Source organism: Variovorax sp. LjRoot290 (assembly GCF_964253985.1).
In the GTDB taxonomy this organism is placed as follows: Bacteria; Pseudomonadota; Gammaproteobacteria; order Burkholderiales; family Burkholderiaceae_C; genus Variovorax.
In genome coordinates this window covers 3,791,557-3,845,035 of sequence record NZ_CAXURW020000001.1, presented here as the reverse complement: position 1 = coordinate 3,845,035, position 53,479 = coordinate 3,791,557, and the positions used below count along the sequence as shown (strand labels likewise).

59 protein-coding genes (1 of these 59 cut by a window edge) are annotated in these 53,479 nt (G+C 66.5%); 25 read left to right on the top strand and 34 right to left on the bottom strand.

Annotated features, from left to right (window positions below):
* The 8 genes from ACSQ9A_RS19105 to ntrC all read left to right on the top strand — a co-directional run.
* Positions 1 to 367, top strand: partial view of a polysaccharide deacetylase family protein gene (locus ACSQ9A_RS19105; RefSeq protein WP_436304755.1) — the 3' portion only. Its footprint begins 431 nt before the window's first position; the window shows 367 of its 798 coding nt (coding positions 432–798); the start codon falls outside the window, past its left edge; the stop codon is at positions 365 to 367.
* A 16-nt stretch (positions 368 to 383) separates the two neighbouring features.
* Entirely contained in the window at positions 384 to 1,355 is a 972-nt protein-coding gene (locus tag ACSQ9A_RS19100; protein ID WP_436304754.1) for a sterol desaturase family protein, read from the top strand.
* A gap of 36 nt (positions 1,356 to 1,391) precedes the next feature.
* Positions 1,392 to 2,264, top strand: a complete 873-nt coding sequence (locus tag ACSQ9A_RS19095) for an EI24 domain-containing protein (protein ID WP_093103121.1) — start codon at positions 1,392 to 1,394, stop codon at positions 2,262 to 2,264.
* Entirely contained in the window at positions 2,249 to 3,064 is an 816-nt protein-coding gene (locus ACSQ9A_RS19090) for a competence/damage-inducible protein A (protein WP_436304753.1), read from the top strand. The genes ACSQ9A_RS19095 and ACSQ9A_RS19090 overlap by 16 nt, the downstream gene beginning before the upstream one ends.
* Positions 3,065 to 3,211: 147 nt before the next feature.
* Positions 3,212 to 4,627, top strand: coding sequence for a type I glutamate--ammonia ligase (gene glnA / locus ACSQ9A_RS19085; RefSeq protein WP_093103124.1), 1,416 nt, complete (start codon positions 3,212 to 3,214; stop codon positions 4,625 to 4,627).
* Positions 4,628 to 4,758: 131 nt separating this feature from the next.
* Entirely contained in the window at positions 4,759 to 5,262 is a 504-nt protein-coding gene (locus ACSQ9A_RS19080; protein WP_093103126.1) for a hypothetical protein, read from the top strand.
* The gene (glnL, locus tag ACSQ9A_RS19075) at positions 5,262 to 6,338 is read left to right on the top strand and encodes a nitrogen regulation protein NR(II) (protein WP_093103127.1); all 1,077 of its coding nucleotides are present in this window, start codon (positions 5,262 to 5,264) and stop codon (positions 6,336 to 6,338) included. Before ACSQ9A_RS19080 ends, glnL begins: the two co-directional genes overlap by 1 nt.
* A 22-nt stretch (positions 6,339 to 6,360) precedes the next feature.
* Positions 6,361 to 7,905 carry a nitrogen regulation protein NR(I) gene (gene ntrC, locus ACSQ9A_RS19070; RefSeq protein ID WP_436304751.1) on the top strand — a complete coding sequence of 515 codons (1,545 nt, stop codon included), beginning with the start codon at positions 6,361 to 6,363 and terminating at the stop codon, positions 7,903 to 7,905.
* A gap of 16 nt (positions 7,906 to 7,921) precedes the next feature.
* Here ntrC and ACSQ9A_RS19065 read toward each other — a convergent pair whose 3' ends face one another.
* The 5 genes from ACSQ9A_RS19065 to ACSQ9A_RS19045 all read right to left on the bottom strand — a co-directional run bounded on the left by ACSQ9A_RS19065 (position 7,922) and on the right by ACSQ9A_RS19045 (position 11,222).
* Complete coding sequence (locus ACSQ9A_RS19065) at positions 7,922 to 8,434, bottom strand: hypothetical protein (RefSeq protein ID WP_093103131.1); 513 nt, start codon at positions 8,432 to 8,434, stop codon at positions 7,922 to 7,924.
* Positions 8,431 to 9,210, bottom strand: a complete 780-nt coding sequence (gene xth, locus ACSQ9A_RS19060) for an exodeoxyribonuclease III (protein ID WP_436304750.1) — start codon at positions 9,208 to 9,210, stop codon at positions 8,431 to 8,433. Before xth ends, ACSQ9A_RS19065 begins: the two co-directional genes overlap by 4 nt.
* Before the next feature lie 130 nt (positions 9,211 to 9,340).
* Positions 9,341 to 9,775, bottom strand: coding sequence for a hypothetical protein (locus ACSQ9A_RS19055; protein WP_436291017.1), 435 nt, complete (start codon positions 9,773 to 9,775; stop codon positions 9,341 to 9,343).
* A 240-nt stretch (positions 9,776 to 10,015) separates the two neighbouring features.
* Entirely contained in the window at positions 10,016 to 10,177 is a 162-nt protein-coding gene (locus ACSQ9A_RS19050) for a hypothetical protein (RefSeq protein ID WP_436304748.1), read from the bottom strand.
* Positions 10,178 to 10,313: 136 nt separating this feature from the next.
* Positions 10,314 to 11,222 (bottom strand): LysR family transcriptional regulator, encoded by a 909-nt coding sequence (locus tag ACSQ9A_RS19045; RefSeq protein ID WP_436291019.1) that lies wholly within the window; start codon positions 11,220 to 11,222, stop codon positions 10,314 to 10,316.
* Positions 11,223 to 11,306: 84 nt separating this feature from the next.
* Between ACSQ9A_RS19045 and ACSQ9A_RS19040 the strand changes: the two genes are divergently transcribed.
* Genes ACSQ9A_RS19040 through ACSQ9A_RS19025 form a run of 4 tightly spaced genes read left to right on the top strand, consistent with a single transcriptional unit; the run spans position 11,307 to position 14,428 of the window.
* Entirely contained in the window at positions 11,307 to 12,302 is a 996-nt protein-coding gene (locus tag ACSQ9A_RS19040; RefSeq protein ID WP_093103280.1) for a 2Fe-2S iron-sulfur cluster-binding protein, read from the top strand.
* 29 nt (positions 12,303 to 12,331) lie between these two features.
* Positions 12,332 to 13,594 carry an aromatic ring-hydroxylating dioxygenase subunit alpha gene (locus ACSQ9A_RS19035; protein ID WP_093103137.1) on the top strand — a complete coding sequence of 421 codons (1,263 nt, stop codon included), beginning with the start codon at positions 12,332 to 12,334 and terminating at the stop codon, positions 13,592 to 13,594.
* A gap of 2 nt (positions 13,595 to 13,596) precedes the next feature.
* Positions 13,597 to 14,070, top strand: a complete 474-nt coding sequence (locus ACSQ9A_RS19030; RefSeq protein WP_093103138.1) for an aromatic-ring-hydroxylating dioxygenase subunit beta — start codon at positions 13,597 to 13,599, stop codon at positions 14,068 to 14,070.
* Between the two features lie 22 nt (positions 14,071 to 14,092).
* Entirely contained in the window at positions 14,093 to 14,428 is a 336-nt protein-coding gene (locus ACSQ9A_RS19025; RefSeq protein ID WP_436304746.1) for a non-heme iron oxygenase ferredoxin subunit, read from the top strand.
* Between the two features lie 24 nt (positions 14,429 to 14,452).
* Here the strand turns inward: ACSQ9A_RS19025 and ACSQ9A_RS19020 are convergent, their stop codons facing one another.
* The 6 genes from ACSQ9A_RS19020 to ACSQ9A_RS18995 are packed head-to-tail and all read right to left on the bottom strand — an operon-like array spanning position 14,453 to position 18,240.
* A complete protein-coding gene (locus ACSQ9A_RS19020; protein WP_093103141.1) occupies positions 14,453 to 14,947 on the bottom strand; it encodes a dihydrofolate reductase in 495 nt (164 codons plus the stop codon).
* Between the two features lie 3 nt (positions 14,948 to 14,950).
* Positions 14,951 to 15,781 (bottom strand): thymidylate synthase, encoded by an 831-nt coding sequence (locus ACSQ9A_RS19015; protein ID WP_093103143.1) that lies wholly within the window; start codon positions 15,779 to 15,781, stop codon positions 14,951 to 14,953.
* A gap of 1 nt (position 15,782) precedes the next feature.
* Positions 15,783 to 16,097: a CcdB family protein gene (locus ACSQ9A_RS19010; RefSeq protein ID WP_436304745.1), complete on the bottom strand. Its 315-nt coding sequence runs from the start codon at positions 16,095 to 16,097 to the stop codon at positions 15,783 to 15,785.
* A gap of 1 nt (position 16,098) precedes the next feature.
* Positions 16,099 to 16,386 carry a type II toxin-antitoxin system CcdA family antitoxin gene (locus ACSQ9A_RS19005; protein ID WP_436304744.1) on the bottom strand — a complete coding sequence of 96 codons (288 nt, stop codon included), beginning with the start codon at positions 16,384 to 16,386 and terminating at the stop codon, positions 16,099 to 16,101.
* Between the two features lie 28 nt (positions 16,387 to 16,414).
* The gene (locus ACSQ9A_RS19000; protein WP_436304743.1) at positions 16,415 to 17,839 is read right to left on the bottom strand and encodes an FAD-binding oxidoreductase; all 1,425 of its coding nucleotides are present in this window, start codon (positions 17,837 to 17,839) and stop codon (positions 16,415 to 16,417) included.
* The gene (locus ACSQ9A_RS18995) at positions 17,836 to 18,240 is read right to left on the bottom strand and encodes a DUF2069 domain-containing protein (protein ID WP_436304742.1); all 405 of its coding nucleotides are present in this window, start codon (positions 18,238 to 18,240) and stop codon (positions 17,836 to 17,838) included. The genes ACSQ9A_RS19000 and ACSQ9A_RS18995 overlap by 4 nt, the downstream gene beginning before the upstream one ends.
* Positions 18,241 to 18,291: 51 nt before the next feature.
* Between ACSQ9A_RS18995 and ACSQ9A_RS18990 the strand changes: the two genes are divergently transcribed.
* The 3 genes from ACSQ9A_RS18990 to ACSQ9A_RS18980 are packed head-to-tail and all read left to right on the top strand — an operon-like array spanning position 18,292 to position 20,597.
* Positions 18,292 to 19,509: a YihY family inner membrane protein gene (locus tag ACSQ9A_RS18990; protein WP_093103151.1), complete on the top strand. Its 1,218-nt coding sequence runs from the start codon at positions 18,292 to 18,294 to the stop codon at positions 19,507 to 19,509.
* Positions 19,510 to 19,546: 37 nt separating this feature from the next.
* The gene (locus tag ACSQ9A_RS18985; RefSeq protein ID WP_436304741.1) at positions 19,547 to 19,930 is read left to right on the top strand and encodes a thioredoxin family protein; all 384 of its coding nucleotides are present in this window, start codon (positions 19,547 to 19,549) and stop codon (positions 19,928 to 19,930) included.
* Positions 19,931 to 19,934: 4 nt separating this feature from the next.
* Positions 19,935 to 20,597, top strand: coding sequence for an NAD-dependent epimerase/dehydratase family protein (locus tag ACSQ9A_RS18980; protein ID WP_436304740.1), 663 nt, complete (start codon positions 19,935 to 19,937; stop codon positions 20,595 to 20,597).
* On the opposite strand, the gene ACSQ9A_RS18975 is transcribed toward ACSQ9A_RS18980, so the two are convergent.
* Positions 20,581 to 21,393 carry an alpha/beta fold hydrolase gene (locus tag ACSQ9A_RS18975; protein WP_436304739.1) on the bottom strand — a complete coding sequence of 271 codons (813 nt, stop codon included), beginning with the start codon at positions 21,391 to 21,393 and terminating at the stop codon, positions 20,581 to 20,583. The genes ACSQ9A_RS18980 and ACSQ9A_RS18975 overlap by 17 nt on opposite strands.
* On the bottom strand, positions 21,393 to 22,703 hold the full coding sequence (locus tag ACSQ9A_RS18970; protein WP_093103158.1) for an O-acetylhomoserine aminocarboxypropyltransferase: 1,311 nt from the start codon (positions 22,701 to 22,703) through the stop codon (positions 21,393 to 21,395). The genes ACSQ9A_RS18975 and ACSQ9A_RS18970 overlap by 1 nt, the downstream gene beginning before the upstream one ends.
* Before the next feature lie 138 nt (positions 22,704 to 22,841).
* On the opposite strand from ACSQ9A_RS18970, the gene ACSQ9A_RS18965 reads away from it, so the two are divergent.
* Positions 22,842 to 23,291, top strand: a complete 450-nt coding sequence (locus ACSQ9A_RS18965; protein ID WP_093103159.1) for a CBS domain-containing protein — start codon at positions 22,842 to 22,844, stop codon at positions 23,289 to 23,291.
* A 4-nt stretch (positions 23,292 to 23,295) separates the two neighbouring features.
* Here ACSQ9A_RS18965 and ACSQ9A_RS18960 read toward each other — a convergent pair whose 3' ends face one another.
* Genes ACSQ9A_RS18960 through ACSQ9A_RS18950 form a run of 3 tightly spaced genes read right to left on the bottom strand, consistent with a single transcriptional unit; the run spans position 23,296 to position 26,616 of the window.
* A complete protein-coding gene (locus ACSQ9A_RS18960) occupies positions 23,296 to 24,279 on the bottom strand; it encodes a Bug family tripartite tricarboxylate transporter substrate binding protein (protein ID WP_436304738.1) in 984 nt (327 codons plus the stop codon).
* A 2-nt stretch (positions 24,280 to 24,281) separates the two neighbouring features.
* On the bottom strand, positions 24,282 to 25,364 hold the full coding sequence (locus ACSQ9A_RS18955; RefSeq protein WP_436304737.1) for an adenosine deaminase family protein: 1,083 nt from the start codon (positions 25,362 to 25,364) through the stop codon (positions 24,282 to 24,284).
* Between the two features lie 34 nt (positions 25,365 to 25,398).
* Positions 25,399 to 26,616 (bottom strand): polyhydroxyalkanoate depolymerase, encoded by a 1,218-nt coding sequence (locus ACSQ9A_RS18950; RefSeq protein ID WP_436304736.1) that lies wholly within the window; start codon positions 26,614 to 26,616, stop codon positions 25,399 to 25,401.
* Between the two features lie 122 nt (positions 26,617 to 26,738).
* Here ACSQ9A_RS18950 and ACSQ9A_RS18945 point away from each other — a divergent pair, with 122 nt between their 5' ends.
* On the top strand, positions 26,739 to 27,401 hold the full coding sequence (locus tag ACSQ9A_RS18945) for a glutathione S-transferase (protein ID WP_436304735.1): 663 nt from the start codon (positions 26,739 to 26,741) through the stop codon (positions 27,399 to 27,401).
* Positions 27,402 to 27,407: 6 nt separating this feature from the next.
* On the opposite strand, the gene ACSQ9A_RS18940 is transcribed toward ACSQ9A_RS18945, so the two are convergent.
* The 4 genes from ACSQ9A_RS18940 to ACSQ9A_RS18925 all read right to left on the bottom strand — a co-directional run bounded on the left by ACSQ9A_RS18940 (position 27,408) and on the right by ACSQ9A_RS18925 (position 30,943).
* Positions 27,408 to 28,427: an SRPBCC domain-containing protein gene (locus tag ACSQ9A_RS18940; protein ID WP_436291027.1), complete on the bottom strand. Its 1,020-nt coding sequence runs from the start codon at positions 28,425 to 28,427 to the stop codon at positions 27,408 to 27,410.
* Positions 28,424 to 29,362 carry an SAM-dependent methyltransferase gene (locus ACSQ9A_RS18935; protein ID WP_436304734.1) on the bottom strand — a complete coding sequence of 313 codons (939 nt, stop codon included), beginning with the start codon at positions 29,360 to 29,362 and terminating at the stop codon, positions 28,424 to 28,426. The genes ACSQ9A_RS18940 and ACSQ9A_RS18935 overlap by 4 nt, the downstream gene beginning before the upstream one ends.
* Before the next feature lie 22 nt (positions 29,363 to 29,384).
* Positions 29,385 to 30,296, bottom strand: coding sequence for an NAD-dependent epimerase/dehydratase family protein (locus ACSQ9A_RS18930; RefSeq protein WP_436304733.1), 912 nt, complete (start codon positions 30,294 to 30,296; stop codon positions 29,385 to 29,387).
* A 68-nt stretch (positions 30,297 to 30,364) separates the two neighbouring features.
* On the bottom strand, positions 30,365 to 30,943 hold the full coding sequence (locus ACSQ9A_RS18925) for a GbsR/MarR family transcriptional regulator (RefSeq protein ID WP_436291030.1): 579 nt from the start codon (positions 30,941 to 30,943) through the stop codon (positions 30,365 to 30,367).
* Between the two features lie 144 nt (positions 30,944 to 31,087).
* On the opposite strand from ACSQ9A_RS18925, the gene ACSQ9A_RS18920 reads away from it, so the two are divergent.
* From ACSQ9A_RS18920 to ACSQ9A_RS18910, 3 genes are all read left to right on the top strand, one after another.
* A complete protein-coding gene (locus tag ACSQ9A_RS18920; protein WP_436304732.1) occupies positions 31,088 to 32,086 on the top strand; it encodes an IS1595 family transposase in 999 nt (332 codons plus the stop codon).
* Positions 32,087 to 32,174: 88 nt separating this feature from the next.
* Positions 32,175 to 33,263 carry a PA0069 family radical SAM protein gene (locus ACSQ9A_RS18915; protein WP_093103171.1) on the top strand — a complete coding sequence of 363 codons (1,089 nt, stop codon included), beginning with the start codon at positions 32,175 to 32,177 and terminating at the stop codon, positions 33,261 to 33,263.
* A 9-nt stretch (positions 33,264 to 33,272) separates the two neighbouring features.
* Positions 33,273 to 33,806, top strand: a complete 534-nt coding sequence (locus tag ACSQ9A_RS18910; RefSeq protein WP_436304731.1) for a gluconokinase — start codon at positions 33,273 to 33,275, stop codon at positions 33,804 to 33,806.
* On the opposite strand, the gene ACSQ9A_RS18905 is transcribed toward ACSQ9A_RS18910, so the two are convergent.
* The 7 genes from ACSQ9A_RS18905 to ACSQ9A_RS18875 are packed head-to-tail and all read right to left on the bottom strand — an operon-like array spanning position 33,770 to position 39,476.
* Complete coding sequence (locus ACSQ9A_RS18905) at positions 33,770 to 34,381, bottom strand: 3'-5' exonuclease (RefSeq protein ID WP_436291032.1); 612 nt, start codon at positions 34,379 to 34,381, stop codon at positions 33,770 to 33,772. The two genes, ACSQ9A_RS18910 and ACSQ9A_RS18905, sit on opposite strands and share 37 nt — an antisense overlap.
* Positions 34,378 to 34,728, bottom strand: a complete 351-nt coding sequence (locus tag ACSQ9A_RS18900) for a TfoX/Sxy family protein (RefSeq protein WP_093103176.1) — start codon at positions 34,726 to 34,728, stop codon at positions 34,378 to 34,380. The genes ACSQ9A_RS18905 and ACSQ9A_RS18900 overlap by 4 nt, the downstream gene beginning before the upstream one ends.
* Positions 34,725 to 35,588, bottom strand: a complete 864-nt coding sequence (fghA, locus tag ACSQ9A_RS18895; RefSeq protein WP_436304730.1) for an S-formylglutathione hydrolase — start codon at positions 35,586 to 35,588, stop codon at positions 34,725 to 34,727. The genes ACSQ9A_RS18900 and fghA overlap by 4 nt, the downstream gene beginning before the upstream one ends.
* Positions 35,585 to 36,505, bottom strand: coding sequence for an alpha/beta fold hydrolase (locus ACSQ9A_RS18890; RefSeq protein WP_436291035.1), 921 nt, complete (start codon positions 36,503 to 36,505; stop codon positions 35,585 to 35,587). Before ACSQ9A_RS18890 ends, fghA begins: the two co-directional genes overlap by 4 nt.
* Complete coding sequence (locus ACSQ9A_RS18885; protein ID WP_093103180.1) at positions 36,498 to 37,607, bottom strand: S-(hydroxymethyl)glutathione dehydrogenase/class III alcohol dehydrogenase; 1,110 nt, start codon at positions 37,605 to 37,607, stop codon at positions 36,498 to 36,500. Before ACSQ9A_RS18885 ends, ACSQ9A_RS18890 begins: the two co-directional genes overlap by 8 nt.
* 45 nt (positions 37,608 to 37,652) lie before the next feature.
* Positions 37,653 to 38,489, bottom strand: coding sequence for an amidohydrolase family protein (locus ACSQ9A_RS18880; RefSeq protein WP_436306325.1), 837 nt, complete (start codon positions 38,487 to 38,489; stop codon positions 37,653 to 37,655).
* 12 nt (positions 38,490 to 38,501) lie between these two features.
* Complete coding sequence (locus ACSQ9A_RS18875; protein WP_436304729.1) at positions 38,502 to 39,476, bottom strand: aldo/keto reductase; 975 nt, start codon at positions 39,474 to 39,476, stop codon at positions 38,502 to 38,504.
* A gap of 52 nt (positions 39,477 to 39,528) precedes the next feature.
* On the opposite strand from ACSQ9A_RS18875, the gene aroQ reads away from it, so the two are divergent.
* Both aroQ and ACSQ9A_RS18865 read left to right on the top strand, forming a co-directional pair.
* Positions 39,529 to 39,984 carry a type II 3-dehydroquinate dehydratase gene (gene aroQ / locus ACSQ9A_RS18870; protein ID WP_436291038.1) on the top strand — a complete coding sequence of 152 codons (456 nt, stop codon included), beginning with the start codon at positions 39,529 to 39,531 and terminating at the stop codon, positions 39,982 to 39,984.
* A gap of 6 nt (positions 39,985 to 39,990) precedes the next feature.
* The gene (locus ACSQ9A_RS18865) at positions 39,991 to 40,632 is read left to right on the top strand and encodes a DNA-3-methyladenine glycosylase I (protein WP_436304728.1); all 642 of its coding nucleotides are present in this window, start codon (positions 39,991 to 39,993) and stop codon (positions 40,630 to 40,632) included.
* Here ACSQ9A_RS18865 and ACSQ9A_RS18860 read toward each other — a convergent pair.
* From ACSQ9A_RS18860 to ACSQ9A_RS18840, 5 genes are all read right to left on the bottom strand, one after another.
* Positions 40,625 to 42,253 (bottom strand): SpoVR family protein, encoded by a 1,629-nt coding sequence (locus ACSQ9A_RS18860; protein ID WP_436306324.1) that lies wholly within the window; start codon positions 42,251 to 42,253, stop codon positions 40,625 to 40,627. The genes ACSQ9A_RS18865 and ACSQ9A_RS18860 overlap by 8 nt on opposite strands.
* Positions 42,139 to 43,431 carry a YeaH/YhbH family protein gene (locus ACSQ9A_RS18855; RefSeq protein ID WP_093103188.1) on the bottom strand — a complete coding sequence of 431 codons (1,293 nt, stop codon included), beginning with the start codon at positions 43,429 to 43,431 and terminating at the stop codon, positions 42,139 to 42,141. The genes ACSQ9A_RS18860 and ACSQ9A_RS18855 overlap by 115 nt, the downstream gene beginning before the upstream one ends.
* Positions 43,432 to 43,453: 22 nt before the next feature.
* Positions 43,454 to 45,376, bottom strand: a complete 1,923-nt coding sequence (locus ACSQ9A_RS18850) for a PrkA family serine protein kinase (RefSeq protein WP_093103189.1) — start codon at positions 45,374 to 45,376, stop codon at positions 43,454 to 43,456.
* A gap of 422 nt (positions 45,377 to 45,798) precedes the next feature.
* A complete protein-coding gene (locus ACSQ9A_RS18845) occupies positions 45,799 to 46,785 on the bottom strand; it encodes a tripartite tricarboxylate transporter substrate binding protein (RefSeq protein WP_436296347.1) in 987 nt (328 codons plus the stop codon).
* A 38-nt stretch (positions 46,786 to 46,823) separates the two neighbouring features.
* Positions 46,824 to 47,693, bottom strand: coding sequence for a fumarylacetoacetate hydrolase family protein (locus ACSQ9A_RS18840; protein ID WP_093103192.1), 870 nt, complete (start codon positions 47,691 to 47,693; stop codon positions 46,824 to 46,826).
* A gap of 121 nt (positions 47,694 to 47,814) precedes the next feature.
* On the opposite strand from ACSQ9A_RS18840, the gene ACSQ9A_RS18835 reads away from it, so the two are divergent.
* The 3 genes from ACSQ9A_RS18835 (at position 47,815) to ACSQ9A_RS18825 (ending at position 50,279) form a co-directional block, all read left to right on the top strand.
* A complete protein-coding gene (locus ACSQ9A_RS18835) occupies positions 47,815 to 48,486 on the top strand; it encodes a FadR/GntR family transcriptional regulator (protein ID WP_436291042.1) in 672 nt (223 codons plus the stop codon).
* A 108-nt stretch (positions 48,487 to 48,594) separates the two neighbouring features.
* Entirely contained in the window at positions 48,595 to 49,593 is a 999-nt protein-coding gene (locus ACSQ9A_RS18830; protein WP_436304727.1) for a tripartite tricarboxylate transporter substrate binding protein, read from the top strand.
* Complete coding sequence (locus ACSQ9A_RS18825; RefSeq protein WP_436304726.1) at positions 49,590 to 50,279, top strand: molybdate ABC transporter substrate-binding protein; 690 nt, start codon at positions 49,590 to 49,592, stop codon at positions 50,277 to 50,279. The genes ACSQ9A_RS18830 and ACSQ9A_RS18825 overlap by 4 nt, the downstream gene beginning before the upstream one ends.
* A gap of 10 nt (positions 50,280 to 50,289) precedes the next feature.
* On the opposite strand, the gene dnaJ is transcribed toward ACSQ9A_RS18825, so the two are convergent.
* Positions 50,290 to 51,423, bottom strand: coding sequence for a molecular chaperone DnaJ (dnaJ, locus tag ACSQ9A_RS18820; RefSeq protein WP_093103197.1), 1,134 nt, complete (start codon positions 51,421 to 51,423; stop codon positions 50,290 to 50,292).
* Positions 51,424 to 51,504: 81 nt separating this feature from the next.
* On the bottom strand, positions 51,505 to 53,439 hold the full coding sequence (dnaK, locus tag ACSQ9A_RS18815; RefSeq protein ID WP_093103199.1) for a molecular chaperone DnaK: 1,935 nt from the start codon (positions 53,437 to 53,439) through the stop codon (positions 51,505 to 51,507).
* Positions 53,440 to 53,479: the final 40 nt, after the last annotated feature.

Sequence of the window (53,479 nt, the reverse complement as noted above, 5' to 3'; positions counted from 1 at the left end):
CCTGCAGTACGTCACGGGCAAGAAGCCGCTGCCGCTGTTTCGCGCGCCGGGGGGCAAGACTTCGCCCAGGCTGCTGGCGGCCGCCAAGGCCTGCGGCTATGCGCACGTGGGCTGGGCGCCGGCCGGCTTGCTGGGCGACGAGCTGCCGAGCGAGAAGTTCAGCAACGAGAAGCTGCTGCAACAGGCCCTCGATCACATCCAGCCCGGCGACATCCTGATTGCGCACCTGGGCATCTGGTCGCGCAAGGACCCGTGGGCGCCGGCCGTGCTGGAGCCCTTGATCGTCGGCCTCAAGGCCAAGGGCTTCTGCTTCGAGACGCTGCGCCAGCATCCCGCGTATCGTGAATGGATCGCGTCTCATCCCTGAATCGCGCGGTGTTCCGATGGACTGGCTGACCGACCCCTTCTCCAACCTGCAGCAATGGCTTTTCGAGGCGGCCGTGCAGCCGCTGGTCTACGCCATCGGCCTCGGCGGCTGGGTCGAGGACGCCTTCGACGCCACCGGATGGCTGCTGGTCGGCCTGATCCAGATAGGGGTGCTGGTGGCCGTGTTCGGTCCGCTGCAGCGCTGGCGGCCGGCGGAGCCGGTGCTCGATCGGCCCGCCATCCGCACCGACATCCTCTACACGCTGATCCACCGGCTGGGGCTGTTCCGGCTGGCCATGTTTTTCGCGCTGGACCCGCTGTTCGACGAGATCCTCGGCACCGTGCGCGCGGCCGGCTGGGGCTCCTTCCACCTCGACCAGCTCTGGCCCGGCGTGACCGACATTCCCTGGGTCGCGTTTGCGATCTACCTGGTGGTGCTCGACCTGGTCGAGTACTTCATCCATCGCGGCCAGCACGGCTTCCAGTGGTGGTGGGCGCTGCATTCGCTGCACCATTCGCAGCGCCAGATGACGATGTGGAGCGACAACCGCAACCACCTGCTCGACGACGTGATCCACGACACGATCATCGTCGTCGTCGCCCAGCTGATCGGCGTGGCGCCGGGGCAGTTCATCGCGATCGTGGCCTTCACCCAGCTCAGCGAGAGCCTGCAGCATGCCAATCTGCGGCTCGGCTTCGGCGCGATCGGCGAACGGCTCTGGATCAGCCCGCGCTTCCACCGCGTGCACCACAGCATCGGGATCGGGCACGAGTCGCAGGGGCCTCGTACGCTCGGCGGCCACAACTTCGGCGTGCTGCTGCCGTGGTGGGACATGCTGTTTCGCACCGTCAATTTCGAGGAGCGCTACGACCCGACCGGCATCCGCGACCAGGTCGAGCCCGACGCCGGGGGCCGCGTACGCGACTACGGGCGCGGTTTCTGGGCGCAGCAGTGGCTGGGGCTCAGGCGTCTTGTCGACCGCGGCTGATCTCGATTCCACGCGACAGGGTTATCCTCGGCGCCGATGCGTCTTCTTCTCGACTCCTTCTGGCGTTCCGTGGCCTATTGCATGCACCCGCGGGTGATCGTGCTCTCGCTGCTGCCGCTCGGACTCATGGTGCTGCTGGCGGCGCTGTTCGGCTATTTCTACTGGGACGCGACCGTGGCATGGACGCGCGAGGCGCTCGACGCCTGGCCGCTTCTGTCCAGCTTCTGGGGCTGGATCGGACGCCTGTTCTCCGGTGACGTCACGGCCGTGCTGGCGCCGATGGTGGTGGTGATCGCGGCCACGCCGCTGATCGTTGTGGTGTCGCTCCTGATCGTGGCCGGGTTCATGGCGCCGCCACTCACGCGGCTGGTGGCCGACCGCCGTTTCCCGTCGCTGGAGCAGAAGAGGGGCGCCTCCTTCTTCGGCAGCGTCGTCCGCTCGCTGGGCCTCACCGTGCTGGCGCTGCTCGCGCTCGTCGTCTCGATGCCGCTATGGCTCATTCCGCCGCTGGTGCTGATCCTGCCGCCGCTGATCTGGGGCTGGCTGACCTACCGCGTGATGAGCTTCGACGCCCTGGCCGAGCATGCGAGCCCGGAGGAGCGCGAGGCCTTGCTGCGCGCCCATCGGCTGCCGCTGCTCGGCGTCGGCGTGCTGTGCGGCTACCTGGGCGCCGCCCCGAGCATCGTCTGGGCGTCGGGGCTGCTGTTCGCTGCGGCTTTCTTCGTGCTGGTGCCGCTCGCGATCTGGATCTACACGCTGGTGTTCGCCTTCTCCGCGCTCTGGTTCGCGCACTACTGCCTGGATGCCCTGGCCCAGCTGCGGGCGCAGCGCGCGGCGGCGGCCGTTTCACCTTCCGCGGCCGAGATGGCAGATGTCCATGCGGCCGCCACCCAATGGGGCGCACCATGAGCACACGTTCGTTCGGCCTTCTCGTCGTCGGCGACGAAATCCTGTCGGGCAAGCGTGTCGACAAGCACATGCCCAAGGTCATCGAGCTGCTCGCCGCGCGCGGCCTGCAGCTGGCCTGGGCCGAGTACGTCGGCGACGTGCCGGTGCGCATCACGGAAGCGCTCGCGCGCGCCTTCGCCTCGGGCGACGTCGTGTTCTCCACCGGCGGCATCGGCGCTACGCCCGACGATCACACACGCCAGTGCGCGGCCGCGGCGCTGGGCGTGCCGCTGGGGCTGCATCCGGAAGCCGAGGTGCTGATCCGCGAACGCATGCAGGACACCGCGCGCGAGCAGGGCACGGTCTACGAGCCCGACCGTCCGGACAACGTGCACCGGCTCAACATGGGCGTGTTCCCGCTCGGCGCCAACATCATCCGCAACCCCTACAACAAGATTCCGGGCTTCAGCGTCGGCGACGTGCACTTCGTGCCGGGCTTCCCGGTCATGGCCTGGCCGATGATCGAATCGGTGCTCGACGAGCGCTATGCGCACCTGTTCGCGCACGGTCGGGCGATGGAGAAATCGGTCATCGTCTACGGCGCCATGGAGGCCGCGCTCACGCCGCTGATGGAAGCCGTCGAACTCGCGCATCCCGGCATCAAGGTCTTCAGCCTGCCGAGCGTGGACCATGCCGAGCACGGCCGCCACATCGAGCTCGGCGTCAAGGGGGATGCCGAGCGCATCGATGCCGCCTACGCACAGCTGCTCGAGGGCCTGCACGCCTTTGGCGCGCGTCTTGGACCCGAATTGGTGCGTTAATCTTGATTGCACCAGTTTGGTTACAACTTGCCTGCTTTTGGGGTTTCGGCGCAGTGCCGGGTACCCCTCTTCGGCAGTGACAATGGGCACAAAAACTGCATTCCCAGTCCCGCAATTCCAACCAACCATCCAAACCAGGAGAACCTGATGGCAAAGACCGTCGCCGATGTACTCAAACTCGTCAAGGAAAACGAGGTCAAGTTCGTCGACTTCCGCTTCACCGATACCCGCGGCAAAGAGCAGCACGTGACCGTGCCCGTGTCCGCATTCGACGAGGGCAAATTCACCGACGGCCATGCCTTCGACGGCTCGTCGATTGCCGGGTGGAAGGGCATCGAGGCTTCGGACATGCTGCTCATGCCCGACCCGAACACGGCCAATATCGATCCCTTCTTCGAAGAAACGACGCTGCTTTTGACCTGCGACGTGGTCGACCCGACCGACGGCAAGCCCTACGAGCGCGATCCGCGTTCGCTCGCCAAGCGTGCCGAGGCCTACATGAAGGCCTCGGGCCTGGGCGACACGGCGTACTTCGGACCGGAGCCGGAATTCTTCGTGTTCGACGGCGTGCGCTGGCAGAACGACATGTCGGGTTGCTTCGTCAAGATCGAATCCGAAGAGGCTTCCTGGAACAGCGCCAAGGAATTCGAGCACGGCAACACCGGCCACCGTCCGGCGGTCAAGGGCGGCTACTTCCCGGTTCCCCCGGTCGACAGCTTCCAGGACATGCGCTCCGAGATGTGCCTGGTGCTCGAGTCGCTGGGCATCCCGGTCGAAGTGCATCACCATGAAGTGGCGAACGCCGGCCAGATGGAACTCGGCACCAAGTTCAGCACGCTGATCCAGCGCGCCGACTGGGTCCAGCTGCAGAAGTACGTGATCCACAACGTGGCCCACGCCTACGGCAAGACCGCGACCTTCATGCCCAAGCCGATCGTCGGCGACAACGGCTCGGGCATGCACGTCCACCAGTCGGTCTGGAAGGACGGCAAGAACCTGTTTGCCGGCGACGGCTACGCCGGCCTGAGCGACTTCGCGCTGCACTACATCGGCGGCATCATCAAGCACGCCCGTGCGTTGAACGCCATCACCAACCCGGGCACCAACAGCTACAAGCGCCTGGTCCCCGGATTCGAAGCGCCGGTGAAGCTGGCCTACTCGGCCAAGAACCGCTCGGCCTCGATCCGCATCCCCTTCGTGGCCAACCCGAAGGGCCGCCGCGTCGAAGCGCGCTTCCCCGATCCGATGATGAACCCGTACCTCGGTTTCGCCGCGATGCTGATGGCCGGCCTGGACGGCGTGGAGAACAAGATCCATCCGGGCGAAGCCGCCAGCAAGGACCTCTACCACCTGCCGCCGGAAGAAGACGCGCTGATCCCGACCGTGTGCCACAGCCTCGACCAGGCGCTCGACTACCTCGACAAGGACCGTGCCTTCCTGACCAAGGGCGGCGTGTTCACCGATGCCTACATCGACGCCTACATCGACCTCAAGATGCAGGAAGTCACGCGTTTCCGCATGGCGACGCACCCTGTCGAATTCGACATGTACTACTCCCTGTAAGCCAGCTTTTCGGCTTTGGCGTTAAAAAGGGACGGCCTTGGGCCGTCCCTTTTCCTTTTGGGGCAAGCTTGCGCGGCCGAACTCCCGAATTGCAGGAAAATGCCGGTTTGCTGCGCACTACATTCACGACCATGAAGACTTCTTCCGTTTTCCTCCTGGCCGCCTTGGCGGCGGCCGGCGTGCACCTCCAGGCCCAGGCCCAGCAGGAGCGCGTCTGGCGCTGCGGCAACGAATACACCAACAACGCGACCCTCGCCCAGCAGCGCGGCTGCAAGGTGATGGAGGGCGGCAACGTCACCGTGGTCCAGGGCACCCGCCCGATCGCGGCGGCTGCGGCAGGCAGCACCGCCGCGCGTGCGCCGGCCGGCAGCCCGCGCGTCGACGGCGCCGACCAGCGCGCACGCGACGGCGAAGCCCGCTCGGTGCTCGAGTCCGAGCTCAAGAAAGCCGAAGAGCGCCAGGCCCAACTGCTCAAGGACTACAACAACGGCGAACCCGAGAAGCAGGGCAGCGAAGCGCGCAACTATCAGAAGTACCTCGACCGCGTGGCCGAGATGAAGGCCGAGATCGCGCGCAACGAAAGCGACATCGCGGGCATCCGCCGCGAAATCGGCCGCCTGCCGGCCAATCGTTGATGGCCTTTGGCAAATCCGCCGCTGCCGCCAAGCGTTTTCAGGCCTTCGACCTTCTTTCCACGCTGATCGCGGTGGTGCGCACCGACGGCGCGGTGCTGTTCGCCAATGCCGGCCTCGAAGACGCGCTGGGCACCTCGCGCCGCACGCTCGAAGGCTCGCAGTTCGGCGCCTGCTTCCATGAGCCGCAGGTGCTGCGCACGGCGATCGACGGCGCGCGCAGCAACGACTTCGCCACGCTGCGCTACGAGGCCTTCCTGCGCCGCGTCAACCACGAGCTGATGCCGGTGCAGGTCACGCTCGCGCAGGGCGACCGCGCGGGCGAACTGATCATCGAAATGTCGCCGCTCGAGCAGCAGGTCCGGCAAGACCGCGAAGAGCGGCTGCTCGACCAGGCGCAGGCCAACAAGGAGCTGATCCGCAATCTCGCGCACGAGATCAAGAACCCGCTGGGCGGCATTCGCGGCGCGGCGCAGCTGCTGCAGATGGAAGTCGAGTCGCGCGACCTCATCGAATACACCCAGGTCATCATCCACGAGGCCGACCGCCTGCAGACGCTGGTCGATCGCCTGCTCGCGCCGCACCGCCGCCCGCACGTGGTGGGCGACGTCAACATCCACGAGGTCTGCGAACGCGTGCGCTCGGTGATCCTTGCGGAGTTCCCGCGCGACCTGCACATCGAGCGCGACTTCGACGTCTCGATTCCCGAGTTTCGCGGCGATCGCGAGCAGCTCATCCAGGCCACGCTCAACATCGTCCACAACGCGGCGCAGGCATTGGCCGAGCGGCGTGCAGCCGGCGACGCGTGCATCACCTTCAAGACCCGCATTGCACGTCAGGTGATATTCAACAAGCAGTGGTATCGACTGGCACTGGAATTGCATGTCATCGACAATGGACCGGGTGTGCCGGACGCGATCAAGGACCGCATCTTCTACCCGCTGGTGTCGGGCAGGGAAGGCGGAACAGGCCTTGGATTGACGCTGGCACAAACTTTCGTGCAACAGCACCACGGCGTGATCGAGTGCGACAGTGTCCCGGGCCGGACCGATTTCAAGATATTGATACCGCTGCCTTAGCTAACAGGGAACAAGGAACTGCATGAAGCCGATTTGGATAGTGGATGACGACCAATCGATCCGCTTCGTGCTGGAAAAGGCGCTGTTGCGCGAAGACCTGCCGACCCGCAGCTTCACCAATACGCGCGAGGTGCTGGCCGCGCTCGAAGCCGCGGCCGACGACGAGATGCAGGGCCCGCAGGTCCTGGTGAGCGACATCCGCATGCCGGGCGGCTCCGGCCTCGACCTGCTCGACAAGATCAAGGCCAAGCATCCCGGCCTGCCGGTCATCATCATGACCGCCTTCTCCGACCTCGACAGCGCCGTCTCGGCCTTCCAGGGCGGCGCCTTCGAATACCTGCCGAAGCCCTTCGACCTGCCGCGCGCGGTGGAACTGATCCGCCGCGCGGTCGACGAAAGCCAGCGCGAGGAAGTGTCCGAGGAACGGATGGCCGCTGCGCCCGAGATGCTGGGCCAGGCGCCGGCGATGCAGGACGTGTTCCGCGCGATCGGGCGCCTGTCGCAAAGCAACGTGACGGTGCTGATCACCGGCGAATCCGGTTCCGGCAAGGAGCTGGTGGCGCGCGCGCTGCACAAGCATTCGCCGCGCGCCAGCGGCCCCTTCGTGGCGATCAACACCGCCGCCATTCCGAAAGACCTCCTCGAAAGCGAGCTCTTCGGCCACGAGCGCGGCGCCTTCACCGGTGCGCAGACCATGCGCCGCGGACGCTTCGAACAGGCCGAAGGCGGCACCCTGTTCCTCGACGAGATCGGCGACATGCCCTTCGACCTGCAGACGCGCCTTCTGCGCGTGCTGAGCGACGGCCATTTCTACCGCGTCGGCGGCCACAACTCGGTCAAGGCCAACGTGCGCGTGATCGCGGCCACCCACCAGGACCTGGAACAGCGCGTCAAGATCGGCGGCTTTCGCGAAGACCTGTTCCACCGACTCAACGTCATCCGGCTGCGGCTGCCGGCCCTGCGCGAGCGCGGCGAAGACATCCCCGCGCTCACGCGGCACTTCCTGCAGCAGAGCGCCAAGCAGCTCGGCGTCGAGCCCAAGCGCATCTCCGATGCGGCGCTCGCGCAGCTCGCGACCTTCTCTTTTCCCGGCAACGTGCGGCAGCTGGAGAACATTTGCCACTGGCTGACGGTGATGGCGCCGGCACAGCTGATCGAAGCCAAGGACCTGCCGCCCGAGGTGATGGCCGGTGCTGCTGCTGCCGTTGCAGCGCCCGGTGCCTCCGCCGCTGCCGCTGCCGCCACAGCTGAACGCGAACCCGTTGCGGCGCCTTCCACGTCTGCTGCCGCGGTCTTGGCCTCGGCTTCCCCGACGCCATCCGCGCCCGCTGCCGGCGCTGCGCCGGTCGGTTCGGGCTCGTGGGAGGCCGGGCTCGAACAGGAGGCCCAGAGCCTGCTGGCGGCCGGGCGCAACGACGTCTGGGACGTGCTGTCGCGCCGTTTCGAGTCGCGCCTGATCCTCACGGCGCTGGCCAACACGCGCGGCCGCCGCATCGAGGCCGCGCAGAAGCTCGGCATCGGCCGCAACACGATCACGCGCAAGATCCAGGAGCTCGGCCTGGAATAGCGAGTGGCGCCGGCGCTCAGCGGCTGCGCTGCCCGAGGGTCAGCGTATCGAGCTGGAACTGGCCGCTCCTGTCCCAGAGCCAGGTGTCGACGTAGGTGTGCGCACCCAGCTTGCCTGGGGCCGGCAGGGGCGAGGCCTCGCGGATCAGCTCTGCGATCTTTCCGCTCACCTCCGGCGCATGGCTCGGGGTGCGGCTGAAGTGCACGCCCGTGACGCGCCCGCTGCTGTCGACTTCGGTTTCGGTCACCACCACCGCATACACCAGCGGCGGAATCTTCCCCTTGTAGATGCGCTGGGGGTACTTGTTGTAGATGTGCCGGGCGCCGATCTTGCGGTAGGCGCGCACGGCCGGCGTCTGCACGGTGATGAGCCGCGCGGTCGGCACCTTTTCCGATGGCTGCGAGGGTTGTTCCGCGGGGGCTTTGGCGCCGGGGGAGGGCACTTCGTCGGTGGCGCTCGGCTTCAGCGCCGAGCAGGCGGAAAGGCCGAGCACGGCCGCGAGCAGGGCGAGGTGGAGGATCCGTTTCATGCGTTGAGCTCCAGGGTTACAGGTGCGTGGTCGCTGGGCTTGTCCCACTTGCGCGGCACGCGGTCGATCGTGCAGCCCTTTGCATGCGGCACCAGCGGCTCGCTCACCAGGATGTGATCGATGCGCAGCCCCCGGTTTTTCTGGTAGCCCAGCATGCGGTAGTCCCACCACGAGTAGCTCTTCTCGGGCTGCTCGAAGAGGCGGAAGCTGTCGGCGAGGCCGAGCCCCAGCAGAGCCTTGAAATGGTCGCGCTCCTCGGTCGTGTGATGAATGGTCTCGGCCAGCCCGACGGGGTCGAAGCTGTCGCGGTCCTCCGGCGCGATGTTGAAGTCGCCGAGCAGCACCAGCCTCGGATGCGCCGCGAGCTCCTCGCGCAGCCACTCGCGCATGGCGCGCAGCCAGCTCATCTTGTAGGCGAACTTCTCGGTGCCCGGCGCCTGGCCGTTGACGAAGTAGCCGTTGACGACGCGCAGCTCGCCGGCCGGCGTGTCGATGGTGGCACTGATCACGCGCGAATGATCGTCGGCAAAGCCACCGATGTTCTTCGCGATATCGCGCACCGGAGCGAGGCTCAGGATCGCGACGCCGTTGTAGGTTTTCTGGCCGAACACCGCCGCGTGATAGCCGGCCGACTGCAGCACTTCGAGCGGGAACTTGTCGTCGCTCATCTTCAGTTCCTGCAGGCACAGCACGTCGACCGGGTTGGCGATCAGCCAGTCGAGCACGTGCTGCAGGCGAGCTGTGAGGGAATTGACGTTCCAGGTGGCAATTTTCATAAATTGCGCAAGGGTACCTGAGTTAGGGATCGCCCATGCCCGCGACAGCGCTGGTACGCGCTTCTAGTTCGTTGGACTTGTCAAAGATCGCATCTGCGCCGACCGCCAATCAGACCAAGGTGCCTGCCGCTCATTTCTTCATGGCCTTGATGTCGGCCTTGCCCTTCGCCTGTTCCGACTGGGCCTGCTTCACGCACGCAGTCTTGGCATCGCCCTTCTGGTCATCGCATTTCTCCTTGGCGACGCTGTAGGTGGCCTCCACCTTGGCCTCGGCCACCTTGCGCGCATTGCCGTCGCTGGGCTTGCGCTGCTGGTCGAACTCGGCCTTGGCGACCTTTTCCTTGCCCTTGGCTTCCGCGATGCAGACGTCCTTGGCGTTGTCCTTCATGGCGTCGCACAGCGCCTTGGCAGCCTTGTAGTCGGCTGCGATCTTGTCGCGGGCGGCCTTGTATTCGGCGTCGACCGGATCGATCTTCCCCGGTGGCGAGGGAGTCAGCTGTGCGCTGGCCTGGACGGCAAACAGGCACAACGATGCAATGGTGAACATCGACAGAAGCTTTTTCATGGTGTCTCCTCGTCGCTATCCAGACAGGGTGCAGAGGGCTGATGCTGCGGCGTGCCTGCATGAGGTCCGGCGTCAACAGCAATGTAGAAATCGACGGGTCCCGCAAAGGTAGGACGCTCCGTGGAGCGATCGTAGGTACATGCCGACGCGAGACTTGTCTTCATCGACCTTGACGACGTTGCTCGATTCGGTGCTCAGGCCATTTCCGGTGTCTCGGGGACTTGCTCATGTCGTACTTTCCTAGAGCGGACGGTTGAGATGGCTGAGGAACCAATCGCGCGCCAGCGCGGAAACAGCGCCGAGCGCGTCGGGCTCTTCGAACAGGTGGGTCGCGCCTGGCACGATCGCAAGCCGCTTCTGGCTGTGCAGCAACGCGAGCGCTTGCCGATTCAAATCGATCACCGCCCCGTCGTTGCCGCCGACGATCAGCCACGCGACTCGGCGTTGCGAACGGGCTGGGTCCCGATCGGAACTTCATCCGGCCGCCGGGGTTTGTGTCACCGCGCCGTGTGGCGTGAAGTTTCGGCTTCGTGCAGGATCAGGTGTCGGCAAAGCGGTCGAATAACACACCCCGCAGCCACTGGTTGCCCGGATCGCGGTGGAAGCGCGCATGCCAGAACGCGTTGATCGCGATCTGCGGCAGCGCCACCGGGTGCGTGCGCCAGACCAGCCCGAAGGGCTCGGCGATGCTTTGCGCCAGGCGCTCGGGCACGGTGGCGATCATCGGCGTGGAGCGCAGGATGTGGCCGATGGCCACGAAATGCGGCACCGTGAGCCGGATGCGCCGCGCGACGCCCTGCGCGGCCATCAGCTCGTCGACCTGGCCGTGGCCGGTGCCCGCGGCCTTGACCAGCAGGTGCTCGGCGGCGCAGAAATCCTTCAGCGTCAGCTTCGGCTTGGTCGCGAGCGCATGCGTGGCGCTGAAGAGGCACACGTAGCGCTGCTTGAACAGCCGGCGCTGGAAGATGCTGGCCTTCAACTGCGGCAAGAGGCCGATCGCGATGTCCACCTGACCGGCCTCCATGGCATCGCGCAGGTTGACGGCGGTGTTGCGCACGGTGCTGATGGTCACGCCCGGCGCAGCGCGCGACAGCACCTCCATGAGCACCGGCGCGAAATAGATCTCGCCGATGTCCGTCATCGCGAGCGTGAAGCTGCGCGTGCTGGTGGCCGGATCGAAGACGGTCTGTTGATTGAGCGCGCCGTGCAGCGTGCCCATCGCGTAGGCCACGGGCTCCGCGAGCTGCAGCGCGAAGGGCGTGGGTTCCATGCCGCGCGCGGTGCGCAGGAACAGCTCGTCGCCGAAAGCCCGGCGCAGACGCGCCAGCGCATTGCTGATGGCAGGCTGCGAGAGGCCGAGCGATTCCGCCACGGCCGAGACGCGCTTCTCGGCCAGCATCCGGTCGAAGACCAGCAGCAGGTTGAGGTCGATGTCCCGAAGCTCCATGCCGCACCTTTATTCACAACGGTGATTCGATGAATTCACGAGATTCTATTGGCCAATGTGAGAAGGATGCCGATGATCGGCGCCATGGAACTGCATATCCGCCCCTTCGCACGCACCATCGAGGTCCGCCCGGGCGCGAACCTGTTGGAGGTGCTGCGCGAGCACCAGGTGCCGGTCTCCTACAGTTGCATGGCCGGGCGCTGCGGCACCTGCCGCTGCAAGGTGGTCGAAGGGCGGGTGCTGGACGCAGGGCAGGGGCAGGACGCGATGCGGCCCGAGGGCCTGCGCGAAAGCCATGTGCTGGCCTGCCAGAGCACACTGACCGAGAACTGCACCATCGAGATTCCCGAGCCTGACGAAGTGGTCGTGCACCCGGCGCGCATCGTCAAGGCCACTATTGCGGAGATCGAGACGCTCACGCACGACATCCGCCGGCTGCGCCTGAAGCCGGCCAAGCCCTTGTCGTTCTCGCCGGGCCAGTACGCCCAGCTGCAGTTCGCGCCCGAGCATGTGCGGCCTTATTCGATGGCCCGGCTCAGCGGCGACGCGGAGCTGGAGTTCCACGTGCGGCGCGTGCCCGGCGGCCGCGTGACCGACTATGTGTTCGAGCAACTGAAGCCCGGCGACGCGGTCCGTGTCAGCGGCCCGATGGGCGCCGCCTACCTTCGCACGCGGCACACCGGCCCGATCCTGTGCGCGGCCGGCGGCACGGGGCTGGCGCCCGTGCTCGCCATCGTGCGCGGCGCCATCGAGGCCGGCATGCCCAACCCGATCCACCTCTATTTCGGCGTGCGATCGGACGCCGACGTCTACGGCCTCGAAGAATTGCGCGAGCTCCAGGCGCTGCATGCGGGACTCAAGGTGCACGTGGTCGGCGTGTCGGGCGCGATGCGCCCGGGCTCGCGCCAGGGGCTGATCACCGACGCCATCCGGTCCGACTGGCCCGGCGGCTTCGAGGGCTGGCGCGCCTACCTCTGCGGCTCGCCCCCGATGGTGGAGGCGGTCACGCTGCTGCTCAAGGACCGCGGCCTGGCCGCAGAGAAGATCCATGCCGATGCCTTCTACATGCAGGGCACCTGAGACAGAGAAAGCGAGAAAAGGAGACTCCCATGACCACCCCCCAATCCATCGTATTCCCCGAGAAGATCCACTGGGAATCGGAGAAGACCAGCCGCATTCCCTTCATGGCCTACATCGGCGAGGACCAGCACAAGAAGGAGCTGGAGCGCTTTTTCTACAACAAGCACTGGTGCTACGTCGGCCTGGAAGCCGAGATCCCCAACGCCGGCGACTTCAAGCGCACCGCGATCGGCGAGCGCTCGGTGATCATGGTGCGCGATGCCGAAGGCGGCATCAACGTGGTGGAGAACGTCTGCGCCCATCGCGGCATGCGCTTCTGCCGCGAGCGGCAGGGCAATCGCAAGGAATTCGTCTGCCCCTACCACCAGTGGAACTACACACTCAAGGGCGACCTGCAGGGCGTGCCCTTCCGGCGCGGCGTCAAGCAGGACGGCAAGGTCAACGGCGGCATGCCGGCCGACTTCAAGCCTGAAGAGAACAGCCTCAACAAGCTCAAGGTGGCCACGCGCGGCGGCGTGGTGTTCGCCTCCTTCGACCACGAAGTGGAGTCGCTGGAAGACTTCATGGGGCCGGCCATCCTGCATTACTTCGACCGCCTGTTCGACGGCCGCAAGCTCAAGATCCTCGGCTACAACCGCCAGCGCATTCCGGGCAACTGGAAGCTGATGCAGGAGAACATCAAGGACCCGTACCACCCGGGCTTGCTGCACACCTGGTTCGTCACCTTCGGCCTCTGGCGCGCGGACAACAAGTCCGAACTCAAGATGGATGCGCACGGCCGTCACGCCGCGATGATCTCGACGCGCGGCAGCGCGGGCAAGGCCGCGCAGGTCACGCAGGTGTCCAGCTTCAAGGAGAGTATGCAACTCAAGGACCCGCGCTTCCTCGACATCGTGCCCGAGCCCTGGTGGGGCGGCCCGACCGCGGTGATGACCACGCTGTTCCCGAGCGTGATCTTGCAGCAGCAAGTGAACAGCGTGTCGACGCGCCACATCCAGCCGGTGGGCCACGATGCCTTCGATTTCGTCTGGACGCACTTCGGCTTCGAGGACGACAGCGAGGAGATGCAGCAGCGGCGCCTGCGCCAGGCCAACCTGTTCGGGCCGGCCGGTTTTGTCTCGGCCGACGACGGCGAGGTCATCGAGTTCTCGCAGCAGGGCTTCGAGCAGAAGCCTTATCACCGCACGCTGGCCGAGCTCGGCGGGCGCGAGGTGGAAGACACCGATCACATGGTGACCGAGACGTTGATTCGCGGCATGTACAAGTACTGGCGCAAGGTGATGGAGGCATGACCATGGCGCCGCATGACTACTTCGAGCTGAGCCAACTCTACGCCGACTACGCACGTGCCGTTGACTCGGGCAACTGGGATTTGTGGCCCGCCTTCTTCATCGACGAGTGCAGCTACCGCCTGCAGCCGCGCGAGAACCACGAGCGCGGCCTGCCGCTCGCCACCTTGTCCTTCGAGAGCAAAGGCATGCTGGAAGACCGCGTCTACGGCATTCGCGAGACGCTGTTTCACGACCCCTACTACCAGCGCCATGTAGTAGGCCTGCCGCTGGTGCATGGTGTCGACGAGGACGGCACGATCCGCAGCGAAGCCAACTACGCCGTGTTCCGCACCAAGCTCAGCGAACTCTCCACCGTCTTCAACGTGGGCCGCTACATCGACACGGTCGTGCGGCGGCCCGAAGGCCTGAAGTTCGCTTCACGCCTCGTCGTCTACGACAGCGAAATGATCCCGAACTCCATCATCTATCCGATCTGAGACGAGGCCCACGAGGATGAACATGAGCACTACTTCCTGGATCGACGCCGCCGCCGTCGACGAACTGCCGGCCGACGACGTGTTGGGCATCGAGGTCGAGGGCCGCGACCTCGCGCTCTACAGCGTGGACGGCGAGGTCTTCGCGACGAGCAACACCTGCACGCACGGCCAGGCCCGCCTGTGCGACGGCTTTCTCGAAGGCCACGAGATTGAGTGCCCCTTGCACCAGGGCAAATTCGACGTGCGCACCGGCAAGGCGATGTGCGCGCCGCTCACCGAGGACCTGCGCAGCTATCCGGTGAAGATCGAGGCCGGGCGCGTGTACGTCGCGCTCGCCGAGATCGAATGGGCGCCGTGATGTGCGGAGAGCGGTTGCCGGCCTTCAGGGCCGTTCGAGCGTGACGAAGGCGTAGGGCAGGCCGTTGGCCGCGATGTGCGACTCGCGTGCGGTCTCGCGCCAGGACACGTCGAAACGCGGCGCCCAGGCGTCGCCTTCGTAGTCGCGCCCGATCTCGGTCACGAGGGCGCGCTGCGCCAGCGGCTCGGCCTCGGCATAGATCTGTGCGCCGCCGATCACCCAGACCTCGGGCAACTGCTCGTCTTCGCAGCGGATCAAGGCCTCGCGCAGGCTGCCGGCACGCTCTGCGCCGTCGCTCTGCCAATCCGCCTGGCGCGTGATCACGATGTTGCGGCGGCCCGGCAGCGGGCGGAAGCGCGGCGGCAGCGAGTCCCAGGTCTTGCGGCCCATGATCACCGGCGCGCCGGCGGTCTGTTGCTTGAAGTGCGCCATGTCCTCGGGCAGATGCCAGGGCATCACGCCGTCGCGGCCGATCACGCCGTTGGCGGCGCGTGCGAGGATCAGGTTGATGCGCGTCATGGTTCAGACGGCCACGGGCGCCTTGATGGCCGGGTGATGCTGATAGTCGACGACCTCGAAGTCCTCGTATTCGTAGTCGAAGATCGAGGCCGGCTTGCGCTTGATGACCAGCGTCGGGTAGGGGTAGGGCGTGCGGCTCAGCTGCAGCGCCACCTGCTCGGCATGGTTGCTGTAGATGTGGCAGTCGCCGCCGGTCCAGACGAAATCGCCCACGTCCAGATCGCATTGCTGCGCGATCATGTGCGTGAGCAGCGCGTAGCTCGCGATGTTGAAGGGCACGCCGAGAAAGATGTCGGCGCTGCGCTGATAGAGCTGGCACGACAGGCGGCCCCGTCCTGAGCCTGTCGAAGGAGCCACATAGAACTGGAAGAAGGCATGGCAGGGCATCAGCGCCATCTTCGAGAGCTCGGCCACGTTCCATGCGCTCACGATGATGCGGCGCGAATCCGGGTTGGTCTTGAGCGTGTCGATCACCTGCTGGATCTGGTCGATGTGGCCGCCGTCCGGGGTCGGCCAGCTGCGCCACTGAACGCCGTAGACCGGGCCCAGGTCGCCGTCCTCGCGCGCCCATTCGTCCCAGATGGTGACGCCGCGCTCCTTCAGCCAGTTGTTGTTGCTGGAGCCGGTCAGGAACCACAGCAGCTCCTGGATGATGGACTTGAGATGCACCTTCTTCGTGGTGACCAGCGGAAAGCCTTCGTTCAGGTCGAAGCGCATCTGGTGGCCGAACACGCTCTTGGTGCCGGTGCCCGTGCGGTCGCTCTTGTGCACGCCGGTCATGTCGACGTGGCGCATGAAGTCTTCGTATTGGGAGCGGATGGGGCGGGTGGTCATGTCAGTAGCCTGCAAACAGGGTATCCAGGGCGTCTTGGATTTCGAGTTGTCTATCGGCGAGGTTGGCGACGGGGCGGCGCAGATCGCTGATCGGCACGGCGCCGATCGAAGCCGTGTCCATGATCACCGCCTTGCCTGCCACCTCGAGCTCCGGATTCAGGTTCCGGACGCGGGCGGTGAACCTGCCGCGTATATAGAGAGGCACCACCACGCGTGTTTCGAGGACATCCAGAAAGCCGTTCTGAACGTCGAGCATGAATGGAATTGTCGTGCGGTCTGCGGGATCGGGATTGGCGTAGACGTCGAAGCGAGCCATCTCAGCCTTTTTTGCCATCGCCGAGGCTGCGTGCAAAACTGCGGTACTTGGCCAATGGCAGACCCTCCTTCGCAATCCGCGCGTTGTAGGCCTCCATGGCTTCCTTGTTCTCCGCAGCCCACTTTTCCCAATAGCGGCGTTTGACTTCTTCGGCAAGCAAACCGTCCACCGTCTGCGAGACGTTCATACCCAACTCGCGCGCCATCTCGAGAACCTTGCTATTGAGCGACAGGTTGGTGGCTTTCTTGGGCGCGTTGTCGAAGCGAAGCATGGGGTTTTCCTTGCTCATGGAGTATGCGCATATTTTACGCGCACGCTTACTCTGCGCGAATCACCCGACCCGGATTCAGGATGTTCTGCGGGTCCAGCCCGCGCTTGATGGCGCGCATCATCTCGAGCGCCACCGGCGACTTGTGCTTTTCGAGCTTGTCGACCTTGAGCGAGCCGACGCCGTGCTCGGCCGAGAAGGAGCCGTCGAACTTCTCGACCGCGTCGTAGACCAGCGTGTTGATGCGCTCTTCGTGCTCGCGCAGGAAGGTGCCGTTGTCGCCGCCGGCCGGCGCCTGCACGTTGTAGTGCAGGTTGCCGTCGCCGAGGTGGCCGAAGTTCACCAGCCGTACGCCCGGTACCTCGCGTTCCAGCAGCGCGTCGGTCTCGGCCACGAAGGCCGGGATGCGCGACACCGGAATCGAGATGTCGTGCTTGATGTTGAGCCCTTCCTCGGCTTGCGCCAGCGGAATGCTTTCGCGGATGTGCCAGAGCTGATGTGCCTGCGTGAGGTTCTCGGCCACCACCGCGTCGCTGACGCAGCCGGCCTCGAAGGCGGTTTCGAGCAGTGCCTCGAAGCGGCCACGGGCATGGTCTTCGGATTCGTTGTCGGAGTTCTCGAGCAGCACGCAGTAGGGCGCCGCCGCATCGTCGATGAAGGGCACGCGCAACTGCGGCATGTGCTTGTCGACCAGGCTCAGCGCAAACTTGCCCATGACCTCGAAGCCCGTGAGCCCCGGGCCCAGGCGTTTGTGCGCCAGGCCGAGCAGCGTCACCGCATGTTCGAGTGAAGGCACGGCCGCCCAGGCGGTGAGCCGCGCGGCCGGCAGCGGGTAGAGCTTCAGGGTGGCGGCGGTGATGATGCCCAGCGTGCCTTCGCTGCCGATCATCAGGTCGCGCAGGTCGTAGCCGGTGTTGTCCTTGCGCAGGCCGCTGGTGCCTTCCCAGATGCCGCCCTGCGGCGTGACGACCTCGAGCCCCAGGCACAGCTCGCGCGCATTGCCGTAGCGCAGCACCTGCGTGCCACCCGCATTGGTCGCCAGGTTGCCGCCGATGGTGCAGCTGCCTTCGGCCGCCAGGCTCAGCGGGAACAGGAAGCCGGCCCTTTCGGCGGCTTCCTGCAGGGTCTGCAGCACGCAGCCGGCATCCACCGTCATCGTGAGGTTGGCGGCGTCGATGCCGCGGATCGCGTTCATGCGCTGCAGGCTCAACAGCACCTGGGTGCCGCTCTCGTCGGGGATCGAGCCGACCGCAAGCCCGGTGTTGCCGCCCTGCGGCACGATCGTCGTGCCGGCGGCCGCGCAGGCCTTGACCACCTCGGCCACCTGCTGCGTGCTGGCTGGCCGCACCACGGCCAAAGACTTGCCGCGCGAGCGCTTGCGCCAGTCCTGCTCGTAGGCGCTGAGGTCGCCCTCGGTCAGCACATGGGCGGCACCGACGATGGTGCGCAGCTTGTCGATCAACGATGCGCTCATGGCGCGGCTCCTTCCAGATTGCGGGCCCGCGCCGCGTGGCGCAGGCGAAGACGAACATGCCAGGCGCAGGCGGCGAAGAGCGCCAGGCACAGCGCCACCTCGATCAGCGCAAGGAACTGGCTCGTGCCGTCGGCGTCGCTCCAGGCGCGCACCACGCCTTCGGTGAAATAGAGCCAGACCATGAGGCTGACCCAGCGGTAGGTGTACATCCGGTTCTTGAGCAGGCCCGCGAGCGGCACCACGAGCGGCAACACCTTGAGCGCCAGCCAGGAGCCGCCCGGGCGAAGCGGCGCCAGCCACATTTCCCAGGCCAGGCCGAGCACGATCAGGCCGACCAGGCTGCCGACGGCGAGCCAGCGCGTGGCGGAAACGGAAGGAGGGGAGGCGTTGGGAGCGGTCACGGCAAGGGGAGATCGATCGGGCGGCGCCGGAGCGGCAGAGGACCCGATGGCATGATACCGGCCATGAATCGCCGGCAACTCTGGAGGGATCTTTCGCACTTTCCCTGGGGCAATACCGCCGCGGTGCTGGGCGAACGTTTTCGCGAGGACCGGCTGGGCCTCACGGCCAGCAGCCTGACCTTCACCACCACCATCGCGATGGTGCCTTTCTTCACCGTCGCGCTGGCGCTGTTCACGGTGTTCCCGATGTTCTCGGCCATGCAGGGCCGGGTGCAGCGCTGGCTGATCGAGAGCCTGATCCCGGACAACATCGCACGCCAGGTGCTGGGCTACCTCAACCAGTTCGCGAGCAAGGCCAGCGGCCTCGGCGTCGCCGGCCTGGTGCTGCTGCTGGTGACCGCCATCGCGCTGATCCTGACGATGGACAAGACGCTCAACAACATCTGGCGCGTGCGCACGCCTCGGCCCTTCGCGCAGCGGGTGCTGATCTACTGGGCCGCGATCACGCTCGGGCCGCTGGTGCTGGCCCTGAGCCTGAGCACCACGGCCTATGTCTTCTCGGTCTCGCGCGATGTGGTGGGCCGCGGCATGCTCAAGCTGGTGTTCGACACCTTCGAATTCGTGCTGCTCGCGGGCGGCATGGCCTCGCTCTACCACTACGTGCCCAACACCCACGTGAAATGGGTGCACGCCTGGGCCGGCGGCATCTTCGTGGCTGCCGCGATCGAGATCGCCAAGCGCGTCCTGGGCTACTACCTGAGCCTGGTGCCGACCTACTCGGTGCTCTATGGCGCCTTCGCCACCGTGCCGATCCTGCTGGTGTGGATCTATGTGGCCTGGGTCATCGTGCTGCTGGGCGCGGTGATCGCGGCCTACTTGCCCAGCCTGCTGACCGGCGTCGCGCGACGCGGCGGCACGGCCGGCTGGCCGCTCCAGCTTGCGGTGGAAACGCTGCAGCAGCTGGCGCGCGCGCAGACGTCGCCGGCCAAGGGGTTGGGCGCGGCCGAGCTGGTGGCGCGCATGAAGGTCGACGCCCTGCAGCTCGCGCCGGTGCTGGAAACGCTGGTTGCGCTCGACTGGATCGGGCCGCTGGCCGAGGAGCCGGCCAACGAGGATCCGCGCTACGTGCTGCTGGCCGACCCCCGCAGTACGCGGCTCGAACCTTTGCTTAAGGAATTGCTGATGCCGCAGGCGCCGGCCCTCGATAACCTGTGGCAGAAAGGTCCCTTGCGGACGTTGCTGCTGCAGGATGTGCTTCCGTATCGATAATGGCATCGCTTTCCGTTCCACCCTCATTCATTCGACCTTGAACGATTCCACAGTTCCCGCGAGGCTGGCCCTGGCCGACGATGCCCTGTGGGTGGTCTGCCTGTGCGCCGAATGGTGCGGCGCCTGCCGCGAGTACCGGCCGCTGTTCGAGCAGGTGGCGCGCGCGCATCCGCAGTTCCGCTTTGCCTGGGTCGACATCGAAGACCACGCCGACCTGGCCGACGACTTCGACGTCGAGACCTTCCCGACCATCCTGGTGGCGGGCGAGTCTGGCACCCGCTTCCTCGGCCCGCTGCTGCCGCATGCCGAAACGCTGGCGCGCATGCTCGGCGCGTTGCAGCCGGGGCACGCGTCGGCCGCCGAGGTTTCAACCCTGCTCCGCGCACTGGCGCGCGAGCCCGATACCTTCTGCGTCGGCTAGCGCCATGAACGTCCTGCTCTTCGGCGCGACCGGCATGGTGGGCCAGGGCGTGTTGCGCGAATGCCTGCTCGACGCCGGCGTGTCGCGGGTGCTGAGCGTCGGGCGCAGCACGACCGGGCAGACCCATCCGAAGCTGCGCGAACTGATCGTGGCGGACCTCTTCGACTTGAGCGCCGTCCGGGAACAGCTCACGGGCTTCGATGCCTGTTTCTTCTGCCTCGGCGTCTCGTCGGCGGGCATGAGCGAAGAGGCCTATCGGCACGTCACCTACGAGCTCACGCTTGCCGCCGCCAAGGTGCTGGTGCGGCTCAATCCGCAGATGACCTTCGTCTATGTGTCCGGCGCCGGCACCGACAGCAGCGAGCGCGGCTCCAGCATGTGGGCGCGCGTCAAGGGCGCGACCGAGAACGCACTGATGCGCCTGCCTTTCAAGGCCGCCTACATGTTCCGCCCCGGCTTCATCCAGCCCTTGCACGGCGTGCGTTCCAAGGTGGCGCTCTACCGCTGGATCTACGTGCTGGCCAGCCCGATCTTCGGCCTGATCAAGCGTCTGGCGCCGCGCCACGTGACCACCAGCGAACAGGTGGGCCGCGCGATGCTGGTCGTCGCCCGGCGCGGCGCGCCCACGCCGCTGGTCGAAACCGCGGACATCAACGCGCTGCGCTGAGAAAGTCCCGCAGCGCGAACAGCACCTCGTCCGGCGCTTCCGACATCAGCTGGTGGCCGGCCCTGACGGTGAGCACCTGGGCCCGGGGCGCTTTCGCGCTCAGCGCACGGGTCGCGCGCGCCGGCGTCATCTGGTCCGCGTCGCCGAGCAGGAACAGGATCGGGCACTGCACGGCCGCGATCGCCGCTTCGCCGTTCGCATAATCGTTGCAGGCCTTGAAGCCGATGTGGAACACGTTGGCGTCGCGGTTGCTGGCCAGCACCCGCCGCATCAGCGCGCGCGAACCGCCGTAGAGCCAGGTACCCGGGCCCAGCGAGGACGGTGGCGGCGCCAGCAGCGAATGCGAGAAGGTGTTGACCATGTCGATCGCGCGCTGCGGATCGTTCAGTGCACCGTCGAGCAGCGCGGGTGACACGGTCATCGGGTAGGCCGTGCCGACCAGCGTCAGGTGCGTGACCCGCTCCGGCGCGCGCGCAGCCGCTTCGAGCGCGATCAGCGAACCGAAGCTGTGGCCGACCAGAGCTGCCTTGCCGATGCCGGCCGCATCGAGCAGCGCGACGACGAATTGCGCCGCCTCCTCGACGCTCGCGGGCGGCGGGCCCTCGCTCCTGCAATGCCCGGGCAAGTCGATCGCCAGCACGTTCCAGCCGTGGTTGGCGAACCAGCGGCTTTGCAGGATCCACACGCTGTGGTCGTTGAGCACGCCATGGATGAACACCACGCTGGGCTTCGCGGCATCGAAAGTCTTGCCGCCGGTGTAGCAGTAGCTGCGGTGACCGTTGACGAGCAGATCCATCACGCGCCTGCCTTTTCTGCGGCCTTCAAGGCACGCTTGAGATCGTCGATCAGGTCGGCCGGGTCCTCGAGCCCGATCGACAGACGGATCGTGCCCTGCGAAATGCCTGCGCCGGCCAGCGCCTCGTCGGTCATGCGGAAATGCGTGGTACTCGCCGGATGGATCACCAGGCTGCGGCAGTCGCCCACGTTCGCGAGATGGCTGAAGAGCTTCAGCGCCTCGATGAACTTCTTGCCCTGCTCGCGGTTGCCCTTGAGGTCGAAGCTGAAGACCGCGCCGGCGCCCTTGGCGCCGTGGCGCAGCAGCTTGGCCGCCAGCGCATGGCTCGGATGCGTTTCGAGCAGCGGATGCCCCACGTGCGCCACGAAGGGATGCGCCGCCAGGAACTCGACCACCTTCTGCGTGTTGTCGATGTGGCGTTCCATGCGCAGCGGCAGGGTCTCGATGCCCTGCAGGATCAGCCAGGCCGTGTGCGGGCTCATCGAGGCGCCGAAGTCGCGCAGCCCCTCGCGCCGAGCGCGCAAGAGGAAGGCGCCGACCGTGCTTTCCTCGCTGAAGACCATGTTGTGGAAGCCGTCGTAGGCCTGCGTCAGCTCGGCGAACTTGCCCGAGCGTTCCCAGTCGAAACTGCCGCCGTCGACCACCACGCCGCCGATCACGGTGCCGTGGCCCGAGAGGAACTTGGTGGCCGAGTGGTAGATCAGGTCGGCGCCCCAGTCGAAGGGCTTGATCAGGTAGGGCGAGGTCAGCGTGGAATCGACCAGCAGCGGCACGCCGGCCGCGTGCGCGATCTCGCTCACCGCCGGGATGTCGAGCACGTCGAGGCCCGGGTTGCCCACGGTCTCGCCGAACAGCAGCTTGGTCTCCGGCCGGATCGCGGCGCGCCAGCCGTCGAGGTCGCCCGGCTTCACGAAGGTGGTCTGGATGCCGAAGCGCCGCAGCGTGTAGTGCAAAAGGTTTTGCGAGCCGCCGTAGAGCGCGGTGCTCGCCACGATGTGCGAGCCTGCGCCCATCAGCGTCGCGATCGAGAGGTGCAGCGCGGCCTGGCCGCTGGCGGTCGCGATCGCACCGATGCCGCCTTCGAGCGCGGCCACGCGCTGTTCGAGCACCGCGTTGGTCGGGTTGCTTATGCGCGAGTAGACATGGCCCGCGCGTTCGAGGTTGAAGAGCGCGGCCGCGTGGTCGCTCGACTCGAAGACGAAGGAGGTGGTGAGGTGGATCGGCACCGCGCGTGCGCCGGTGGCGGGGTCGGGTGCGGCGCCGGCGTGCAGTGCCAGCGTATCGAAGCCGGGGTCGGAATAGCCGGGCATGGGAGCCTTTCGATGGTCGTTTCTGCAATGCCCCGTGGCGCGCGCAATGCCTGCGACGCCGACATGGGCCTGTGGACGGGCGGCCATTGTGGGCTATATTCAAATCGGCACGCCGCCGAGCAAGTGAGGAGCACCACGATGAAAGTCAGCGACATCCTGCGCGTGAAGGGCAACACGCTCTACACCGTCACGCCCGACGAACCCCTGTCCGATGCGGTCAACACCATGGCCGACAAGGACATCGGCTCGCTGGTGGTCATGGAGCATGGCGACCTGGTGGGCATGCTCACCTTCCGCGAAGTCATCGTCGCCATCGTCGGCAACGGCGGCCAGGTCGGCGGCACGCTGGTGCGCAAGGCGATGGACGACCATCCCGTCACCTGCACGGCCGAAACCGACCTCGACGAAATCCGCCGCATCATGCTCGAGCGCCATGCGCGCTATATGCCGGTGATGGACAAGCGCATGCTGATGGGCGTGATCAGCTTCTACGACGTCGCCAAGGCCGTGGTCGACAGCCAGAACTTCGAGAACAAGATGCTCAAAGCCTACATCCGCGACTGGCCGGCGGAAGACGAGTCCTCGTAGACCCTCACTCCTTGATGTTCGCCGCCTGCACGATCTTTTGATTGCGCGCGTACTCGGCGTGTACGAACTTGCCGAGTTCTTCAGCCGAACCGCTGCCCGGTAGCGCGCCTTGCTCCGTCAGCTTGGTGCGCACCTCGGGGTCCTTCAACACCGCATTGAGCTCTTGGTTGAGGCGGGTGACGATCGCCGGCGGCGTGTTGGCCGGCGCGAAGATGCCGGTCCAGCTCAGCATTGAATAGCCCTTGAGGCCCGGCATCTCGTCGAAGGCCGGCACGTTGGGCAGCGCGTCGAGACGCTTGTTGCCGGTCACGCCCAGCGCCTTCAGGCGGCCGCCGTTCACATGCGGGATCGCGCTGGTGCTGACCAGCATGGCCAGGTCGATCTGGTTGCCGATCACGTCGGTGGCGATCTGCGCGCCGCCGCGATAGGGCACATGGGTCACGTAGATGCCGCTCCTTTCCTTGAGCAGCTCCATCGCGAGCTGCAGCACCGTGCCTACGCCCGAGGTCGCGTAGTTGTACTTGCCCGGCGCGGCCTTGGCGAGCTTGACGAAGTCGGCGTAGCTCTGCGCCGGCAGGCCCGGCCGCGCGACCAGCACCATCGGCGCGGTGTTGAGCATGCCGACCGGCGCCAGGTCCTTCAGCGGGTCGAACTTGAAGGCGGCGGGGTTGATGAGCTTGCCGATCGCGATCGCGCTGTCCGGCCCCGCCACCAGCGTGTAGCCGTCGGGCGCCGCGTTGGCGGCCTTGGCTACGCCGATGGCGCCGCCGGCGCCGGTTACGTTCTCGATCACGACCGACTGCTTGAGCCGTTCGCCTAGCTTGGTGGCGACCAGGCGCGCATTGAAGTCCACGCTGCCGCCGGCAGAGTAGGGAACGATCAGCGTGATCGGCTTGGCGGCGGGCCATGCGGGCGCTTGGGCGAATGCCGCGCCGGGCAGCGCGGCCAGGAGCATCGAGGCGAGGAGCAGGGGCTTGGGTCTAGGCATGGTCAGTCTTCGGAAGTGATCTGGTCTTGCGGCAGCTGTGCGCGCAGCGCATCGAATTCGGCGCTCCATTGCACGCGCCATTCGCGGCGCGTCGTGTCGTCGATCCACGCGCCGTCGAGCCCGTTGTGCATGAAGCCGCGCAGATCGTCGAGGCCGAAGCCGAAGTCGCGCACCATCATTCCCCAGGCTTGCGTGGGCGTGACCTTGTGCAGCGTGGGGTCGTCGGTGTTGGGATGGATGCGCAGGCCCAGGCCGGGCATGCGGCGGATCGGATGGTCCAGCGCCCAGCGCTCGGGCGGCAGCGTGCGCAGGTAGTAGGAGTTGGTCGGCACCACGGTGAAGAGCACGCCGCGCTCGGCGCACTCGCGTGCGAACTCGGGCTGGTCGACCACCGTGTAGCCGTGGTCGATGCGGTCGACCTGCAACACGTCGAGCGCGGTGCGCACGTTGGTCCACGGCATGCCGAACTCGCCCGCGTGCGCGGTCGTCTTGAGGCCGGCGCGCCGCGCGTCGCGGTAGGCCTGCTGAAAGAGTTCGGGTGGCCGGTCGACCTCGCGGTAGTCGATGCCGATACCGATCACCTCCTCGCAGAGGTTGGCCGTGACCCAGCCGACCATCTCGACAGCAGCCTCGGGGCTGGCCTCGCGGTCGATGGCCGCGATCAGCCGGCCGGTGATGCCGAACTCGTCTTTTGCGTCATGGATGGCGCGCACGATGGCCTCTTGCGCGCTGCGGTAGGCGATGCCGGAGTCGCGCACCGTGCCGGTCGGGTTCCAGAAGAACTCGGCGTAGCGCACGTTGTGGGCCGCCGCGTCCTCGAGGTATTCGAAGGTGAGCCGGTGCAGGTCGTCGGGCACGCGCACCAGCCGCGCATCGAGCGCGCGCAGCACGCGAAGCACGCCGACCGGCTTCTCGCCGCGCGTGTAGAAGCCTTCGATCTCTTCATCGGCCAGCGGCCGCCCGGCGCGGCGATTGAGCGCCGCGAAGCTGTCGTGCCGCACTGTGCCGAACAGGTGGCAATGCAGCTCGAGCTTCGGGATCGCATGCAGGAAGGCATCGAGCGGGGAGGCGGGCGCGGGCGTCATCCGGGCCAGTCTAGACCAGCACCAGCCAGTGGAGTCAGTGCACCTCGGCAGCCGTGTGGATCGCCTCGCGCACCCGCGGATAGATCTGCGCATTCCACTTGCTGCCGCTGAAGACGCCGTAGTGCCCCACGCCCGCCTGCAGGTGGTGGGTCTTGAGGTAGGGGCGCACGCCGGTGCAGAGGTCTTGCGCCGCCACCGTCTGGCCGACCGCGCAGATGTCGTCGCGCTCGCCTTCGACGGTCAGCAGTGCGGTGCGGCGGATGGCAGCGGGGTTGACCTTGCGCTCTCCCACGGTGAGCACGCCGCGCGGCAGGTCGTAGGTCTGGAACACGCGCTCCACCGTCTCCAGGTAGAACTCGGCCGGCAGGTCGTTCACCGCCAGGTACTCGTCGTAGAAATCGCGGATGGTGGCGGCCTTCTCGGTTTCTCCTTCGACCAGGTACTCGAAAAGCTTCTGGAACTGCTGCTTGTGGCGCTCCGGGTTCATGCTCATGAAGGCGGTGAGCTGCAGGAAGCCGGGGTAGACGCGCCGCATCATGCCTGCATGCGGCCAGGGCACGCGGCTGATCAGGTTGCGTTCGAACCAGCCGATCGGGCGCTCGTTCGCAAGCTTGTTGACGGCCGTCGGGTTGATGCGGCAATCGACCGGCCCGGCCATCAAGGTGAGGCTGCGCGGCGTGGACGGGTTGTCGTCCTCGGCCATCAGCGCGGTGGCCGCCAGCGCCGCCACGCAGGGCTGGCAGACCGCAACCATGTGCACGCCGGGTCCGACGGCCTCGAGAAACTTGATGAGCTGCAGCGTGTAGTCGTCCAGGCCGAAGCCGCCATGCCAGAGCGGCACGTCGCGGGCGTTGTGCCAATCGGTCAAATAGACGTCGTGGTCCCGCAGCAAGGTGCGCACGGTTTCGCGCAGCAGGGTCGCGAAATGGCCCGAAAGTGGTGCGGCCAGCAGCACCGGCGGATGCACCGCGCTGGTGTTCTTGCGGAAGTGAAGCAAGGTGCCGAAGGGCGCGACCAGCGCAACCTCTTCATGCACGGCCACTTCTTCGCCGTCGACCGTCACGCTCTGGATGCCATAGGCCGGCCGCGTGTGGGTGAGCCGCATGCGCGAGTAGACCTCCATGGCGGCGGCGATGCGCCGCGCCGCGCTGCGCTGCGAATTCTGCTGCCACAGGGAACTGCCGAGGTACTGCGCCGCGAGCCGCGATGGCGAAAGCAGGTCGGCGCTGGTTTGGTAGGCCCTGTACAACATATATACCTCTCGCAGGCAATTTGCGGGCCAAGGCGCGCGCCGGGGTGGGTGCGACATGCACTGTTCTGGCACAGGCCTTGCACACGCTGCAGGGCCTATCCCGGCAGCCGAGGAGCGTCCCCATGGCGAGCAGCAAACCCGTTCTCACGATCAGCAGCAAGAACTACGGCGCATGGGCGCTGCGCGGCTGGCTGATGTGCCGGCTGGCGGGGCTGGACTTCGTCGAGAAGGTGATCCCGCCCGACGACCCGGCCATGAAGGCCGAGATGCTGCTGCTGTCGGCCTCGATGCTGGTGCCCTCGCTGCAGCACGGCAGTGTGAAGGTCTGGGACACGCTCGCGATCGGCGAATACCTGAACGAGATCAAGCCCAAGGCCGGGTTGCTGCCGGCCGACATCAAGGCCCGCGCCCACTGCCGCGCGATCTGCGGCGAGATGCATTCGGGCTTCGGCTCGATGCGCGGCGCCTTGCCGATGAACATCAAGGCCAGGTTTCCCAACTTCAAGATCTGGTCGCGCGCGCAGACCGACATCGATCGCATCGCCCTGATCTGGCGCGAGTGCCTCAAGGCCTACGACGGCCCCTTCCTGTTCGGCAAGGAGCCCGGCATGGCGGACGCGATGTACGCACCGGTGGTCACCCGCTTCATGACCTACGACGTCGCGCTCGACCGCGCCTGCGCCGCCTACTGCAAGCGGATCGTCGAACTGCCGGCCATGCAGGAGTGGATCGAGGCGGCCAAGCTGGAGCCCGAGGAGATCGACGAGCTCGACGCGGAGTTCTGAGCAGGATCACGCGGAAGGCGCTTCGCTGCGCGCCTTGTAGAAGCGCAGGATGTGCTCGGAGAAATCACCCAGCAGGAAGTGCGCGACCCGGTCCGCATACCAGTTGAAGCGCGTGCTGACGCGCCAGGACACGTCGATGCGCAGCTCGGTGCCGCCATCGCGCGGCGAGAGCGTATAGGCCGAATCGCGCAGGTCGAAATAGTGGCCGCCGATCACCACGTGGTCGTCGAGCGCGCCGGCGGGAAAGGAGTCGGGCGCGAAGCGGTAGCGCCACTTCACGCGCCGCGACGGTTCCCATTCGGTGATGAGCTCGTCGAAGTGCACGTCCTTCTGCCAGCGCACTTTGCGTACCCGGCCTTCGGGGCTTTCCTCGGTTCGTCCTTCCATGGGCATCGGCACGCCGATCCGGTAGGCCCAGGCATCGCCGACTTCGTCCGGCCGGATGTCGCGCGCATCGTTGAGCGATTGCCAGACCCGCTCGGCCGGCGCTGCGATGAAGATCGTGCGCGAGGTGCTCGAGAGCTGCTGGGGATCGGGCAGCGAGGGCTCGATCGCGCCGAGCAGCAGTGGCAAGGCCGCGATGCCGTAGAGCGTCGGCCGCGGCCAGTCGGTGACGCGGCAGACCACGCCCATCATCAGGCCGCCCAGGCTGCCCATGAGCGCGAACAGCGGCACGATGACGATGGCGCAGATCAGGCCCTCGATGTAGATCATCAGCGTGCCGCCCACGAACAGCGCCGTGGCGCACCACGGCGCCCAGAGGTAGTACCAGAAGCTGCGCCGGCGGCTGCGCTCGGCGAGATAAACCGTGACCGCGCCGCAGAGCACCGGTGCCAGATAGATGAAGCTGCCGAGCATGGCCGAGTAGCGTTGGCCCGGCGAGCCGCTGAAGGCCAGGCGCATGACCAGGGCCGCGGCCGCGCCCCCGAACAGCGGCAGGAGCCAATGGAAGGGCAGCTCGACCGCCGGCGGTGCGGCGACGTGGTGAGTGCTTCGCTGGTGCGCCGGATCTGCCTCCTCGCTCATGCGCGGCCCGCCTCGCTCGCGTCGCGCACGGCGGTCACCATGCAGTAGTCGAAGTCGCGCCAGAACAGGCCCAGCGCGAGGGCGCAATAGCTGGCGACGATGTGCTTGCGGCGCCAGGGCGAGAGGCGGCCGCGCGCCTTCCAGAGCTCGGCCAGCGTGAAGCGCGTGGCGAGCACAGGAATGTGCAGCGCGCTCGGTGCCACGCGCCAGCGCAGCGACTTCACTTCGACTTGCGCGAAGCCGTGGCTCTGGAGCGTTGCGGCGAAGTCGTCGCGCGTGGCCAGCGTGGGCACGGCCCAGCTGTCGGCCCAGAGCCGGTGCAGCCAGCCGGCGATGCGGCCGGGCTGGCGGCGCAGCAGGAAACCGTCGATCACCACCAGCCGCGCGCCGGGCTTGAGCAGGCGCGCGGCTTCGGCGACGAAGTCGGCCTTGGTGGCGCCGCTCGCATAGCAGGCGCTCTCGACCGCCCAGGCGCCGTCGGCCTGCGCGGTGGGCAGCCCGGTGCGGGTGTAGTCGGCCTCGACGTGCGCTACGCGGTCGGCCACGCCGGCGCCGGCATCGAGCCGGGCCGCGATCGTGTTCTGCACCGCCACGTTGGTCACGGTCACCGCATAGAGCTTGGGGTGCTCCATGGCCAGCGTGCGCGCGGTGGCGCCGGCACCGCAACCGAGGTCGACCACGCAGGCCGGCCGTGCGGCGTCGAGCTGCAGCGCGCGGCCCACGGCGCGGTTCATCTCGACCAGCATGCCCTCGCGCCGCAACGGATTCAGCCCTGCGCGCCAGAAGCCGAAGTGCATGTTGTAGCCCGGGCTCCAAGCGCGGTAGTCGTCGGCGACCTCGGTGAAGTAGTCCTGCGTGTCGCTCGGCGTCACGGGGGCATGCGAGGGCGCGGCAGGTGCCGGCAGCGCGATGCGTTGCGGGAGGGTGTCGCTCATGAAGTGCTTTCCTGAAGTTGATTCACAAGGTGTCGGCGAAATCGCGCAGGTCGCGCGGCTCGGTGCCCAGCCAGCCGCGCAGCGGCGCATTGCTCGCGACGTTGTCGAGCTCGAGCATCACGCGGGTGTCGGTGCACCACGGCACGCCGGGTACGAAGTCGCCGGCGCGCGAACTCAGCACGCCCACCCATGCAGGCAGGCGCAGCACGCGGGCCGGCTTCGGCGCACCGCCGCGCCGCGCGCTGCGCAAGGTGGCGATCAGCTCGGCCAGCGTCATCGCGCGTGCCCCGCCGAACTCCACCACGCCGCGGGAGGGCGAGGCCGGGTCGGCCAGCACCGCCACGGCACGTGCGAGATCCTCGACATAGACCGGCTGCAACTTGGCAGCGAGCGCGGGGGCGGGCATCGCCAGCACAGGCAGTGCGGCCAGCGTGTGGAACAGCTTGGTCGCATCGCCGCCCTGGCCGAGCACGACCGAGGGCCGCAGCGCGATCCACGAGGGGCCGCCGGCGGGCAGGGCTTGCAGTACAGCTTCGGCGGCGCGCTTGGTGCGCGCGTACTGGGTCGGGTTGTCCTTGTCGTTGCGGCCGATGCCCAGCGCCGAGATCTGGACGATGCGGCGCACGCCGGCCTGCGCGCAGGCTTGGAAGAGCGCGGCCGGCGTGTCGGTGTGCACCGCCTGCATCGGCCGGCGCGCGCTGTCGCGCAGCACGCCGACGGCGTTGATCACCGTGTCGAAGCCCGCCAGGCGCGGCAGCCAGGTCGCGGCATCGGTGTCGCGCGAGTAGTCGATCGGCAGGTGGGGCAGGTCGGTGCGCAGGCGCGTTGCGCTGCCGCAGGTCACCTGGTGTCCCGCCTTCAGCACCGCGGCGGCGATGCGGCTGCCGATGAAACCGTTGGCACCGCAGACGAGGATGTTCGATGAAGTGGTCATGGCGCTACTCCGGGTCTGAGTTCTTCTCGATGCTTCAGTCAAAACAGAAATAAACACGCAAAAAAATGTCAGAGCATGGGCAGGCTGGCATGGTGCGCGTCAGGATCGTCCTTGCCGCGGTTCGCATCGCCGCGCACGAACTTCTGCACGCTTGCGCCCAGCGTCAGCACCTTGTCGAGGGTGCCGGGCGACAGCCGCAGCATCTCGTCGGCCCAGGTGCCCAGCTTGGCCATGAGTTCCATGGTGGAGCGGATGCGGTCCTGCGCGTCGGCCGGCTCCTTGCCGAAGTCGGGGCTGGCGATGATCTCGCGCAGCACCCGCACGGTGGGGTCGAACTCGCGCTCCTTGCGCTCGCGCACCACGGTGCGGAACAGCTCCCACACGTCGACGCTGGTCTCGAAGTAGTCGCGACGGTCGCCCAGTACGTGGGTCACGCGCACCAGGTTCCAGGCCTGCAGTTCCTTCAAGCTGTTGCTCACGTTGGAGCGGGCCACGTTGAGCGTTTCGGAAAGCTCCTCGGCATGCAGCGGCTTGCCATGGGCGAAGAGCAGGGCGTGGATCTGCGACACGGTGCGATTGACACCCCACAGGGAGCCCATCTCGCCCCAGTGAAGCACGAATTTGCGTTGGATTTCGGTCAGTTGCATGGTGTGGCCTTGCAATCGAGTTTATGGTTTTCGAAATTTCTGTCAATAAAGAAATGAAAGTCTGATGCAGCGCTGGCCAATTGGTGGAATACTGTATGTTCATAGGGGGTATCCATTTAGCTCCAGTTTGACTAGGATTACTGGATGGATATCCATATATTAGTCCCCAAGGCGGGAGAAGACTACCCGGTCAACTGGAACCAGTTCCTGGACTGGTTCGCCACCGAAGAGGCCTGTCTTGGCTACCTGGAGCGGCTGCGCTGGCCGCAAGGTTTCGTGTGTCCGCGCTGCGGGGTGGCCGCTGAGCCCTATCGCTCCAGCCGCGCACGGCTGATGTGCCGAAGCTGCTCGACCCAGAGCACGGTGACCGCGGGCACCATCTTCGAGAAGACCCGCACGCCGCTGCGGGTGTGGCTGGCCGCCGCCTGGTACGTCACCAACCAGAAGCATGGCGTCAGCGCGCTCGGACTGCAGCGCGTGCTCGGCCTGGGCAGCTACCAGACGGCCTGGGCGATGCTGCACCGCCTGCGCCGGGCGATGGTGCGGCCCGAGCGCGAACGGCTCAGCGGAATCGTGGAGGTCGACGAGACGTATCTGGCCCTCAGCGATCGCGAGCAGCCTGTCGCCCGCGGGCGGGGCAAGGGTCGAAAAAGCCAGACGCACCAGACACTTGTAGTCATCGCCGTGGAGCTGCACGAGCCCAAGGGCTTCGGCCGGCTGCGGCTCGAGCGCATCCAGAACGACTCGACCGAGCAGGTCATCCCCTTCGTGCTGGCCAACATCGAGCCTGGCTCACAGGTGCGCACCGACGGCTCGTCCGCCTACCGCGATCTCGCGGATCTGGGCTATGTGCACCAGCGCACTGTCCATCTGGGCTCCGACGTTCCCGCGCACGTCTCCATGGTCGGCGTTCACCGCGTGGCCGCACTGGTCAAGCGCTGGGTGCTGGGCACGCACCAGGGCGCCGTGCAGCCGGCGCACCTGGACGCCTATCTCGACGAATTCGTCTTTCGCTTCAATCGCCGGGCCTCGCGCTCGCAAGGGCTGCTGTTCTACCGGCTGCTCGAGCAGGCCGTCGTCACAGATCCACTGACCTATCGCGGTGTCGTGGACAACATCCCCAAATCGGCGGAAGTGGCGTAGATTACTGGATGGGCATCCATATATCTCTGGGCGCTGGAGCTAAATGGATACCCCATATGTTCATACAGTTTCCAAGAGGCATTTCACCATGGCCGATGTTTTCATTCCCGTCCATGCCCTCAAGGGCCGAGGCGCGGCCACCCGCCTGCCGCACCGCTTCGAGCGCGACGTGCGCGATGCCTACGACGACGGCTGGGGCACGCTCGAAGAAGGCGCGGCCGAGCCGCTGCCGCCGCTTCAAACAGAGGTGCGTTTCGAAGACGTGAAGTCGGTGTTGTGCGAGAACGATTCGCCAGACATCTACTTCGATCGGTCGATCAATCCGTATCGCGGCTGCGAGCACGGCTGCATCTACTGCTTCGCACGGCCCACGCACAGCTACCTGAACCTGTCGCCTGGCCTGGACTTCGAGACCAAGCTGATCGCCAAGCGCAACATCGTCGAGGTGCTGCGCGCCGAGCTCGGCCGCAAGAGCTACCGGCCCAGCCACATCGCGATCGGCACCGCCACCGATTGCTACCAGCCGATCGAGCGCGAGCTGCGGCTCACGCGTTCGGTGATCGAGCTCTTGAAGGAAACGCGCCATCCCTTCGGGCTGGTCACCAAGTCGAGCGCGGTCGAGCGCGACCTCGACTTGATCGCGCCGATGGCGGCCGAGCATCTGGCGGCGGTGTACGTGACCATCACCTCGCTCGACGGCGAACTCGCGCGCAAGCTGGAGCCGCGCGCCGCGGCGCCGCACCGGCGGCTGCGCACCGTGCGCACGCTGGCCGAGGCCGGCGTGCCGGTGGGTGTGAGCGTGGCACCGCAGATTCCCTTCGTCACCGAGGACATGGAGCAGGTGCTCGAAGCCGCGTGGGAGGCCGGTGCGCGCAGCGCCTTCTACACGGTGATCCGGCTGCCCTGGGAGGTGGCGCCGCTGTTCAAGCAGTGGCTGGAGCTGCACTACCCGCAGCGTGCGGGCCGCATCATGGCGCGCATCCACGAGATGCGCGGCGGCAGGGATTACGACGCCGACTTTGCCACGCGCATGGTGGGCAGCGGCCTGTGGGCCGACCTGATCCGCCAGCGCTTCGAGAAGGCGACCCGGCGCATCGGCTTCAACCGCGAGCGCATCGCGCTCGATCTCAGCGCGTTTCGGCCGCCCGGCGAAGCGGGACAGGGCAGTCTGTTCTAAAGTCGATGCATGGATCGTTTCTGGATCGTTGTCATGGGGGTCTCGGGCTGCGGCAAGTCGAGCCTGGGTGCGGCGCTGGCCGCCGAGTTCACATTGCCGCTGATCGAGGGCGATGACTTTCATCCGCCGGCCAATGTCGAGAAGATGCGCGCCGGCATTGCGCTCGCCGATGCCGACCGCACCGGCTGGCTGGCCACGCTGGGTCGGGAACTCGCCGGCCACCGGCAGGGTGCGGTGCTGACCTGCTCGGCGCTCAAGCGCGACTACCGCGAGCGGCTGCGCGCCGCGGCCCCGGGGCTGCGCTTCGTGTTCATGGATCTGTCACGCGAGGAGGCCGAACGCCGTGTCGCGGCGCGCGCGGCGGAGCACATGTTCCCGGCCAGCCTGGTCGCCAATCAGTTCGCGACCCTCGAATCGCCGGTCGGGGAGCCGGGGGTACTGGCCGTCGATGCGTCGGCGCCGCTGGACCGGCTCGTGGAGCAGGTCCGGGCCTGGCTGCAGCAGGATCAGCGCGCCGGCGGCGTGAGCCCCAGCGCCTCGTAAACGCGGATCGCCGCGTAGGCATCGTTGGCCGCGTAGCGCAGCTGCGCATCGGTCAGCTGCTTGTGGGCCCAGTTCGAGGTGGTGGCCTTGCGCGACTTCACGAAGCGGCGGTCGAACACCAGCGCCACGGCCGTCTTCACGCCGACCGACTTTCGGTAGCCGCGGCGGCGGAACTCGGTGTCCAGATCGAAGACGGCCTGCGGCTCGATGCCGAAGCGCTGCCGGATCAGGCTCAGGTCGGAAGAGAGGCCGAAGCCGACCTTGGTCAGTTCGGTCGAGGCGAGCAGCCCGGCCAGGACCTCGTGGAACTCGCTGCGGTGCAGCTGGAAGAGCCAGGCCGCATCGCGCGTCGCGAACTGCAGCACGTGCGGGCCGCCCGAGACCTCGAACTTCGCGAAGGTTGGCTTGGATTCGGTATCGAAGCCGACCACGCCGCTGGCTCGCAGCGCCGCGACGGCCTGTTCGGCCTTTTGCGTCGTGTCGACCACGTGGATCTGCTGCAGGCCCAGGCCTTCGAAGACTTCGAGCAGCGCGATCTGCTCGCGTTCGGGCAGCGGGGGCGGCATTCCGGTCATGGTGCTTTCGATCGTTTCTTTGGCGCGGTGCCGGATCGCAAGGCGGCTTCCCAGGCGCGCCGGGCCCACAGCGCGGCCTCGTCGCGGTCGTCGAACACCTCGGCCGGCGCTTCCCGGTAGGACGTCTGCATGGTCTTCCCGTTCCTCGTGTATTCGAAAGCCGGCAATCGCAGCCGGTCGAAATGCGCGACGCTTTGCGGGTCGGCCTTGAGGTAGAGCGTGTCGCGCGCCACCAGCGCGAACATGCGCCCCTCGTGGTAGATGCCGTGGCCGCCGAACATGCGCCTGGCTTCGATGCGGCCGAAGCGCTCGAAGACCTCGTGCAGACTCCGGACGAACTCGCTCAAGTCAATGCCCCGGCATGGTGGCGCAGGTGGTCCGCCATGAAGCTCTGGATGAAGTAGTAGCCATGGTCGTAGCCGGCGTGTCGGCGCAGTTGGAGCGGCTGGCCCGCTGCGCGACAGGCGGCCTCGAACAGGTGCGGATGCAGCTGTTCTGCCAGGAATTTGTCGGCCAGGCCCTGGTCGACCAGGATGCCGGCCGGGTAGGGCGGTGCGGTCTGCGACTGCATCAGCGCGCAGGCATCGTGGGCGAGCCAGGCGCTGCGCTCGGCGCCGAGGTAGCCGCCGAAAGCCTTCTCGCCCCACGGGCACTGCGTCGGCGCGCAGATCGGCGCAAGGGCCGAGAGCGACTTGAAGCGACCCGGATGCCGCAGCGCCAGGGTGAACGCGCCATGGCCGCCCATCGAGTGGCCGAAGAGGCCGATGCGCTGCCCGTCGATCGGCAGGGCTTGCGCGATCAGCGGCAGCAGTTCATGGACCAGGTAGCTTTCCATGCGCCAGTGCTGCGCCCATGGCGCCTCGGTGGCGTCGAGGTAGAAGCCGGCGCCGATGCCGAAGTCCCAGCTCGCACTCGCGCCGGGCAGGCTCTCGACGGCGGCGCCGCGCGGGCTGGTGTCGGGCGCGATCAACGCCAGGCCCAGCTCGGCGGCCATGCGCTGCGCGCCGGCCTTGACCATGAAGGTCTCCTCGTTGCAGGTCAGGCCCGCGAGGTACATCAGGGCCGGCACCGGGCCCTGTTCCGCTTGCGGAGGCAGGAACACCGAGAAGCGCATCGGCAGCCCGATTTCGCGCGAGGCGTGCTCGTGAAAGCTTTGCATGCCGCCGAAGCAGCGGTGTTCGGAGAGGGTCTTCAGGCTGTCGGTCATCGGCCGATGTTGCCATGCACGAGATCGCGCACGGCATCGACGAAGGCCTGCGGTTTTTCCTGCGGCAGGTTGTGGCCGGCGCCCTGCACGACGCGGTGCTCGTGCCGGCCGATGAAATGGTGGCCGTGGTCGGCCGTGCCGCCGACCGGCATCACGCCGTCGTCGGTGCCGTCGAAGGTGATGCTCGGCACGCTGATGTCCGGCTGCTCTGCGAGGCGGGCCTCCAGGGCCGCGTACGCCGGGTCGCCGGCCGCCAGGCCATGGCGGTGGCGGTAGGAGTGGATCACGATGTCGACGAAATCGGGGTTGTCGAAGGCCGCCGCGCTGCGCTCGTAGGTCGCGTCGTCGAACTGCCAGATCGGCGACCACATGCGCCACAGCAGCTTGCACAGCGCGCGCCGGTTCTGCGCCAGGCCGGCGCGGCCGCGCTCGGCGTGGAAGTAATACTGGTACCAGTACCGCGCCTCGTTTTCCGGCGAGATGGGCTGCCGCGCCGCCGCGATGTTCTGGATCTTGTAGCTGTTGACCGAGATCAGGCCCGTGCAGCGCTCGGGCCACAGCGCCGCGGCCACGCAGGCCGCGGTTCCGCCCCAGTCGTATCCCGCGAGCACCGCGCGCGGGATGGCCAGCGCATCGAGCAGGTCCCGCACGTCGGCGCCGATCGCGGCCTGCTCGCCCGATCGCGGCGTGCCCGCGTCGGCGAACTGGGTCGGGCCGAAGCCGCGCAGGTAGGGCACGACGACGCGGCAGCCCTCGGCCGCGAGCTGCGGCGCCACCTCGACGTAGGACTGCACGTCGTAGGGAAAGCCGTGCAGCAGCAGCACCGGCGGGCCATCGGCCGGACCGCTTTCGTGGAAGGCGACCTTGAGCACGCCGGCCTGCACGCGGCGCAGGCTGCCCAAAGCGTTTTCATTCATAGAGCACCACGCCCCGGATCGACTCGCCGCGCTTCATCAGGTCGAAGCCCTTGTTGATGTCCTCCAGCGGCATGGTGTGGGTGATCAGGTCGTCGATGTTGATCTTGTTCTCCATGTACCAGTCGACGATCTTCGGCACGTCGGTACGCCCGCGCGCGCCGCCGAAGGCCGAGCCTTCCCACTTGCGGCCGGTGACCAGCTGGAAGGGTCGCGTGCTGATCTCGGCGCCGGCCTCGGCCACGCCGATGATGATGCTGCGGCCCCAGCCCTTGTGCGTGCATTCGAGCGCCTGGCGCATCACCTTCGTGTTGCCGATGCACTCGAAGCTGTAGTCGGCGCCGCCGTCGGTGAGCTGCTGAACAGCATCGACCACGTTCTCGGTGTCCTTGGGGTTGATGAAGTGCGTCATGCCGAACTTGCGCGCCATCGCCTCGCGGGCAGGGTTCAGGTCGACGCCGATGATCTTGTCGGCGCCCACCATCTTCGCGCCCTGGATCACGTTGAGCCCGATGCCGCCGAGGCCGAACACCACCACGTTGGCGCCGGCTTCCACCTTGGCGGTGAAGATCACGGCGCCGATGCCGGTGGTGACGCCGCAGCCGATGTAGCAGACCTTGTCGAAGGGCGCATCCTCACGGATCTTGGCCAGCGAGATCTCGGGCGCGACCGTGTAGTTGCTGAAGGTGCTGGTGCCCATGTAGTGGAAGATGGGCTTGCCGTCCAGGCTGAAGCGGCTGGTGGCGTCGGGCATCAGGCCCTTGCCCTGGGTGCCGCGGATCAGCTGGCACAGGTTGGTCTTGCGCGAGAGGCAGAACTTGCACTGGCGGCATTCGGGCGTGTAGAGCGGAATGACGTGATCGCCTTTCTTGAGCGTCGTGACGCCGGGGCCGACGTCGACCACGATGCCCGCGCCTTCGTGGCCGAGGATGGCCGGGAAGATGCCTTCGGGATCGGCGCCCGAGAGCGTGTAGTAGTCGGTGTGGCAGATGCCGGTGGCCTTGATCTCGACCAGCACCTCGCCGAACTTCGGACCTTCGAGGTCGACGGTTTCGATGGACAGAGGAGCGGCGGATTTCCAGGCGACGGCGGCTTTGGTTTTCATGGGGAGAGCAGGAAGTGGAGAGGCGCGGAGGACGGTCCCCGCGCGTCACTTTATGCCATAGAAGCCCGCCGCGTTCGTGCCCCATACCTGCTCTTGTTCGGATGGCGGGAGGGCTTTGAGCAATTCCCTGGACACGGCCTCCCATTGCAGGTAGTCGCCTGCCAGCTCGAGCACGGGCCAGTCGCTTCCCCACATCAGGCGCGAGGGACCGAAGCAGGCCAGCAGGTGATCGACATAGGGACGCAACGCGTCTGCGTCCCAGCCCGGCCCCGCCTCCGTGGCGAGGCCCGAGAGCTTGCAGCACACCTGCGTCTGCTTGCCGAAACGCGCGATCTGCGTGGCCCAGGGCTCGAAGGCTCCACCAGCGATGTCGGGCTTGGCGGCGTGGTCGATGACCATGCGCAAATTCGGGTGCTGCAGCGCGAAAGCCAGTGCGGCGTCGAGCTGCTGCGGCTTGATCAGGAAGTCCAGGCTGAGATCCAGCTCGGTCATGGTCTCGATGGCAGGCTGCAACTGCGCGCCGAGGATCCAGTTCGGATCGGCGATGTCCTGCAGCATGGGGCGCAATCCCTTGAAGAGCGGCTCCTGCGCGAGGCGGCGGATGCGCTGCGGCGCGTCGGCCGCGTCCAGATCGGTCCAGCCGACGACCGCGCGCACCCGGCTGGCGGGTTGTGCGGCCAGAGCCAGCAGCCGCCAAGTTTCTGCCTCGCTCGGCGCGGCCTGGATCAGCACCGTGCCGTCGATGCCCGCGCGGTCCAGGAGCGGTGCGAGGTCTTCGGGCGAGAAGTCGCGATAGAGCGCGTGCAGCGCCGGCGTGTCCTGCAGCCAGCCGTAGTCACGATGCGCGAGCGACCAGTAATGCTGGTGGGCGTCGATGCGGATCGCCGCCATGGCTCAGTGTTCCCTGGCCAGCGCGTCCCACAGTGCCGCGGGAATGGGCACCTGGCTGTGCGCCACGCTCTGCGTGATCTCCGCGGGGCTGCGCGCACCGACCACCACGGCGGCCGCGCAAGGGCAGGCCAGCGCGAACTGCAGCGCCGCGGCCGGCAGCGCAACGCCGAAGCCTGCGCAGATGCCGGCGAGGCGCTCGACGTGCTCGCGCACGGCGGGTGGCGCAGGCCGGTAGTCGAAGTGCGCATTGGACGTGCTGCCGCTCGCGAGGATGCCGGAGTTGAAGACACCAGCCAGGATCAGGCGGACCTTGCGCGCGACGCACAGCGGAACCAATTCGCGCGCGGCCGAAGCATCGAGCAGGGTGTAGCGGCCGGCCAGCATCATGCAATCGAAGTCGCCCGCGGCCATCGCATCGCGGCACACCTCCCACTCGTTGACGCCGATGCCGATCGCGCCGAGCACGCCTTCGGCGCGCAGGCGGTCGAGCGCGCGGTAGGCGCCTGTCATCGCTTCGCGAAAGCGCTCGGGCTGCTGCTCGCCATGGGTGTGGCGGTCGATGTCGTGGATGAAGGCGATGTCGATGCGCGCCAGGCCCAGGCGCTCCAGGCTCTCTTCGATCGATCGCATCGCGCCGTCGAAGCTGTAGTCGAAGTGCGGCGCGAACGGGAGGCCTTGCACATAGCCGTCGCGCTCCTCGGGCGCGGCCGGGTCGGGACGCAGCAGGCGGCCGACCTTGGTCGACAGTGCGAAGCTGTCGCGCGGCTGCTTCCCGAGCACGCGGCCCAGGCGCTGTTCGCTGAGGCCGTGGCCGTAGAGCGGGGCGGTGTCGAAGTAGCGCAGGCCCTGTCGCCAGGCTTCCTCGATGGTGCGCTCGGCGCTTTCGTCGTCGAGCGGCGCAAAGAGATTGCCCAGCGGCGCGCCGCCCAGACCCAGGCGCAGCGGGCCGGCGAGTCGTTCGAAAAGGGTGTCGTTCACGCCTGCATTCTCGGCGGTAGCTGCCCTGGCGAACACCTGCTACAAACGGGCCATGAAAAAGATCCTCGTCCTCAACGGTCCCAATCTCAACCTGCTCGGAACGCGCGAGCCCGCGCAGTACGGCTACGAAACCCTGGCCGACGTCGAGCGCATGTGCCAGGAGGCGGGCGCGAAGCTCGGCGTCGAGATCGAGTGCCGCCAATCGAACCACGAAGGCCAGCTGATCGACTGGATCCACGAGGCCGGCCGAGAGGTTGCCGCCGGCCGCATGTTCGGCGTGGTGATGAATCCCGGCGCCTACACCCACACCTCGATCGCGCTGCACGATGCGATCAAGGGCGCGAGCGTGCCGCTGGTCGAGCTGCACATCTCGAACGTGCATGCGCGCGAGGAATTTCGCCACCATTCCTACATCTCGCCGGCGGCGCGCGGCATCATCGTCGGCTTCGGCGTCAAGGGCTATCCGCTCGCGATCGAAGCGCTGGTGCGCGTGAGCGAAGCGGCGTAGTCGCCGATGCCAGTGTCTCCGGGGCTTTTCGCCGGCGCCGACGGCACGCTGCGCTGCCGCTGGTGCGAATCCACGCCGGCCTACCAGCACTACCACGACAAGGAATGGGGCTTCCCGGTCACGGACGACCGGCGGTTGTTCGAGAAGCTGTGCCTCGAGGGTTTCCAGGCCGGGCTGAGCTGGCTCACCATCCTCAACAAGCGCGAAGCCTTCCGGCGCGGCTTCGCCGAGTTCGATGCCGAGCGCGTCGCGCGCTTCGGCCCCAAGGATGTGGAACGGCTGCTCGGGGATGCAGGCATCGTGCGGCACCGCGGCAAGATCGAGTCGGCCATCAACAACGCGCAACGCGTGCTGGAGCTGCGCGAGGAATTCGGTTCGCTGGCGGCCTACGCATGGGGCTTCGAGCCCGACCCGGCATCGCGGCCGCGCCGCATCACGCAGAAAGCCTTGCAGGCCATGAGCACGTCGCCCGAATCGGTGGCGATGTCGAAGGACCTGAAGAAGAGGGGCTGGAGCTTCGTCGGCCCGACGACGGTCTACGCCTTCATGCAGGCCATGGGGCTGGTCAACGACCACGTCGAGGATTGCCACGCGCGCGAACTGGCGCTGGCGGCGCGCGCGAAGCTTCGGATGCCGCGCCCTAGGTAGCTTGCGGGCCGGCCACTTTCCGGTGGTTCACCCGGCCCTGGCTGTCGACGCTCTCGAGATGCACGTCGAAGCCCCAGAGGCGGGCGACATGCTTGAGCACCTCCTGCGCATCGTCGTGCAGCGGGCGGTCGTTGTGCTGCGTGTGGCGCAGCGTGAGCGCGCGGTCGCCGCGCAGGTTGACGCTCCAGACCTGGATGTTGGGCTCGCGGTGGTTGAGGTCGTACTGGCGCGACAGCGATTCGCGCAGCTGGCGGTAGCCGCTGTCGTCGTGGATGGCCGACACCTCGAGCTCGGGCTCGCCCTCCTTGTCGCGGATCGCGAAAAAGCGGAAGTCGCGCATCAATTTGGGCGAAAGGAATTGGCCGACGAAGCTCTCGTCCTTGAAATTGCGCATGGCGTAATCCAGCGATGTCAGCCACGGCGAGCCGGCCATGTCGGGGAACCAGCGCTTGTCTTCCTCGGTCGGGTTTTCGCAAATGCGCCGCAGGTCGGTGTACATCGCAAAACCCAGCGCATAGGGATTGATGCCGCTGTAGGCGCGGTGGCCGACCGGCGGCTGAAACACCACATTGGTGTGCGACTGCAGCCACTCCATCATGAAACCGTCGGCCAAAAGGCCTTCGTCGTACAGCGTATTGAGCAGGGTGTAGTGCCAGAAGGTGGCCCAGCCCTCGTTCATGACCTGCGTCTGGCGCTGCGGATAGAAGTACTGCCCGATTTTGCGCACGATACGCACCACTTCGCGTTGCCAGGGGTCCAACAATGGTGCATTTTTCTCGATGAAATAGAGCAGGTTCTCCTGTGGCTCGGACGGAAAGCGCTTGGCGGCCTCTTCGTCCTCGGCGCTGCGCCCGCTTTTCCGGGGCAGGGTGCGCCAGAGGTCGTTGACCTGCTGCTGGAGATGGTGCTCGCGTTCCTCGCGGCGCACCTGTTCCTGGTTCAGCGACAGTTTCTGCGGGCGGCGATAGCGGTCCACGCCATGGTTCATCAGCGCGTGGCAGGAGTCGAGCAGGTCTTCGACGGCCGCCACGCCATGGCGCTCCTCGCATTCGCTGATGTAGTTCCTGGCGTAGACCAGGTAGTCGATGATGGACGAGGCGTCCGTCCACATCTTGAAGAGGTAGTTGCCCTTGAAGAAGCTGTTGTGGCCGTAGGCGGCATGGGCGATCACCAGGGCCTGCATCGCCATGGTGTTCTCTTCCATCAGGTAGGCGATGCAGGGGTCGGAGTTGATGACGATTTCATAGGCCAGGCCCATGTGGCCGCGACGGTAGTTCTTTTCGGTCGAGATGAACTGCTTGCCGTAGGACCAGTGGCGGTAGATGACCGGCATGCCCACCGAGGCGTAGGCGTCCATCATCTGCTCGGCCGTGATGATCTCGAGCTGGTTGGCGTAGGTGTCGAGCTTGTAACCGCGCGCCACGCGGGCGATCTCGCCGTGGTAGCGCTCGATCAGTTCGAAGGTCCAGTCCGAGGGGCTGGGCAGGGGCTCTCGTTTCTTTGCGTTCACGCCGGCACCCCCTCTTTCTTGAACAGGTCGCGGAACACCGGGTAGATGTCCTGCGCATCGGCCACCTTGCGCATCGCGAAGTTCTTGTGGGTTTCGACCAGCTGGCTGTATTCCTCCCACATGTTCTGCTCGGCGTCGGCGACCTGCACGTAGGCGTAGTAGCGCACCAGCGGCAGCAGATGATCGGTCAGCAGCTCGCGGCAGCGGCCGCTGTCCTGGTGCCAGTTGTCGCCGTCGCTGGCCTGGGCGCCGTAGATGTTCCATTCGTTGCTCGGGAACCGCGCGCGGACGATCTCGTGCATCAGCGTCAGCGCGCTGGAAACCACGGTGCCGCCGGTTTCGGTGGCATGGAAGAACTCCTCTTCGCTCACCTCGCTGGCCTGGGTGTGGTGGCGGATGAACACCAGTTCGATCTTCTCGTAGTGCCGGGTCAGGAACAGGTACAGCAGCATGAAGAAGCGCTTCGACATGTCCTTGCGCGCTTCGTCCATCGAGCCCGACACGTCCATCAGGCAGAACATCACCGCCTTGGCCGAGGGCACCGGCACCCTGACGCGGTTGCGGTAGCGCAGGTCGATCGGGTCCAGGTAGGGCACGTGCTTGGCCTTGGCGCGAAGCTCCTCGAGCAGGGCTTCGGTTTCGCGGATCTCGCGCTGCACCAGCGCATCCGCCGCGCGCGGGCTGCGCTTGAGGTGCAGCAGGTGCGCCTCGAGTTCGCGGATCTCGCGCCGCGGGGCGCCGCCGAGCGCGATGCGCCGCGCCAGCGCGCCGCGCATGGAGCGCACGACGTGCAGGTTGGTGGGCATGCCGTCGCTGGTGAAGCCGGCGCGGTGGGTCTTCCATTCCGGCACCTCGGCCAGCTGGGTGCGGATCAGGTGGGGCAGGGCGAGGTCCTCGAAGAAGACCCGCATGAACTCTTCCTTGGTGAGGCGGAAGACGAAGTCGTCTTCGCCGCCTTCGCCATCGCCGGCCTGCGAGCCGCTGCCCGCGCCGCCGCCGCCCTGCTGCGGCCGCTCGATGCGGTCGCCCTTGACGTACTCGCGATTGCCGGGATGCACGTACTCGCGGTCGCCGCCCTGGCCATGGCCGAACACTGGCTCGGAGACATCGCGCTTGGGCAAGGTGATGTCCTCGCCCTGCTCGAGATCGCGAATGCTGCGGCCGCTGACGGCGCGCCGCACGGCTTCGCCGATCTGCTCGCGATAACGCCGCAGGAAACGCTCGCGGTTGCCGATGGACTTGTTCTTCCCCGACAGACGGCGGTCGATGATCTGCTGCAGCATGGCCACGGCAGGAACTCCTTTCAGCTCATCATGAGCTCTTGCGAACGCGCAGATACCACTCGCACAACAGGCGGACCTGCTTGGCGGTGTAACCCTTCTGCACCATGCGGTTGACGAAATCCTCGTGCTTCTTCAGCTCGTCGGCACTGCTCTTGGCATTGAAGCTGATGACGGGCAGGAGCTCTTCGGTGTTGGAGAACATCTTCTTCTCGATCACCGTGCGCAGCTTCTCGTAGCTGGTCCATAGCGGGTTTTTGCCCGCGTTGCCGGCGCGCGCGCGCAGCACGAAGTTGACGATCTCGTTGCGGAAGTCCTTGGGATTGCTGATGCCCGCGGGCTTTTCGATCTTCTCGAGCTCGGCGTTGAGCGAGCCGCGGTCGAAGACTTCGCCGGTGTCCTGGTCGCGGTACTCCTGGTCCTGGATCCAGTAGTCGGCGTAGGTCACGTAGCGATCGAAGATGTTCTGGCCGTACTCGGAGTAGCTTTCCAGGTAGGCGGTCTGGATCTCCTTGCCGATGAACTCCGCATAGCGCGGCGCCATCAGCTCCTTGATGTAGGAGAGGTACTTCTGCTCGGTCTCGGGCGCGAACTGCTCGCGCTCGATCTGCTGTTCGAGCACATACATGAGGTGCACCGGATTGGCGGCAACCTCGCTGCTGTCGAAGTTGAAGACCTTGGAGATGATCTTGAACGCGAAGCGGGTCGATACGCCGCTCATGCCCTCGTCGACGCCGGCGTAGTCGCGGTACTCCTGGATCGACTTGGCCTTGGGATCGGTGTCCTTGAGGTTGTCGCCGTCGTAGACCTGCATCTTGCTGAAGATGCTGGAGTTCTCCGGCTCCTTGAGCCGCGTCAGCACCGAGAACTGGGCCATCATGCGCATCGTTCCGGGCGCGCAGGGCGCCAGCGAGAGCGAGGAGTTGCGCACCAGCTTCTCGTAGATCTTGATCTCTTCGGAGACGCGCAGGCAGTACGGCACCTTGACGATGTAGATTCGGTCGAGGAAAGCCTCGTTGTTCTTGTTGTTGCGGAAGGCCTTCCATTCGCTTTCGTTGCTGTGGGCCAGCACGATGCCGTCGAAGGGAATGGCGCCGAAGCCTTCGGTGCCCTTGAAGTTGCCTTCCTGCGTGGCGGTCAGGAGCGGATGCAGCACCTTGATGGGCGCCTTGAACATCTCGACGAATTCCAGCAGGCCCTGGTTGGCCAGGCACAGGCCGCCGGAGTAGGCGTAGGCGTCGGGGTCGTCCTGCGCGAAGGTCTCGAGCTTGCGGATGTCGATCTTGCCGACCAGCGAGGAGATGTCCTGGTTGTTCTCGTCGCCCGGCTCGGTCTTGGCCACGGCGATCTGCCGCAGCACCGAGGGATAGCGCTTGACGATCTGGAACTGCCGGATGTCGCCGCCGTACTCCTCGAGCCGCTTCACGGCCCAGGGCGACAGGATGCGCTGCAGGTAGCGGCGCGGGATGCCGTATTCCTTCTCGAGGATCTCCCCGTCTTCCGCGGCGTCGAAGAGACCGAGCGGCGACTCGTTGACCGGCGATCCCTTGATCGAATAGAAGGGCACCTGCTCCATCAGCTGCTTCAGGCGCTCCGCGATCGAGCTCTTGCCCCCGCCGACGGGACCGAGCAGGTAGAGGATCTGTTTCTTCTCTTCCAGGCCCTGTGCGGCGTGCCGGAAGTACGAGACCACCTGCTCGATTGCATCTTCCATGCCATAGAACTCCCTGAACGCAGGGTAGATCTTGATGACCTTGTTGGCGAAGATGCGCGACAGGCGCGGGTCGTTGCGCGTGTCGACCAACTCGGGTTCCCCGATCGCCTGGAGCATGCGCTCGGCGGCCGTCGCGTAAGCCCCGGGCTCGCGCTTGCAGATCTCAAGATATTCCTGCAGGGACAGGACCTCTTCGCGGGTCCGCTCGTAGCGGGCGGCGAAGTTACTGACGACATCCATAGACACCTCCATCGAGTCAGCGGGGCGCTGCCCGGAGTTTCCGTGCTGCACACGTTGCATCGTTCGCAGGAATGGTGCCAGGTATGGTGTGCACGCTTCGGATTCACTCCTCAAGCAGGAACTTGGTCAAAGCATAGAACAAAGAGCGCGTCCAGCAAATTGCTTTTCAAATAAGAATTGGCGCGTTGTTTAAAAGTTCCAACGAGAAACCGGAAGCATTAGTCAGATCGACCGAAAAATGTGTGACGCGCGAAGTCGGCCCGGGGCAGGCTCTTCGTCGATCGTGCACGCAGGTTCTTTTCATATGCCTTGAAACAGCAGTCGGGATACAACGCCCCGCCCTTGGTTATAGGCTACGCGCGACGTGAAAGCATCAGTAGTAGGCCGGTTGCTCGAACGGCCGCGAGGAAAACAGCCTGCCGCTACTCGACCTTGCCGATCTTCCGGACGGCCTCGGTCATCATGGCGGCATCGGCGTTCCAGTACGACTGGAACTCCGGAGCGTCGAGGTAGGCGATGGGACTGCCCGCCTTCTCGATGACCTGCGCCACCGCCGGGTCCGCGGCGGCCTTGGCCGAGGCCGCGCGCAGCCGCCGCACGATGTCGTCCGGCGTGGCGGCGGGAACGAAAAGTCCCGACCACTGCGCGAACTTCACCCTGAACCCCGACTGCTCGAAGCTCGGTATCTCGGGCAGCGCAGCCAACGGGCGCTCGCCCCAGTGCGCGAGTGCGCGCAGCTTGCCGGCCTTGATCTGCTGGACCACGGTCGACGGTCCGCTCGCGACCGCATCGACCTGCCCCGCGAGCAGCGCGACCACGGCGGGCCCCGCGCCGGTGTAGGGGATGTGGGTCATGCGGAAGCCGGCCGCATTCTTCAGCATCTCCATCGGCACGTGCATCGTGCCGTAGTTGCCCGAGCTGCCGTAGTTGTAAGCGCCGGGCTTGGCGCGCGCGTCGGCGATGAACTCCGCCAGCGTCTTCCACGGCGCGTCCGCGCGCACGACCAGGACCGTCGGATCGGCGGTGAAGCGCGCGATCGGCTTGAACTGGCTCGTCTGGTAGGCAGGCTTGCGCTCGAGGATGGCGTCGGCCTCCGGCAGGATGGAGATCGAGGACAGGCTCAGCAGCACGGTGTAGCCGTCGGCTGGTGCGCGGGCCGCGAAGCCGATCCCTACCGCGCCGCCTGCGCCGGCCTTGTTCTCGACGATCACGGATTGTTTCAGTTCGCGCGACAAGGCCTCGGCCACGGGCCGTGCCACCGTGTCCGCAACGCCGCCCGGCGGAAAAGGCACGACCATCGTGATCGGCTTGTCGGGCCAGCCTGGCTGCGCGATCGCCGCCATGGCCGTGGCGCAGCAGGCGGCCGCGAGGAACGCGGCGCGCAGCAGCGCGTGTGGGTATGCATGCATGAGCTTGTCTCCATTTGTTGTAATGGGTACGTCCGCTTTCAGGCGAAGCGGTTTTCCAGCGTGCCGAGCCCGTCGATCTCGATGCGTACCGTGTCGCCTGCCTTCAGGTACTGCGGCGGCGACAGTCCCATGCCGACGCCGGCCGGCGTGCCGGTGGCGATCACGTCGCCGGGATACAGGGAGATGCCGCGCGAACAAGTCTCGATCAGCGACGGAATGTCGAAGATGAAGTCGGTGGTCCGCGCATCCTGGCGGAGCTCGCCGTTGACCCAGCAGCGCACGCGGGTGCGCGTGCCGTCCAGCGTGTCGGCGCTCACGATCCAGGGCCCCATGGGGCAGAAGGTGTCGAAAGACTTGCCCAGGTCCCATTGCTGGTGGCGCATCTGCACGTCGCGCGCGGTGACATCGTTGACGATGGTGTAACCGAACACGTGCGACAGCGCCTCGTCGCGCGCGATGTTGCGGCCGCCCTTGCCGATGACCACGGCCAGCTCGGCTTCGTAATCGATCTGCGCCGACACCGACTCGCCCGGCAGCCGGACCTCGTCCTCTGGCCCGATCACGCATTCCGGCACCTTGGTGAACACGATCGGCCAGGCATCGGCTTTGGCCGTGTTGTTCCTGAAGACCGAGCCCGACAGCTCCTGGGCGTGCGCGTGGTAGTTGCGTCCCACGCAGAAGATGTTGCGGCGCGGCAGAGGCAGGGGGGCTTGGAGCCTTACTTTGCTCAGGGCAAGCGGCGCACCCGCAGGAGGCAAGGCCGCGCCGGAGGCTCGGTCTTCGATCAGGGACAGTGCGCCGCGTTGCACTTGGGCGTCGCTGAGTTCGAGCGGACTGACAGTCGCTCCGTCTTCCGAGACCAGGCCGACCTGGCGCCGGCCTTGATATTGATAGGTGGCAATGCGCAAAATGATCTCCTTATGGAGACCAAATGCTACCAATCGAGTACCAAGTGCACAATAGCGTCGCGCGCGCCGCGGTTGATACGATCGGCGCACTCCTCCATTTCATCCACCCAGCTTCGCGACCGTGTACAGCGCCCTGACCCTGCGGGAAGCCATTCTCGAAAACCTGAAATCGCGCACCTGGCGAGCCGGCCATCGCCTGCCGACCGAGCGCGAACTGTGCGGGCAGTTCGGGCTCAGCCGCGGGGCGGTGCGCCGCGTGCTGGCGGACCTGAAGGGGCGGGGCTTGATCACCCAGACGGTGGGCAGCGGGACCTATGTCAGCGAAGCGGTTGCGCAGGCGCTCGCGGAGCTCAGCCATGGCGAGTCGCCGCTCGCGACCAGTCCTGCCGAACTGATGAGCGCGCGCCTGGTGCTCGAGCCCGCGATCATCGCGATGGTGGTCGGCAATGCCACGGCCGCCGATTTCGCCCGGATGGAAGAGTGCTGCGACAGGGGCGAGGCGGCCGCGAGCCTCGAGGAATTCGAGCTATGGGACGGCAGGCTGCACGAGGCCATCGCCGGCGCCGCCCACAACGCCTTCATCTCGGCCGTGTTCCAGCGCATGAACGAGGTGCGCGCGCAAAGCGAGTGGGGGATGCTCAAGCGCCGCAGCGCGACGCCGGAGCGTCGGCTCGACTACCAGCGCGAGCATCGCGAGCTGGTCGCCGCGCTCAAGGACCGCGACGGCGCGCGCGCCGTGCAGCTCTGCCTGGAGCACCTGACGCACGTGCGTCGCAACCTGCTGGGGTACTGAGGGCCCGGACAAACCCGGCCTCGCATTGACCCGCTCGCCGGCGGCCGCTATTCTGGTTTTCAATTGGCACTGTTTGGTACCAATTCGTACCAATCCTTGGAGAAGGCCGTGAAAAGACTTGCCGCAGGCTGGCTGTTCAAGAAGACGGTCTGGAGGTACGTCGCCGCGGCACTGCTCCTCGTGATCGCGCCGTGGACAGCGGCCCAGGATTACCCCTCGCGCCCCGTGCGCATCGTCGTTCCCTTCGCTGCCGGCGGGCCCGCCGACGTTTACGCGCGCTTCATCGCCACGCGGCTCCAGGAAGCGCTCGGCCAGGGTTTCGTGGTGGACAACCGGCCCGGTGCGGGCTCGGTGATCGGCACCGATGCCGTGGCCAAGAGCCCGGCGGACGGCTACACGCTGCTGTTGATGTCCAACGCGCACACGGTCAACGAGTCGCTGATCCCGAACAAGCCCTTTCAGCTGATGCGCGACTTCCTGCCGGTTGCGGCGCTCAACTATTCCGACCTCGTGCTCGTCACCCGCAGCGGCTTGCCGGTGAACGATCTGGCCCAGCTGATCGCGCTGGCGAAGTCGAAGCCCGGTGCCTTGTCCTATGCGTCGTCGGGGCCCGGGACGCCGTATCACATGGCCGGCGAACTCTTCAAGGCGATGGCCGGTGTGTCGATCCTGCACATTCCCTACCGCGGTAGCGCCGGCGCGCGCACCGATGTGCTGGGCGGCCAGGTCGACATGATGTTCGACGCCGTGCCGACGATGGTGGAGCATGCGCGCGCCGGCAAGGTGAAGGCGATCGCCACCACGGGGTTGACGCGCTCCGCCGTGACGCCCGAAGTACCGACCGTCGCCGAGGCCGGCGTTCCGCGGTACGAGGCGACCATCTGGCTCGGCCTGATGGCACCCCGGGGCACGCCTGCAGCCGTCGTCGATCGGCTGAATGCCGAGGTCGTGAAGATCGTGTCCAACCCCGAGGTCGTGCGCGCGTGGAAGGCGCAGGGTGCGACGCCGATGGCCATGAACCCGGTGGAGTTCACCCGCTACATGAACGAAGACATCGAGAAATGGGCCCACATCGTGAAGATCTCCGGCGCCAAGGCCGACCAATGAACCTTCTTTGCGCGGGCGCCGCGCAGGGCCTGGTCAAGGCCTTGCAGGATGCGTTTTTCGAGGCCACGGGCGAAAAGGTGGAAGGCCGTTTCGGCGCCGTCGGTGCGATGAAGGAGGCGCTGCTGGCGGGCGAGCCCTGCGACGTGATGATCGTCACCGCGTCGATGGTCGTGGCACTTCAGGCCGACGGCCGGCTGGTGCCGGGCAGCGAAGCGGCGCTGGGGCGCGTGCGCACCGGCGTCGCCGCGCGAAGCGGCGAGCCGCTGCCCGCCATCGCGACGCCCGAGGCGCTGAAGGCCAGCCTGCTCGCGGCCACCGCCATCTATTTCCCCGACGCCGAGCGCTCGACCGCGGGCATCCATTTCGCCTCGGTGCTGGCCAGGCTGGGGATCGCGGACATCGTGTCACCGCGCCTTCGCACCTTCCCGAACGGCGCGACGGCGATGCGCGCACTGGCTGCGGCGCCGGAGCCGGGCGCCATCGGCTGCACGCAGATCACGGAGATCAACTACACGCCCGGGATCGCGCTGGTGGGCGCCTTGCCCGAAGCCTTCGAACTCGCGACCGTCTACACCGCGGCGGCGAGCGTCAACGCCGTTGAGCCCGAGTCGGCCCGGCGCTTCGTCGAATGGATCGCGGGGCCCCGCTCGCGCGCGCTGCGGGAGCAGGGCGGCTTCGAACCTTAGGCTCGAGCCGTCAGCTGAAGAACTCCTTGGCCTTGTCGAACCAGCCCTTGTCGGTTGGGCTGTGCTTGTCGCCGCCCTTCTTGAGCGATTCGTCGAGTTCTTTCAGCAACTTGCGCTGGTGCTCGGTGAGCTTGACCGGCGTCTCCACGCGGATGTGGCAGTAGAGGTCGCCCGGGTAGCTGGAGCGCACGCCCTTGACACCCTTGCCGCGCAGGCGGAACTGCTTGCCGCTCTGCGTGCCGTCGGGGATGTCGATGGCGGCCGCGCCCTTGAGCGTGGGCACGTTGATCTCGCCGCCGAGCGCGGCGGTGGTGATGCTGACCGGCACGACGCAGTGCAGGTCGTCGCCGTCGCGCTCGAACAGTTCGTGCTTCTTGAGCCGGATCTCAATATAGAGGTCGCCGGGCGGCCCGCCGTTGGTGCCGGGCTCGCCGTTGCCGGTGCTGCGGATGCGCATGCCGTCGTCGATGCCGGCCGGGATCTTGACCTCGAGCGTCTTGTTGTTCTTGATCTTTCCCTGGCCGTGGCAGGTGGTGCAGGGCTCGGGAATGATCTTGCCGGTGCCGTGGCAGGTCGGGCAGGTCTGCTGCACGCTGAAGAAACCCTGGCGCATCTGCACCGCGCCCTGGCCGTGGCAGGTGGTGCAGGTGATGGGCTTGGTGCCGGGCTTGGCGCCCGTGCCCTTGCAGGTGCCGCAGTCGTCCCAGCTCGGGATGCGGATCTGCGCTTCCTTGCCTTCGGCCGCTTCCTCGAGCGTGACTTCCATCGCGTAGCTCAGGTCGCTGCCGCGGAACACCTGGCGCCCGCCCTGGCGGCCGCCGCGGCCGCCGAACACGTCGCCGAAGATGTCGCCGAAGGCTTCCGCGAAGCCGCCGAAGCCTTCCGCGCCCGGCCCGCCGCGCATGTTGGGGTCGACGCCCGCATGGCCGTACTGGTCGTAGGCGGCGCGCTTCTGCGCGTCCGACAGCATCTCGTAGGCTTCCTTGACCTCCTTGAACTTGGCCTCGGCTTCCTTGCCGGTGTCGCCATGGTTGCGGTCGGGATGGTGCTTCATCGCGAGCTTGCGATAAGCCTTCTTGATTTCTTCCTCGCTGGCGTTCTTCGGGACGCCGAGGGTTTCGTAGTAGTCGCGTTTGGTGGCCATGGTCGGTGGGCTTGGGGGCGAAAACGGAAAAAGGCCGGACCGCCTTGTCAGGAGATCCAGCCTTGCATCAGGGTCGAAAAATCAACCCTTCTTGACTTCCTTGACCTCGGCGTCGACCACGTTGTCGTCGGCTGGAGCGCTTGCAGCTTCCGGGCCAGCGCCCGCCGCGCCGCCCGCGGCCCCGGCGGCCGCCTGGGCGTCGGCGTACATTTTCTCGCCGAGCTTCTGGCTGGCCGTCATCAGCGTGTTGGTCTTTTCCTCGATCGCTGCCTTGTCGTCGCCCTTCAGGACTTCTTCCAACTCCTTGATGGCGGTCTCGATCTTTTCCTTCTCGCCGGCATCCAGGCTCGCGCCGTGTTCGCCGAGCGACTTCTTCACGCTGTGCGCCATCGCTTCGCCCTGGTTGCGGGCCTGGGCGAGCTCGACCTTCTTCTTGTCCTCGGCGGCGTTGAGCTCGGCGTCCTTCACCATCTTCTGGATCTCGTCCTCGGAGAGGCCCGAGTTCGCCTTGATGGTGATCTTGTTTTCCTTGCCGGTGCCCTTGTCCTTGGCGCCGACGTGCAGGATGCCGTTGGCATCGATGTCGAAGCTCACCTCGATCTGCGGCGTGCCGCGCGCGGCCGGCGGAATGCCTTCGAGGTTGAATTCGCCGAGCAGCTTGTTGCCCGAGGCGATCTCGCGTTCGCCCTGGAACACCTTGATCGTCACGGCCGGCTGGTTGTCTTCCGCGGTCGAGAAGGTCTGCGCGAACTTGGTCGGGATCGTGGTGTTCTTCGTGATCATCTTGGTCATCACGCCGCCCATGGTCTCGATGCCGAGCGACAGCGGGGTCACGTCGAGCAAGAGCACGTCCTTGCGGTCGCCCGAGAGCACCTGGCCCTGGATCGCGGCGCCGACGGCCACGGCCTCGTCGGGGTTCACGTCCTTGCGCGGCTCCTTGCCGAAGAATTCCTTCACCTTCTCCTGCACCTTGGGCATGCGGGTCATGCCGCCGACCAGGATCACGTCGCTGATGTCGTTCACGCTGACGCCGGCATCCTTGATGGCGGTGCGGCAGGGCGCGATGGTGCGCTCGATCAGCTCTTCGACCAGCGATTCGAACTTGGCGCGCGTGAGCTTGATGTTCAGATGCTTCGGGCCCGAGGCATCGGCCGTGATGTAGGGCAGGTTGATGTCAGTCTGCGCGCTGTTCGAGAGTTCGATCTTGGCCTTCTCGGCCGCTTCCTTCAGGCGCTGCAGCGCGAGCACGTCCTTGCTGAGGTCGACGCCCTGGTCCTTCTTGAACTCGCCGATGATGTAGTCGATCACGCGCTGGTCGAAGTCCTCGCCGCCGAGGAAGGTGTCGCCGTTGGTCGACAGCACTTCGAACTGCTTCTCGCCGTCGACATCGGCGATCTCGATGATCGAGATGTCGAAGGTGCCGCCGCCCAGGTCGTACACGGCGATCTTGCGGTCGGCCTTGTCCTGCTTGTCGAGGCCGAAGGCGAGGGCCGCCGCGGTCGGCTCGTTGATGATGCGCTTCACGTCCAGCCCGGCGATGCGGCCGGCATCCTTGGTGGCCTGGCGCTGGCTGTCGTTGAAGTAGGCGGGGACGGTGATCACGGCCTCGGTGACGGGCTCGCCGAGGTAGTCTTCGGCGGTCTTCTTCATCTTGCGCAGGATTTCCGCGCTGATCTGCTGGGGAGCGAGCTTCTTGCCGCGCACTTCGACCCAGGCATCGCCGTTGTCGGCCTTGGTGATCGTGTAGGGCATCAGGTCGATGTCCTTCTGCACTTCCTTTTCCTCGAACTTGCGGCCGATCAGGCGCTTGACGGCGTAGATCGTGTTCTTGGGGTTGGTGACGGCCTGGCGCTTGGCCGAGGCGCCGACCAGCACTTCGCCGTCTTCCTGGTACGCAACGATCGACGGCGTGGTGCGCGCGCCTTCCGAGTTCTCGATCACGCGGGTCGTGTTGCCTTCCATGATCGACACGCACGAGTTGGTGGTGCCGAGGTCGATGCCGATGATTTTGGCCATGATGTTGTTACTCCTGAATGCGAAAAATATGTTGTTGTGA

Bases quoted from the DNA above. Each gene is read 5' to 3' on its own strand.
- ACSQ9A_RS18950 (WP_436304736.1), bottom strand. From the start codon at position 26,616: ATGTTGTACAGGGCCTACCAAACCAGCGCCGACCTGCTTTCGCCATCG.
- ACSQ9A_RS18970 (WP_093103158.1), bottom strand. From the start codon at position 22,703: ATGCCCGGCTATTCCGACCCCGGCTTCGATACGCTGGCACTGCACGCC.
- ACSQ9A_RS18915 (WP_093103171.1), top strand. From the start codon at position 32,175: ATGGCCGATGTTTTCATTCCCGTCCATGCCCTCAAGGGCCGAGGCGCG.
- ACSQ9A_RS18920 (WP_436304732.1), top strand. From the start codon at position 31,088: ATGGATATCCATATATTAGTCCCCAAGGCGGGAGAAGACTACCCGGTC.
- glnL (WP_093103127.1), top strand. From the start codon at position 5,262: ATGGCCTTTGGCAAATCCGCCGCTGCCGCCAAGCGTTTTCAGGCCTTC.
- ACSQ9A_RS19090 (WP_436304753.1), top strand. From the start codon at position 2,249: ATGGGGCGCACCATGAGCACACGTTCGTTCGGCCTTCTCGTCGTCGGC.
- ACSQ9A_RS19010 (WP_436304745.1), bottom strand. From the start codon at position 16,097: ATGGCTCGCTTCGACGTCTACGCCAATCCCGATCCCGCAGACCGCACG.
- ACSQ9A_RS19040 (WP_093103280.1), top strand. From the start codon at position 11,307: ATGGAACTGCATATCCGCCCCTTCGCACGCACCATCGAGGTCCGCCCG.
- ACSQ9A_RS18905 (WP_436291032.1), bottom strand. From the start codon at position 34,381: ATGACCGGAATGCCGCCCCCGCTGCCCGAACGCGAGCAGATCGCGCTG.
- ACSQ9A_RS19030 (WP_093103138.1), top strand. From the start codon at position 13,597: ATGGCGCCGCATGACTACTTCGAGCTGAGCCAACTCTACGCCGACTAC.
- ACSQ9A_RS19005 (WP_436304744.1), bottom strand. From the start codon at position 16,386: ATGAGCAAGGAAAACCCCATGCTTCGCTTCGACAACGCGCCCAAGAAA.
- ACSQ9A_RS18980 (WP_436304740.1), top strand. From the start codon at position 19,935: ATGAACGTCCTGCTCTTCGGCGCGACCGGCATGGTGGGCCAGGGCGTG.
- ACSQ9A_RS19025 (WP_436304746.1), top strand. From the start codon at position 14,093: ATGAGCACTACTTCCTGGATCGACGCCGCCGCCGTCGACGAACTGCCG.
- dnaJ (WP_093103197.1), bottom strand. From the start codon at position 51,423: ATGGCCACCAAACGCGACTACTACGAAACCCTCGGCGTCCCGAAGAAC.
- ACSQ9A_RS18890 (WP_436291035.1), bottom strand. From the start codon at position 36,505: ATGAATGAAAACGCTTTGGGCAGCCTGCGCCGCGTGCAGGCCGGCGTG.
- ACSQ9A_RS19000 (WP_436304743.1), bottom strand. From the start codon at position 17,839: ATGAGCGCATCGTTGATCGACAAGCTGCGCACCATCGTCGGTGCCGCC.
- ACSQ9A_RS19080 (WP_093103126.1), top strand. From the start codon at position 4,759: ATGAAGACTTCTTCCGTTTTCCTCCTGGCCGCCTTGGCGGCGGCCGGC.
- ACSQ9A_RS18945 (WP_436304735.1), top strand. From the start codon at position 26,739: ATGGCGAGCAGCAAACCCGTTCTCACGATCAGCAGCAAGAACTACGGC.
- fghA (WP_436304730.1), bottom strand. From the start codon at position 35,588: ATGACCGACAGCCTGAAGACCCTCTCCGAACACCGCTGCTTCGGCGGC.
- ACSQ9A_RS18910 (WP_436304731.1), top strand. From the start codon at position 33,273: ATGGATCGTTTCTGGATCGTTGTCATGGGGGTCTCGGGCTGCGGCAAG.
- aroQ (WP_436291038.1), top strand. From the start codon at position 39,529: ATGAAAAAGATCCTCGTCCTCAACGGTCCCAATCTCAACCTGCTCGGA.
- ACSQ9A_RS19055 (WP_436291017.1), bottom strand. From the start codon at position 9,775: ATGAAAAAGCTTCTGTCGATGTTCACCATTGCATCGTTGTGCCTGTTT.
- ACSQ9A_RS19045 (WP_436291019.1), bottom strand. From the start codon at position 11,222: ATGGAGCTTCGGGACATCGACCTCAACCTGCTGCTGGTCTTCGACCGG.
- ACSQ9A_RS18955 (WP_436304737.1), bottom strand. From the start codon at position 25,364: ATGACGCCCGCGCCCGCCTCCCCGCTCGATGCCTTCCTGCATGCGATC.
- ACSQ9A_RS19100 (WP_436304754.1), top strand. From the start codon at position 384: ATGGACTGGCTGACCGACCCCTTCTCCAACCTGCAGCAATGGCTTTTC.
- ACSQ9A_RS18845 (WP_436296347.1), bottom strand. From the start codon at position 46,785: ATGCATGCATACCCACACGCGCTGCTGCGCGCCGCGTTCCTCGCGGCC.
- ACSQ9A_RS19035 (WP_093103137.1), top strand. From the start codon at position 12,332: ATGACCACCCCCCAATCCATCGTATTCCCCGAGAAGATCCACTGGGAA.
- ACSQ9A_RS18960 (WP_436304738.1), bottom strand. From the start codon at position 24,279: ATGCCTAGACCCAAGCCCCTGCTCCTCGCCTCGATGCTCCTGGCCGCG.
- ntrC (WP_436304751.1), top strand. From the start codon at position 6,361: ATGAAGCCGATTTGGATAGTGGATGACGACCAATCGATCCGCTTCGTG.
- dnaK (WP_093103199.1), bottom strand. From the start codon at position 53,439: ATGGCCAAAATCATCGGCATCGACCTCGGCACCACCAACTCGTGCGTG.
- ACSQ9A_RS18940 (WP_436291027.1), bottom strand. From the start codon at position 28,427: ATGAGCGAGGAGGCAGATCCGGCGCACCAGCGAAGCACTCACCACGTC.
- ACSQ9A_RS19015 (WP_093103143.1), bottom strand. From the start codon at position 15,781: ATGACCACCCGCCCCATCCGCTCCCAATACGAAGACTTCATGCGCCAC.
- ACSQ9A_RS19020 (WP_093103141.1), bottom strand. From the start codon at position 14,947: ATGACGCGCATCAACCTGATCCTCGCACGCGCCGCCAACGGCGTGATC.
- ACSQ9A_RS18825 (WP_436304726.1), top strand. From the start codon at position 49,590: ATGAACCTTCTTTGCGCGGGCGCCGCGCAGGGCCTGGTCAAGGCCTTG.
- ACSQ9A_RS18885 (WP_093103180.1), bottom strand. From the start codon at position 37,607: ATGAAAACCAAAGCCGCCGTCGCCTGGAAATCCGCCGCTCCTCTGTCC.
- glnA (WP_093103124.1), top strand. From the start codon at position 3,212: ATGGCAAAGACCGTCGCCGATGTACTCAAACTCGTCAAGGAAAACGAG.
- ACSQ9A_RS18850 (WP_093103189.1), bottom strand. From the start codon at position 45,376: ATGGATGTCGTCAGTAACTTCGCCGCCCGCTACGAGCGGACCCGCGAA.
- ACSQ9A_RS19065 (WP_093103131.1), bottom strand. From the start codon at position 8,434: ATGAAACGGATCCTCCACCTCGCCCTGCTCGCGGCCGTGCTCGGCCTT.
- ACSQ9A_RS18925 (WP_436291030.1), bottom strand. From the start codon at position 30,943: ATGCAACTGACCGAAATCCAACGCAAATTCGTGCTTCACTGGGGCGAG.
- ACSQ9A_RS19095 (WP_093103121.1), top strand. From the start codon at position 1,392: ATGCGTCTTCTTCTCGACTCCTTCTGGCGTTCCGTGGCCTATTGCATG.
- ACSQ9A_RS18975 (WP_436304739.1), bottom strand. From the start codon at position 21,393: ATGGATCTGCTCGTCAACGGTCACCGCAGCTACTGCTACACCGGCGGC.
- ACSQ9A_RS18930 (WP_436304733.1), bottom strand. From the start codon at position 30,296: ATGACCACTTCATCGAACATCCTCGTCTGCGGTGCCAACGGTTTCATC.
- ACSQ9A_RS18935 (WP_436304734.1), bottom strand. From the start codon at position 29,362: ATGAGCGACACCCTCCCGCAACGCATCGCGCTGCCGGCACCTGCCGCG.
- ACSQ9A_RS18965 (WP_093103159.1), top strand. From the start codon at position 22,842: ATGAAAGTCAGCGACATCCTGCGCGTGAAGGGCAACACGCTCTACACC.
- ACSQ9A_RS18990 (WP_093103151.1), top strand. From the start codon at position 18,292: ATGATACCGGCCATGAATCGCCGGCAACTCTGGAGGGATCTTTCGCAC.
- ACSQ9A_RS18865 (WP_436304728.1), top strand. From the start codon at position 39,991: ATGCCAGTGTCTCCGGGGCTTTTCGCCGGCGCCGACGGCACGCTGCGC.
- xth (WP_436304750.1), bottom strand. From the start codon at position 9,210: ATGAAAATTGCCACCTGGAACGTCAATTCCCTCACAGCTCGCCTGCAG.